Here is a 56,731-nt window from a genome sequence, read left to right as displayed (position 1 = left end):
CCGGCCCCAGCTCCCTCTCCAGAACCGGCAGCGCCACCGCCCGCACCCGAACCCGCGTGAACCGCGGATCGTCGTTGTGCGGATCCTGCCACGGAGCCAGCCCCAGCGCCTCGCACGCCGCCACCGTCGTCGCCCGCGAAAGCTCCAGGAACGGCCGCCGATAGACGCCCGACACCGCCGCCATCCCCGCGATCGACCGCAGCCCGCTCCCCCTCGCCAGGCCCAGCAGCACGGTCTCCGCCTGATCGTCACGCGTGTGCCCCAGCAGCACCGCCGCCGCCCCATGAGCCTCGGCCGCCTCGCCCAGCGCGGCATAACGCGCATCCCTGGCCGCCGCCTCCGGCCCGCCCGCCGTGCCCACCACCACGGCCCGCATCTCACCGAACCCCAGGCCCAGCTCCCCCGCCAACGCCGCCACCCGCGCCGCCTGCTCCCCGGAACCCTCCTGAAGCTGGTGATCGACGCTCACGAGCCCCGTACGCAGCCCCGCCCTCGGCCCCACGAACCCCGTCGCCGCCGCCAACGCCAGCGAATCGGCGCCCCCACTGCACGCCACGAGCACCAGCGCCCCCTCGGGCACGTCCGCCAGCGCCTCACGCACCATCCTGCGAACATCGGCTACAGCCGGATGCGGTCCCACAGCCCCATTCTCCCCGCCCGGGCCGTCAACCCGTACGAGAGCGCCGAGCTCCACCGACCATCACCCCACCGACCCGGCGCCGGAGGGGAGGGCCGTTCGAGGGTGCTCCTCTGAAAGCCCGCCCTGCTAACGGACGACCGGCTGCCGTCAGGCGGCCGGGCCGGGGGGTCAGCTGGGGAGGGCGGGGGTGCCGATGACGCGGCGGATCCAGGCGTCCGGGTCGGAGATCTCCGCCGGGGTGGGCAGCGTGTTGGGTGAGGTCCAGACGCGGTTGAAGCCGTCCATGCCGGCCTGGCCGACGACGCGGTGGACGAAGGCGGAGCCTTCGGCGTACTGCTTCATCTTGAGCTCGATGCCGAGCAGGCGGCGGATGGTGCGGTCGAGGCGGGAGCCGCCTTCGCGGCGCTGGGCGAACTTGGCGCGGATGTCGGCGACCGACGGCACGACGGAGGGCCCGACGGCGTCCATCACGTAGTCGCCGTGCCCCTCGACGAGGGTCATGACAGCCGTGAGCCGGTCGAGGATCTCCTTCTGCTGGGGCGACTGGATGACGTCGATGAGGTTGCCCTCGCCGCCGCGGACGACGTCGGCGACGGTGTCGGCGGCGCCGCGCAGGCGGTCGACGAGCGTGGGCAGGTCGAGGTCGGAGGCGAGCAGGAAGTCGGTCATCTGGGACCGGACGTACTCGCGCAGCCAGGAGACGCCGGTGAACTGGACCCGGTGGGTCTCTTCGTGCAGGCAGACCCACAGGCGGAAGTCGTGCGGGTTGACGTTCATCTCGCGCTCGGCGTTGACGATGTTGGGCGCGACGAGCGTGAGGCGGCCGGCGGGCTCGCGTCCGCTGGGGTCGGGCGGCAGGAACAGCTCGTACTGGCCGAGGACCCGGGTGGCGAGGAAGGCGAGGACTGCGCCGACCTCGACGCCGGTGATGCGGGAGCCGACGGCGGAGATGATCGCGGGCGGCGGGTTGGCGCCGTTGGCGACCTTCTGCGTGAGGGGCTCCAGCACGACGCGGAAGCCTTCGACGTTGGCCCGGATCCAGCCGGGCCGGTCGACGATGGTCGCGGGCTGTGGCGCGGTCTCGGTGTGGATCTTGGTGAACTCGCGTACGTGGCCTTCGGCCTCGCGCGAGAGCGTGCGGAGCTCGGCGACGGCCTGCCTGGCCTCCTCCCGGCTCACTTGAGGACCGGGGCGCACCAGGCGCGTGCCGGTCGTGACGGCCAGATCCCAGTCGATCACCTGCATAACGTCCACCGTACGTGTTTCTCGTCAAGACCGCGCGACGATGGCGGCCAGCCTGTCGAGCACGGGTTCGGCGTAGACGGGGACGCGGTCGGCCAGGAAGGCGAAGGTGACCAGCCTGCCGTCCTTGGTGGTGGCGAGTCCGGCGAGCGTGTTGACGTGGTTGAGGGTGCCGGTCTTGGCCCTGACCAGGCCGACCTGGCCCTTGCTGTCGGCGCCGGTGAAGCGGCGGCCGTTGCCGAGGGTGCCGGTGAAGCCGGCGATGGGCATGCCGGAGGCGACGGCGCGCAGCTCGGGGTGCTGGGGCGAGCCGGCGAGGGCGATGGCGCGGGCCATGGCGGAGGCGCTGATGCGGTTGCGGATGGACAGGCCGCTGCCGTCGGACACCTGGACGCCCTTGGTGATGCCGAGCCGGTGGAGCACCTGGGGGACGGCCTTGGCGAGCCCGGCGAACGAGCCCGGCTGGCCTTCCTTGATGGCGACGTGCCGGGCGAGGGCTTCGGCGAGGTCGTTGTCGCTGAAGGTGAGGGTGTGCTCGACGAGGGCGTAGATCGGCGCGGATTCGACCCTGGCCAGCTCGGCGGCTCCGGCGGGGGCCTTGCCGGGGCGTACGGACCTGGCGGCGCTGATGCCGTGCTTGCGCAGGGCGCCGGCGAAGGCGGCGGCGGCGTGGGCGGCCGGGTCGGCGACGCGGGGCTGGCGCTGGCCGGGAATCTGGCGGCCCTCGTCGATGGTGAGGGCGTGGACGGGGGCGACCTCGCCGTCGGGCACGTAGTTGGGCTTCCAGCCGGGCGCCTGGACGGGCCCGGTGAACAGGGAGGCGTCGTAGGTGAGCGTGACCTTGGTGACGCCGCGGGCCTTGAGCGCAGCGGCGGTGCGGGAGGCGAGCGTGGTGAGCGACGCCTGGTCGGTGAAGTCGCCGGGCTTGGCCTGGGGGCCGCGCAGCATCGGGTCGCCGCCGCCGACGAGGACGATCGCGTTCGCGGAGCCGCCCTGGACGACGCGGGTGGCCAGGCGGGTGTCGGGGCCGAGGGAGGCGAGCGCGGCGGCGCCGGTGACGACCTTGGTGGTGGAGGCGGGGGTGATGCCGGTGTCGGGGTCGGCGGCGAAGATCTGCTCGCCGGTCGTGACGTCGACGACGACGGCGCCGACGCGCTTGCCGAGCGCTTCGTCACCCAGCGCATCGGTGAGCTGCTGCGTCAAAGTACCCTTAGTCGGGAGAGGTCCGTCTCCTGACCTCGCCGGAAGCTGGGCCAGCACAGGCCCGGCGGTGACCACGGGGACGGGGGGAACCCCTTCGGGAGACGCGCTCGTCTCGGCCGGTGACGGCCGCCTCGTCAGCGCGCTCAGGTCGAGGTCGTTGTTCATCGCATAGACGCCGGTGACGATGGTCACGACCTGCAGCATGACGAGAGTGGTCAGCATCACCCACCGCTCGTGCCGCGCCACGTCGCCTGACCTCTCTCCTGGTGTTCGCCTACGAGACATTAACGCCCGCCCGGGGGTGCCCGGGGGGCCGAGCGGAGGAACCGCGGTGGAGTTCGACGTTGTCGTTGAGATTCCCAAGGGGCAACGGAACAAGTATGAAGTGGACCACGAGTCCGGCAAGATCAGGCTGGACCGGCTGCTGTTCACCTCCACGCAGTACCCCGCCGACTACGGCTTCATCGAGAACACCCTCGGTGAGGACGGCGACCCGCTGGACGCGCTGGTGCTGCTGCAGGAGCCGACGTTCCCGGGCTGCTACATCACCTGCCGGGCGGTCGGCATGTTCCGGATGACCGACGAGAAGGGCGGCGACGACAAGGTCCTGTGCGTCCCCGCCACCGACCCGCGCATGGCGCACATCCAGGACATCCACCATGTCCCGGAGTTCGACCGGCTGGAGATCCAGCACTTCTTCGAGGTCTACAAGGACCTGGAGCCGGGCAAGTCGGTCGAGGGCGCCAACTGGGTGGGCCGCATGGAGGCGCAGGCCGAGATCGAGCGCTCCTTCCAGCGGGCCAAGGACGAGGGCCACGGCCACTGACCTTCAGCGGGGCCTGGTGGCGCCCACCAGGTCCCCTCGCCACATCGACGCGATCCGCACGACGTCGCCGGTCTGCGGGGCGTGCACCATGAGCCCCGGCGCGACGTACATCCCCACGTGGTGGATGGTCGACGGGTCGTTCTTGTCGTAGCCGAAGAACAGCAGGTCGCCGCGGCGCAGCTGGTCGAGCGGCACGTGCGGCCCGGACGTCCACTGGGTGCCCGTCCAGTGGTCGAGCCGCACGCCGGCCCGCTCCCAGGCCCGCATGGTCAGACCGGAGCAGTCGTAGCTGGCGGGCCCGTCGGCGGCCCACAGGTAGGGCTTGCCGAGCTGGGTCAGCGCCCAGTTGGCGGCCACGTCGCCCATCGAGGAGCCGCTGGAGAGCGGCACGTGCCCGATGCGGGTCTGCCGCCGCCTGGCGAGCAGTTCGGCGCGGGTGCGGGCGGCGTCGACGAGCCGTTGCAGCTCGTCGCGCCTGGCTCTGAGCTCCTTGGTCTCGCGCCGCTGCCGGGCGACCGCCTCCCGGGCGGCGATCTTGGCGCGTTCGGCCGCCTCGGCGGCGTACTGCTGGGCGGCGTGCACGCTCGCGGCGTGCGTGGTCAGGATCTCGGCGACCTCCTCGGCGTCGCGCAGCCGGGTGAGCAGCAGGCCGCGCTCGCCGCCGAGCTGCCGCAGCAGCCCGGCCCGGTGCAGGTAGCCGTCGTGGTCGCCGTGGTCGTTGAGCATGCCGAGGTATTCGGCGGGCAGCGGCAGCCCGCCGTAGCTCTGGGCGGCGAGCATCGCCACCGCCTGCCGGGCCCGCTCGACCTCCGTGGTCGCGGCGCTCTGCCGGGCGGCGGCCTCCCGGTGCGCCTGCTCGGCCTGGCGGAGCCGGACGACCTCCCCGTTGTACGCCTCCACCAGCCGCTCGGCCTCGGCCGCGAGCCGGTCGAGCCGCCCCTGCGCCTCGGCCAGCTCGGCGCTTGCCGTGCCGAGCTCCTTCGCACGATCCCGTACGGCCTGCCGCGCTCTGGCGACGTCACGCGGCCCCGGTTCGGCGTGAACCGGCGGGCACAGCGCGACGACCAGGGTGGCGACCAGGAATCCGGCTCTGACGTGCATAGAATCCCCCTGCGGTCACTCTATGCACACACTTCCCAACAGTAACGAATGCCACACTCTCAGCTCGTTACAGAGGGTGATACCGACTCGGTGGGGGTCGCCGTGGCGGGCGGCGTGGCGGTGCTCGTCGGCTTGCCCGTCGGTTTCGCCGTCGGCTTCGGCGACGGTTTGGGCGACGGCGTGGGCGTCGTCGGCGTGGGCGCCGGGGTGGGATCGGGCTGCGGTGACGGCATCACCGGCGGCTTGCCGGAGGGGCGCGGCTTGCCGGGCGGCGGGGTCACCGGGTCGACGGGGTGGACCGGGTCGAGCGTGGGGTCGCCGAGGTCTGGGCCGGTCGGCGGCGGGGTGCTCGGCACGGGCTCGGGGTCGCCGCCGATCGGGGTGAAGACGGGCGGCTGCGGGCTGGGCGTCTGCTGCCCGGCCGTCGCGGGGGTCACGCCGAGCGGGCGGGTGGCCGTGCTGTCGACCTCCACGCTGCCGGGCACCTGCCGCCGGTCGGACCAGGGCAGGGTGAGGCCGGGCGGCTCGCCCTGCGGCGGGAACGCGACGGAGGCGACGCCGGGCAGCCCGCCGACCTCCTTGCCGAAGTAGTCGAAGATCGTCGCTATCGCCACCAGGGTCGCGACCGCCGCCAGCGCGCCTGCCAGCGCCCGAGGCCACTTGCGCGGCCCCCGCACGACGGCAACGGGAAACCCGGCGGCGTCCAGCGCCTCCGAGCGCCTGGCCACGTAGCGCCGGTAGAGGTGCAGCTCGGGGTCGACGAAGCAGCTCAGCACCCGGACCCTGAGCACGTCGGGCAGCGTGATCTGCGGCAGCAGCTCGTAGACCTTGGCGGCCGACACCTGGCGGTTGCGGTGCGGGGCGCAGGTCTCGCAGCGGGCCACGTGGGCGACGAGCTGCTCGCGCATGCCGGCGGTCAGCTCGCCGGCGAAGCCGGTGAGGATGCGGGCCCGGCGCGGGCAGTCGTAGGGGCCCTTCCTGGCCAGGAACTCCACGGTGATGGCGTCGCGCAGCCGGTCGCGGGCGGCTTCGTGGGCCGCCTCGGCCTGGCGGGCGGTGACGCCGAGGACGGCGGCGACGTGCGGCATCGGCAGCCCGTGCCGGGCGTTCAGCTCCAGCGTCTCGCGGTCGGCCGTGGGCAGGCTCTGGACGGCGTTCCAGGCCACGACCCGCAGGTCGGCGTCGTCGGGGTCGGTGATCTCGGGCGCCTCGGCCAGCGTCTCGCCGGCGTCGGGCAGGTCGGCCATGCGCCTGCGCAGGCACTCGCCCCGGGCCAGCGCGTAGAGCCAGGGCCGCAGCAGGTCGGGGTCGGACAGCGCGGCGGCGTGCGCCTCGGCGGCGATCAGGGCGTCGCGGAGCGCGACCTGGGCGCTGTCGGTGTTGCGCAGAAGGGTCCAGCAGTAGCGGTAGATGCCTTCGGCGTAGGTGTCGTACAGGACGGCCACGGCGCCCGGGTCACCGGAGCGCAGGGCCTCGACCAGGTCACGGTCACTCATGTAACCGAAGGTAATGGATTGGTAACTTGTAGTTCTACCGATTCCGCGGGATAAACATAGGTTGTCGCCAGCCGCTTTTACGATTTATCGCATTAATTGGGCTATTGCACCCGGGCTTTCAACGCCTGGCTGCCCCGGTCGATCTGGAACGGCTCCGTGGTCGGCTTGACCGTGTGCATCGGCACGATCCCGCCGAGCGCCAGATCCTCGTACGGCCTGCCGGTCGAGCCCCACGTGCGGGCCGTCACTTCGGTCCGCCCCACGGCGCTGCCCTGCGGGAGCCCGGTGATCGTCAGGATGAAGCGCGGCGGGCTGCCCGCCTTCACGTCGTCCACGAACGTGCTCCCGCCGCCGAGCAGCTTGCCCGCCTTGTCCCGCAGCAGCGCGTTCACCACCAGGCTGCCCGCCGGCACCTGGTACGGGTTCGACACGTACCCGGTGATCAGGTACGAGCCGTCCTTCTGGCGCAGCGTCTGCACCCGCGACACCGGGAACGGCCGGAACGCCGAGGCGATCCTGGCCGCCATCCGCCACTGGGCGGGCCGGTAGTCGATGCTCACCTTGACCGGCTTCTCCGACGCCCCGGCCTCGCCGGTGAACACCAGCGAGCCGCCCGGCGGCACCGCGTCCAGCGGCTGGTCCATCCGCACGACCTCGCGCCCGGCGGCGTCCTTGCCGACGACCGTGGCCACCACGTGCTCGCCGAAGTGCCACGGGTTGCGGTTGGTCAGCACGCCCGCCCAGTTGACGGTGTAGCCGCCGGCGGACTTGACCACGTTCGACGCCTGCTCCTTGAGCGTGAGCGGCTTGAGCTGCTGTTGCGGACGTTCCTCCGACGAGCACCCGGTGAGGCAGATCGCCCCGAGTGCGAGGAGGCTGACGGTTCGGCTACGCGGGATCACTTTGCCGTGATAACCCGTTCATGGGTACGGCAGGTCCGGGACACGCGCCTGCCGTACCAAAGCTTTAACGCGCCCGTACGACCCGCTTTTCATCCCAGACCGGCTCCGGCGCCTCGTACACCACCCCGTCGGACCCGAACACCAGGTAACGGTCGAAATCCGCGGCGAACCAGCGGTCGTGGGTGACCGCCAGCACCGTGCCGTCGAAGGCGTTCAGGCCGTCCTGCAGCGCCTCGGCGCTGGCCAGGTCGAGGTTGTCGGTCGGCTCGTCCAGCAGCAGCAGCGTCGCGCCGGACAGCTCCAGCAACAGGATCTGCAGCCGGGCCTGCTGGCCGCCGGACAGCGTGTCGAAGCGCTGCTCGGCGACCAGCCCGGCCAGCTCGTAGCGGGCCAGCGCCTTCATGGCCTCGTTCTTGAGCTTGGCGTGCTCGGTCATCACGATCTCGACCGGGGTGCGGCCGAGCAGGTCGGGCCTGGCGTGCGTCTGGGCGAAGTGGCCGGGCACCACGCGGGCGCCGAGCCTGGCGACGCCCGTGTGGGCGACCTGCTCGCCGGCGACCAGGCGCAGGAAGTGGGACTTGCCCGAGCCGTTGGAGCCGAGCACCGCGACCCGCTCGCCATACCAGATCTCCAGGTCGAACGGCCGCATCAGGCCGGTCAGCTCCAGCCGCTCGCAGATGACCGCGCGCTTGCCGGTGCGGCCGCCCCGCAGGCGCATGCTGATGTTCTGGTCGCTGGGCGCCTGCTCGGGCGGCCCCGCCTCCTCGAACCTGCGCAGCCGCGTCTGGGCCGCGTGGTAGGGGGCGGCCATGCCGTCGTTGTAGCGTGCCTTGTTCTTCAGCATGTTGACCAGGGCCTTGAGCTTGGCGTGCTCCTCGTCCCAGCGGCGGCGCAGCTCGTCGAGGCGCTCGTTGCGGGCCCTGCGGGCCTCGGCGTAGGTGCCGAAGCCGCCGCCGTGGATCCAGATGTTGCCCGACTCGACGGTGACGATCCGGTCGGCCGCGTTGGCGAGCAGCTGCCGGTCGTGGCTGACCAGCAGCACGGTCTTGGGCGTCTCGCGGAGCTGGGCCTCCAGCCACTCCTTGCCCGGCACGTCGAGGTAGTTGTCGGGCTCGTCGAGCAGCAGCGTCTGGTCGGGACCGCGCAGCAGCGCCTCCAGGACGAGCCGCTTCTGCTCGCCGCCGGACAGGGTGGACACGTCGCGATATTTCACGTTGTCGTACGGCGCGCCGAGCGCGGCCACCGTGCACGTGTCCCAGAGCACCTCGATCTCGTAACCACCGGCGTCGGTGTAGTCGCTGATCGCCTGGGCGTAACGGAGCTGCGCCTTCTCGTCGTCGCGCTCCATCATGACCAGCTCGGCCTTCTCCAGCCGCGCGGCCGCCTCCCGCACCGCCGGCGGGGCCACGCTCAGCAGCAGGTCGTGCACCGTGCTGCCGTCACGCACGCTGCCCACGAACTGCCGCATCACCCCGAGCCCGCCGGAGCTGGCGACGCTCCCCTCGACCGGCTGCAGGTCCCCCGCGACCAGGCGCATGAGCGTGGTCTTGCCCGCCCCGTTGGGCCCGACGAGCGCGGCCTTGACCCCCTCGCCGATCCGGAAGGACACGTCGTTGAGCAGCGGCCGCCCGTCGGGCAGCACATACGTCAGGTGGCCGACCTCGACGTGTCCCATGGCATTTCCCCTCCTACGGATCCCCGCGCAGGTTACACGCCGGTTTCAGCACCGGTCATCCCTATTTCCCCGCCCCCCGGAGCCGTACCGCGCTGACCAGCCGGGCGGCCACCACCACCGTGCAGCCGATCGCGGTGATCACCAGGCAGAGCGTGAACGCCGGGTAGAGGTAGGCCACCTGGATCCACATGATGTCGGCCCCCCGGGCCAGCACCCGGAAGATCGGGGCCAGCGCCGCGCACAGCGCGATCGGCGCCAGGTAGGGCAGCAGCCGCCACCGCTGCCGTCCCCTGCGCCGCGCCGCCCAGCGGCGGGAGCGCGCCACGCCCCGCGCCGCCAGGGCCACGGCCCCCGCGCCGGCCAGCAGGAAGAGCGCGTCCGTGACCAGGGTCGGCGACATCGGGGGGACCTCGGGCGTGCCTCCCTCGACGAGGGCGACGAGCCCGTCCAGGAGCGCGCGGGCGTCGCCGAAGGCCATGCCGGTGTTGGCCATGACCGCGACGCCGTAGCCGGAGCCGGGCATGAGGAGCTGGTGGGCCGTCGAGGTGAACAGGTCGCCGCCGTGCTCGATGACGGGCGTGCCGCGCCCGGTCCGGCCGAGCGACCAGCCGAGCGCGTACGAGTCGTTCAGGCGGGAGGGGGTGCGCATCTCCTTGACGCTCTCGGGCGACAAGATGCCGCCCTGCTGCGCGATCAGCCAGCGGGCCATGTCGGCGGCGGTGCTGAGGACGCCGCCCGAGCCGTTGCCGAACCCGGCCGGCTCCGGCGCCGGGACCGCCCGGCCGAGGACCATCAGGTGACCGCGGGCGCTGCCGGGCAGGTCGCGGTCGGTGTCGATGGTCGTGCTGTTGCGCATGCCGAGCGGCTCGAACACCCGCTCGCGCAGGTAACCGGCGAACGGCCGCCCGCTGACCACCTCGACGAGCCGGGCGGCGACCTGGTAGTTGGTGTTGTGGTAGCTGTAGCGCGTTCCCGGCTCGGCGGCGAGGCGGGCCGTCCTGAGCCGCGCCACGGCGCCCTCCAGCGTGCCGGGCTGCGGCAGGCTCTTCTCCCGGAAGGCCGAGTCGGCCATGCCCGACGTCTGGTCGAGCAGCTGCCTGACGGTGATCTTCGCCGCCCTCGGGTCCGCCATCGCGAACTCGGGCAGATAGCCGCGCACCGGCCTGTCGAGCTCGACCCGGCCCTGTTCGACGAGCTGCATCACGGCCAGCGAGGTGAACGACTTGCTGACCGACGCGACGGCCATCGGGGTGTCGGCCGTGACCGGCTCACCGGCCGCGGTCCGGCCGTACCCGGCGGCGTGCACGACGCGCTCGCCCCTGGTGACGGCGACGGCGACGCCGGGCAGCCCCGTCGCCTCCTGGTAGCGCGTCACGAACGCGTCCACGGCCGCCGGCGTGACCTGACCGGGCGGCGACACGGGCGAAAGGGCGAGACAGAGCGCGATGACGAAATTTACTGACACGTACAGAAAGCTAGGGACGCCCCCTGCCTCGCGACCATTGCGGAACCCCGCCGTCTTCCTTACGGGGAGCCGCCACCGTGGCCAGCCAGGCGACCACGACCAGCGGCGTGGCCTCGGCGGCCAGAAGAGTCTGCAGCCCCAGCGGTGTCGTCCCGGCGGCCACCGGCCGGACCAGCAGGATCAGCAGCGCACCCGTCCACGCGAGCGCGGGCAGGACGGCCTGGCGGTCAGGCGGCGCGCCCCGAGCGGCCAGGAGCAGCAGCGCCGCGAGCGCCAGCGCGCCCGCCGACGCCCAGTGGACGGCGTCGTCCTCGAACGGCCCGCGCGGAAGGCCCAGCCTGGCGGCGAGGGCCGCGACGACGAGGACGAGACCGGCGGGGCGCAGCAGCCGGGGCGCCCAGAGGGCCAGCAGCGCCAGCGCCACCGGCAGTGCCGGAGCGACCCAGGGGCGCACCTGCTCGCCGGCGAGCGCCGGGGTGAGGGGCGCGTAGGCGAACCAGCCGAACGACTCCGGCAGCGGCTTCAGGCTGCCCAGCAGGGTCGGGACGGCGGCGGCACTGCGGAGGACGGCGGTGGTGCGGGGCATCGCGGCTCCGGCACGGTCGGGGATCTGCCAGGAGCCTAGCCGGGCCTAGACAACAAGTGATCTAATCACTAGAACTGTACGGGAGCCCCCACCCCCCAAGGACGTGTGCGATGGCGCGACTGCGTTCAGCCAGATCTGCCCTCCTGTCCCTCGTCGCCGTGACGGCCCTGGCGGTCGCGCCGCAGCAGGCCGTGGCGGCGCCGCCGAAGCCGGTGCCGTCGACGGCCGCCGCCGTCCCCGAGCAGCCGGCCACGCCCTCCCCGTGCGCCCCCGCGTTCCGGGGGACGACGATCGACCAGCGGCTGACCAGCCTGTTCACCAACTACGGCAACGACAACAGCCGCCTGGACGACTGGACCGGCGCCGACGGCACCTACTCGGTGCGGCTGCCGAACGGCAGGGAGGTGTGGGTGTTCTCCGACACGTTCCTGGGCCGGGTCAACCCCGACGGCAGCCGCCCGCCGGTCGTGGAGGAGGGCGGCACGACGGTCTTCCTCAACAACTCCTTCGCCGTCGAGCGCGACGGCAGGCTGCGCACCATCCACGACGGCACGGCGGCCGCGCCCACCGCCGTGATGAAGCCCCGCGACGGCGACCACTGGTTCTGGGCCGGTGACGCGACGCTCGCGGGCGGCCTGCTGGAGGTGACCTACCAGGAGTACGAGCGCTTCGGCCCCGGCGCGTGGGACTGGCGCTGGCACCGCAACGTGGTGGCGCGCTTCCCGCAGGGCCGGTTGGAGCGCCCGGTCAGCGTGCACGACCTGCCGTCCGGGCACGGCGTGGCGTGGGCCTCGGCGATCCTGAAGGACGGCGGCCACACCTACGTCTACGGCGTGGAGGACCTGGGCGGCACCAAGTACATGCACCTGGCCAGGGTGAAGGGGCAGAGCCTGCTCGGCGAGTGGGAGTTCCGCACGGCCGGCGGCTCCTGGTCGAGGGACGAGGCGGATTCGGCCAGGCTGATGGCGGGCGTGGCGAACGAGTACAGCGTCAGCAAGGTCGGCAACGGCTATGTCCTGATAACTCATGACACGACCGAGGCGCTCAGCGCCAAGATCGTCGCGTACGCGTCCTGCTCCCCGACCGGCCCGTTCACCGGCAAGCAGGTCGTCTACACGACCCCCGAGACGAACGGCAACATCTTCACCTACAACGCCCACGCGCACCCCGCCATCGAGGGAGACGGCCTGGTGGTCTCCTACAACGTCAACAGCTTCGTCAACACCGACCACTACCGCGACGTGTCCATCTACCGGCCGCGCTTCCTCAACGTGAAGTTCGGCTGATGCGCAACTGGGCGGCGCGGCTGCGCCAGGGCACGCTCGACGGCATCGACTGCGTCACGCTGGAGAACGAGCTGCTGCGCGTGACCGTGCTGCCCGGCAAGGGCGGCGACGTGGTCGAGTTCCTGCACAAGCCGACCGACACCGACTTCGTCTGGCTGTCGCCGCAGGGCCTGCGCGACCCGCGCGGGCACCTCCAGGGCGCCGCCGACGACGTGGCCCCGTTCGCCGACCACTACGAGGGCGGCTGGCAGGAGGCGTTCCCCAACGGCGGCGCGCCCAGCGACTACCGGGGCGCCCGGCTGGCCCAGCACGGCGAGGTCTCCGGCCTGCCGTGGCGCTGCGAGGTCGTGGCCGACTCCGAGCAGGAGGTCGCGATCCGCCTGACCGTGCGCACCAGGCGGCTGCCGTACCGGATGGAGCGGACGATGCGGCTGCGGCCGGGCAGGGCCGTGCTGGAGGTCGAGGGGCGGGCGGCGAACGAGTCCGGCGTGGCGCTGCACGCGATGTGGGGACAGCACCTCGTGTACGGGGCGCCGTTCCTCAGGGCGGGCGCCCGGATCCGGCTGCCGGAGGGGGTGCGCGTGATCCCGCACGACACGCCGATCAACCCGCTCGGGCGGCGGGTGCGCGCGGGCGGGCCGTGGGAGTGGCCGGTGGTCCCGGCCGACGGCGGCGGCACCACCGACCTGAGCGTCGTGCCCGCCCGGGGCGGGCCGAGCGACATCGTCTACCTGACCGGGTTCGGCGACGACGGGTGGTACGAGCTCGGGGCCGGGCCCGGCATCCGGGTCGCCTGGGACTCCACGCTGCTGCCGTATCTGTGGATGTGGCAGGAGCTCGGCGCGAGCGCGGACTACCCCTGGTGGGGCCGGGCCTGCGTGCTCGGCCTGGAGCCGTTCGCCGGTCTGCCGACCGACGGGCTGGCGGCGGCCGTGGCCAACGGCACCGCACTCGTCCTGGAGCCGTACGAGACCAAGACGCTGAAGTGGCGCGCGGAGGTGCTTGCGTGAGGGAGTTCGACGGGAAGGTGGCGCTGGTCACCGGCGGTTCGACGGGCATCGGGCGGGCGGTCGTGGACCGGCTGGCCGACGGCGGCGCGTCGGTGGTGTTCTGCGGGGCCGACGCGGAGTCGGCGTTCGAGAGCGAGCAGGTCACGGGCGTGGTCGCGGACGTGCGCCGGGCGGGCGACATGCGCGATCTGGTGGACCTGGCCGTGGCCAGGCACGGCGGCCTGGACGTCGTGGTGACGTGCGCGGGCGTGCAGCGTTACGGCACGGTGGTCGACACGCCGGAGGACGTCTGGGACGAGGTGATGGACGTCAACCTCAAGGGCGTCTTCCTGACCTGCAAGGCGGCCGTGCCCCGGCTGAAGGCGCGCGGCGGCGGGTCGATCGTGGTGATGTCGTCGGTGCAGGCGTTCGCCTCGCAGGCGCAGGTGGCCGCCTACACCGCGAGCAAGTCGGCGCTCAACGGGCTGACCAGGGCGATGGCGCTCGACCACGCCGCCGACGGCATCCGCGTCAACGTGGTCTGCCCGGGGTCGGTCGACACGCCGATGCTGCGCTGGGCGGCTGACCTGTGGCGCGGCGGCCTTTCGCAGGAGGAGCAGGTCGCCGAGTGGGGCCGGGCGCACCCGCTCGGCCGGGTGGCCAGGGCCGAGGAGGTCGCCGAGCTGGTGGCGTTCCTGGCCGGGCCGCGTTCGTCGTTCATCACCGGCGCGGAGCACCGGGTGGACGGCGGACTGCTGGCCAGGAACCCGGCCGCGCTGCCGGAATAGCGGCGCCGCTCACTTTTACCCTCGGACGCGCGTCGATAACACAGCGCACGCGAAGCCTCACGCTAGGTTACGGGTGTTCCGAAGGACTCACCCCGATCAAGGAGACCCCTGTGAGGCTGTCCAAGCGTTTCGCCGGCGCCGTCGCCGCCGCGGCTCTGCTCACCGTCGTCGCCCCCGCGGCCACCGCCTCGGCGAGCCCCCGCTCCACCTGCTACGGCGGCAGGCTCTGCCTGTACGCGGGCTTCGACTACAACCGCGGGCAGGTCGACCACTGGCGCGACTTCGTCCACGACGACGCCAACTTCGCCGACAACAACTGGCTGACCTGGGACTACAGCAACTCCTGGCACAGCATGGACAACGAGACCAGCTCGGTCCGCAACCGCGTCGGCTGCCCGGTGACCCTGTGGCAGCACGCGTACTACACGGGTGCGCACAGCACGTTCCTGCACAACTCCAACGACGGCTTCCTGGCCAACAACGCGGTCGGCAACAACCGCGCCAGCTCGGTCGACATCTGGTGCCGCTGAGCTTTCCGGTGTCACTGAGCCGAAGCAGCGCCGGTTTCCGGATTTTTCCGGAAACCGGGCGCCGCGTGCCCCTACTCCTCGCCGCCCTCCTCCTGACCGGCTGCGCCACCCCGGAGCCACCGCCCGGCGTCACCTCGGTGGCCGACCTGGTGCTGCCGTTCGACGCCTACAAGCCCACCCCCGGCCAGCGGGCGGTCCTGGCCAACGCGCACAACCTGCTGGTCGTCCGGTGCATGCGCCGCCACGGCGTCACCGTGAACCCGCCCGCCGAGGACGAGGAGGCCATCGCGGCGGCCGACCCCGGCAACACCCGCCGCTACGGCGTCGCCGACCCGCGCCAGGCCGCCGAGCACGGCTACCACCTGGCCGGCGGCTCGCCCGCCAAGCCGTGGACGGCCAAGCTGACCAAGGCCGCGCGCAGGCAGCTCAACGGCCGCCAGGGCTGCCTCGACCGGGCCGACGCCCAGCTCAGCCGCGACACCCCCAAGGCCGACTGGTCATGGCTGGCCCTCCAGGACTCGCTCACTCTGGAGCAGGCCGCCAGGGAGCCCGCCGTGTCGCAGGCCGTCGACCGCTGGAAGGCGTGCATGGAACGGGCCGGCCACCCCTACCCGTCGCCGGAGGCCGCCATCGCCGACCGGCGCTGGAACCTGGAGAAGCCCGAGGTCAGCGACGAGGAGAAGCAGACCGCGAGCGCGGACGTGGCCTGCAAGTGGTCCTCCGGCCTGGTCGCCGCCTGGTACGCGGCCGACGCCGACCTGCAGCGGGCCGTCGTGCGCGACAACGACCGCCGCTTCGCCGCCTTCCGCGACAACCTGGGCCGGCGGCTCGACCGGGCGACCGCCCTGCTCAAGTGACCGCCCCGCTCGACCGTCAGACGGCGACCTCGACCGACACGGAGGGGTCGGCGAAGCGCTCGTTCGGCACCCGGGCGAACCAGCCGGGCCGGCCCGGGTCGCGGTCGTACGGGTAGCCGCCGGTCTCCCGGTAGAGCTCGGCGTAGCGGGCCACCCGCTCCCGGTCCAGCCGCACGCCCAGCCCGGGCCCCTGCGGCACCGCGATGGCGCCCTCCGCGTACGCCATCCGGCCGCCCTCGATCACGTCGTCCCGTAGCTGGTGGTAGTGGGCGTCGGCCGCGTACGTCAGGTTGGGCAGCACCGCGCCGAGGTGCAGCATGGTCGCGAGCTGGATGCCCAGCTCGCCGGAGGAGTGCACGGCCACGTCCACCTGGAACGTCTCGCACACCCCCGCCGCCTTGACGCACGGCCTGATGCCGCCCCAGAACGTGGTGTCCAGCAGCACCACGTCGGCGCCCCGGCGCAGCACGTTCGCGGCGAGCTGCTCGAAGTTGACCACCACGGTGTTGGTCGCGATCGGCACCCTGACCTGCTCGCGGACCAGCCGCAGCCCTTCCAGCCCGAAGACCGGGTCCTCCAGGTAGTCGTTGTCCAGGTGCTCGATGGCCCGGCCGAACCGGACGGCCTCGGCCATCGACAGCACCGCGTTCGGGTCGTAGCGGAACCGGTCGCCGGGGAACGCCTCGGCCAGCGCCCGGTAGCACTCCAGCTCGTAGTCCGGCGGGAACACGCCGCCCTTGAGCTTGTGGACGGTGAACCCGTGGGCCGCCTTGAGCGCGCGGGTCTGTTCGACGAGCTGGTCCGGCGTGCGCACCTCGGCGTAGCCGTCGGCGGCGTAGCGGTAGAACAGGTAGGAGGCGAACGGGACGGCGTCGCGCACCCGGCCGCCCAGCAGGTCGCACACCGGCACGCCGAGGTGCTGCCCGATCAGGTCGAGACAGGCGAACTCGACGGCGGCCAGGAGCTGCGTCCGGTTGTTGTAGAGCGAGGCCGTCGGGTTCGCGATCTTGAAGCGGAGCGCTTCGAGCTGGAACGGGTCGTGGTCCTTCAGGTAGGGCACGAGCGCGCGGAACGCCGCCTCGGCGCTCTCGCCGCCGCCGCCCATCTCGCCCAGGCCGACGAGCCCGTTGTCGGCCTCGACCTCGACGATCGTGCGGACGAACCGGCCCCAGTGCGCGCCGTTGCTGTGCCGCAGCGGCGCCTCCAAAGGCACGGCGACCGTCGTGGCCCGGATGTCAACGATCTTCACAGGTCCCCCCAGACGACGGCGACCCCGCAGGCCGGGAGCCGTACCTTGACCGATTCCCCGTCAACCTCGGCAGGCCGCACGTCGTGGCCCAGGCCGGCGCTCACGCTCGCGCGGCGCAGGCCCGGCAGGGTGACCGTCACCTCGACGGGCTCGGGGGCCAGCGACTGCAGCCGTACCAGCGTGGACTCCCCGTCCCTGCCCAGCGAGGTCACCAGCACGTCCGGGTGGTCGGCCGACACGTACGTCCTGGACGTCTCGCCGGCAGGCCCGGTGAGCAGCGCGCCCGCGAACGGGTCGGTCAGCCCGGCGGCGGCCAGCGCGCCGAGCCGCCTGCCCGGGGCGCCCGCCTCGGACCTGACGGCGTAGCGGAACGTGGTCTCGCCCTGCTGCTGCGCCGGGAAGTTGGTGTCCCAGATGTTGTTGAGCGCCCACGAGTAGACCGTGCCGTCCTCCTGGTCGAGCGTCGGGGGGAACGGCGCGTACGGCATGTGGATGGTGCCGAGCTGCACCAGCGGCGCTTCCAGGGTGGCCCAGGCGACGGTCAGCTCCGGGTCCTCGAAGGCGATCCAGTGCCGGATCGGCAGCATGTACTCGGCCGAGCCGGGCACGCGCGGCACGTCAGGGCCGCCGACGCCGCCGGTCAGCTCCCAGGCCGTGGGCTGCCCGGCGGCCAGCGGGAAGGCCAGGAACACCGCCTCCTTGGCCGGGGTGCCCTGCTTGGCGAGCTGGTAGGTCAGGTCGAGGCGGGCGACGCCGTGGTGCAGCTCGACGGTGGTGCGCAGCCAGTCGACGCCTTTGCCGCGCAGCTCGACGACCAGCTTCTCGCCGACGGCGGTGCGCTCGGCCTTGACGATCGTGGCGTTGCCCGCGATGGCGCGGTCGCCGAGCAGGGTGCGGTCGTGCGCGCCGACGTGCCCGGACAGGTGGTTGAAGTGCGGGGCGGTGGCGTAGCGGTCGTAGACGTACTGGCCGAATCCGGCGGCGGCGTCCTGGTTGACCAGCTCGCGGCCGGCGACCTTGTCGAACACCGAGCCGATGTAGCCTTCGCGGACGTCGTAGGCGACCCGGTAGAACTCGTTCTCGATGACGCCGCCGGGGTCGAGGGCGACGGGCTCGGGGGCCTGCCGCTCGCCGCGCACGACGTCGAGCCGTACGTACCCGAATCCCGGAACATCCGGCACGACGGCGTGGATGTGCCGCCCGATCGGCCGCGTCGGCCAGTCCGCCGGATCGACGTACTCCTCGTGGTGCGGCACCGTCTCCCCGGTGCGCGCGTCCATCAGCGCGATCGGCACGTCCACCGGCACCACGTCCCTGGGCAGGAACGTCCGCACCACGTCCGTCCGCGTCGCCGTCCCCGGGTTGAACACCGCGAACGCCGCCAGCGCCGCGCCGCCCGAGCCCTCGGCCGACAGCGCCGCCGCGAACCTGCGCACGCCCGCCTGGAGCAGGTCCGCCGCGTCGTCCTGCGCGTCGTAGGCGCCCGACGACTTGCGCGTCCACTGCAGCCCGCCCGAGTCGCCCGCCTCCTCGGCGTCCTCCCACGGGTTGGCCGCGCCCCAGGTGTGCTCGTTGAACAGCGCCACCTTGTCGTAGGCGAGCCCGATCCGCTCCCCCGCGTCGACCCCGGCCAGCGTGTGCAGCGTCTCGGCCGTCCGCAACGCCGACTGCGCCCGCCGCACGTACCCGAGCGGGCGCGCCCCCGACCCGAGCCCGTCAGCCCACCAGTCGGTCCAGTCGCCCTCGTGCACGGCCAGCCGGTCGTGGTAGCGCTCGGCCACGTGGTCGAAGAAGTCGCTGTTGGCCGCCGAGCGCAGCCGCGGCCAGGCCCACTGCTCGTTCCAGCGCCGCGCGATCGACGCGGGCACGATCGACGGCCCGGCGTTGTCGGCGTGCGCGCCCTGCACCCGCAGGTGCAGCACGTCCAGCTCGTACGGCTCGCGCGGCGCGTCCGGCCCCTGCCACCCGAACGTGCCCGGCCCGTACGGGTAGCCGCGCGAGGCGAGCGCGGCCAGGTAGCGCGGCAGCAGGTCGTCGGCCAGCTCGTAGGAGTCGGTCAGCCCGACCGTGTTGCCCTCCATGTACGCCATGCCGTGGGGCGTGTCGGTGAACCACACGAGCAGTTCGTTCCCGCTCGGCGCCCGCCACCGGAACGGCCTGGTCAGCTTGTCGCCGCCGTGCAGGTACGGCACCGAGCGCCCGGCCCAGTTGTGCGCGGCGGCCAGGTAGCGCACGCCGGCCGCGTTCAGCGCGTCGATCAGCCCGACGACCGCGCCCGGCACGTCGGTGTGCATGGCCGAGCGGGCCGGGATGCCGTACGCCTGCCGCAGCTCGCCGGTGAAGCGGAGCTGCCGGTAGAGCTCCTCGGTCGAGCACGCCTCGGTGTGGAGCTGGAACGGCAGCGCCGTGACCTCGATGATCCCGGCGCGGGCCAGCGCGGCGAACTTCTCGACCTGTTCGGCGGGCCGGGCCTCCAGCCATTTCAGCGCGGGCATGGACGACTCGACCGACCAGCGGAACTTCGCGTCGTCGGGCCAGGAGGCGGTCTCCTCGCCCAGCCGCACGGCCGCGTCCAGGTAGTCCAGGTGGTGGCGCAGCACCGTGCCCTGCGGGTCGGTGTAGCCGATGTCCAGGTGCGAGTGGTGCACGACGAACACGTTCCACTTGCGCTGCGGCCCGACCGTGATCTGCGCGGTGCCGACCACGCCGGCGTCGTCGCGGCACTCCAGCGTCAACGCGCGCGGCGCGCTCACCTCCGGCACCAGCAGCGTCACGTCGGTCCCTGAGGCGCTGTCGACGCCCACCAGCACGTGCGTGAGCGCCCGCGTGCTCGACACCCGCACCGCCTGCCGGCCGTCGTGGGTGAACAGCGGCAGCACCGCCACCCGCACCTCCAGCCCGCGCACGCTGATCACCGGCGTCGAGGTGTCGTCGCGCAGCGCCTGCCTGATCCCGTCGTAGTCCGGGGATCCGAGGCTGCGCTGCAGCAACCGGCTCGTCATCAAACACTCCCTAGAGACAGGCCCCGTGCGAAGAGGCGCTGGGTGGCGAGGAACAGCACGACCGTGGGCAGCGACACGACCAGGCCCGCCGCCAGGCCGACCGGGACGGGCGTCCCGGCGTACACGTCGGTCATCAGGCCGGCGAGCGCGGTCATGACGGGCCGCACCTCGGCGGTCTGCGTCAGCGTCAGGCCGAAGATCAGGTCGTTCCAGATGAAGGTGAACTCCAGGATGAACACGGCGGCCAGCGCGCTGGTGGCCAGCGGCAGGTAGATCCGCCAGAAGACGCGCCAGGTGGAGGCCCCGTCCATGCGGGCGGCCTCGAAGATCGAGAACGCCACCCCGCTGTAGAAGTTGCGCAGCACGAACGCGGCCAGCGGCACGTTGATCGCCGTGTAGATCAGGATCATGCCGAGGCGGCTGTCGTACAGCCCGGCGTCGCTGTAGCCGACGAACAGCGGCACGAGCAGCATCTGCGACGGGAAGACGGTGCCGCCGAACAGCAGCAGGAACCACCAGAAGCCGTGCCGCAGCCGCAGCACCACGATCGTGTAGCCGGCCAGCGCGCCGATGAGCACGCCGAGCGCGGGCGACACGACGCTGTAGAGGGCGGTGCTGGCCAGACTGGGGCCCAGGTCGGCGCCCTCCAGCGCGCGGGCGAAGTTGTCCAGCAGCGCGAAGTCGCCCGGCGGCGCCCAGGCCCGCGCCGGGTCGTACGACTCGGCCGGTCTGGAGGCGTTGACGATGAGCAGGTAGGTGGGCCCGAGCCAGATCAGCCCGAGCACGACGAGGACCGCGCGCCGGATCATCGCACCTGCCGCTTCAGGTAGAGGTAGGAGGCCAGCCCCGCGACCACGGTGAGCGCCACCGCGACCGTGGAGCCGTAACCGTAGTCGCCGGCCACGAACGTCTCCTTGTACATGGTCACGGCGAGCGTCTCGGAGTTGCGCCCCGGGCCGCCCTGCGTCAGGACCCAGACGATGTCGAACGTCTTCAGGCTCGCCACCAGCGCCAGCCCCACCACGACCGCGGTGAGCGGCCGCATCAGCGGCCAGATGACGTGGCGGAACAGCCGCCAGCCGGACGCCCCGTCGAGCCGGGCCGCCTCGATCGGCCCCTTCGGGATCGACTGCAGCCCGACCACGAACAGCAGCGTGTTGACGCCGAGCTGCTGCCACGTCCACACGAGCAGCATCGCGATCGTGTTGTGCGGCGCCTTCTGCAGGAACGCGGTGTCGACGCCGAGGAGCAGATTGGCGACGCCGCCGTGCGACAGCACCGGGCTCCACACCATGGCCAGCCCGGCGCCGCTGAGCGCGTACGGGAGCATGAACGGCACCCGGTACCAGGCGCCGCCCCTGATGTCGTAGGACAGCACCGCCACCAGCAGGCCGAGGCCCACGGGCAGCGCCATCGTGCCGACGACCCAGATCAGCGTGTTGCCGGCCGAGGACAGCAGCACGGGGTCGTCGAAGAGCTTGGCGAAGTTGGCCAGGCCCGCCCATTCGGGCGGCGCCAGCCCGTCGTACCGGGTCAGGCTCAGGTACGCGGTCCACACGAACGGCGCGTAGAGCAGCCCGGCGACGAGCAGCGCGGCGGGGGCGACGTACCCGTGCCTGAACCTGCCGAGGATCGGGGCGCGCGTCACTGATGCGTGCTCCAGTACTCGTCGGCCTCCTTCTGGATCGTCTCCAGCACCTCCATGTACGTCCCGGGTTCGGTGACGAACTTGCTGAAACCGTCCAGGGCGGCTGTCAGGATGGGCGGCGGGGTGGCCTCGAAGTAGCGGTTGACCAGGCGGTACTCGCCGCTGCCCGCGTCCTTGGTGACCTGGCCGAGCGCCTCGTCCTCGATGGTGACCTTGGGGTTGGCGCTCACGTCGCCACGGATGCCGGCCCACTTCTTCTGGGCTTCGGCGGTGGTCCACCACTTGAGGTACTTCATGCTCGCGTCGGGGTCGGCGGCCTTGGCGAGGGAGCAGAGCGGGCCGCTCTCGAAGATCATCGAGGTCTTGGGCAGGCTCGCGTTCACGTTGGGGATGACGAAGAAGCCGTAGTCGGCGCCGGCTTTCATGTCGCGCTGGGTCATGCTGGTGTTGAACCAGGTGCCGAACGAGACCATCGCGGCCTTGCCGGTCTTCAGCACGTCGCCGGGGTCCGTTTTATCGCCCGGATTCATGAAATATCCGGCGTCGATGAGCTCTTTCCACTTCTCCATCACCGCGACCACGCCCGGATCGGTGTACTTCGCCTGACCCGTGGACAGCCGGTCGTACAGGTCGGGGTCCATCCCGGCCATGATCTGCTCGAACCAGACGAACGAGAACAGCACGCTGGTGTGGTAGAACGCCTTCACGTCGTGCTGCTTCAGCGTCTCGGCGATCTTGACCAGGTCCTCCCAGGTGGCCGGGGGCTTCAGGTCGTGCTCGTCGAAGATCTTCTTGTTGTAGAACATGCCCCAGTACGCGACGTTCATCGGCACGCAGTACTGCTTGCCGTCGATCGTGTAGTAGGGCGCCAGGTCCTGCGACAGGTCGCCGGCCTTGATGGCCTCCTGCCAGACGGCCGTGGTGTCGGCCACCTGCTTCTGCTTGACGATCTCCTGCAGCATCCCCCCGGTCTGCCAGGTGAAGAGGTCAGGCTTGACGTTCGTGCGGAACGAGGCCTTGATGAACGCCTGATACTGCGCGGAGTCGGTGTAGCCGGTGGGCTTCATGGACAGGCCGATGCTCTGCTTGGACGCAGCGCCCATCTCCTCGAAGTACTTGCTCCACGCGCCCTTGTCGTTGTAGAGGGTGAGCTCTGTCTTCTTCTGCGCCGTCTCGGCGCCGTTCCCGCCACAGGCGGCGAGAAGGACGGCCGCCACGCCGAGCGTGGCCACTCGTGACCGGACCATGTTCCCGGCCTCCTTGATCATTTGGGGGGGTTGTGCAACCGCTGCTCGATGACCGTCTTCACGTCCACCAGATGGGCCCGCATGCGCTCCCCGGCCAGCGCGGCGTCGCCCGCCTCGATGGCCTCCAGGATCGACAGGTGCTCGTCGTAGTCGCGGCGGCGGTCGTCGAAGATCTGCAGGATCTGGCGCTGCTCCGGCCCGTGGATCGTGAGCAGCGAGTCCACGACCTCGTGCAGCACGCTGTTGCCCGCCATCCGGGCGGCGGCCCGGTGGAAGGTCATGTTGGCGTCGTGCAGCTCGGCGTCCTGGCCGCGCAGGTGGTCGCCGGCGGCGGCGAGCACCCGCTTGAGCGCGGCCAGTTCCTCGGGCGAGCCGCGTTCGGCCGCCATCGCCGCCAGCGGCGGCTCGATGACGATCCGGGCGTCCAGCAGGTCGAGGAGCTGGGCGCCGTGCATCTCGCGCATGTTGGGGTTGGGCAGCACGAGCCGCTCGATCGCCGCCCCGACGTAGATGCCGGAGCCGTGCCGCAGCTCGATGGCCCCGGTGGCCTCCAGCCTGCGCAGGGCCTCGCGCAGCGTCGGGGTGGTGACGGCGAAGCGCTGGGAGAGCTCCCTGGTGGATGGCAGCCGGTCACCCGGCCGGTGCCCGCCCGCGTGGATGAGCTCCAGCATGCGCTCGGTGAGAGCGTCGGAGAGGGTGGGCCGTGCTACCTCGGACATATCAAGTGATCTAATCACTTATCCGGGACGGCGTCTATGACGGAGTGCCGACTTTTCCGGTTCTCAGCGTTCGAGCAGCTTGCGCAACTGCTCGATCTGCTCCCTGCGTGACGCCTGCACCTGCGCCGCCCACCGCATGACCTCGGGATTGGCGCCGTCGAGCACCTCGGTCCCGGCCATCCGCGCCGCGTCGCCCTGATGCGCGATCAGCAGCGCCATCAGCTCCGGCTCCGGATCCTTCGCCTTCCGGAGCGCGTCGATCTTCTTCTGCTCGGTCTCCGGCAGCCCGCCGTGATGGTCGTGCGCCCCGTCGGGCGGCGTCAGCGGCTGCCCCCAGGCGTGCAGCCACCGCAGCATCATTTCGACCTCGCTCTGCTGCGTGGCGGCGATGGCCTCGGTCAGCGTCCTCAGCTCCGGCGTGGTCGCCCTGTCGGCGCCGACCTTGGCGATCTCGATGCCCTGCCGGTGGTGCTGCACCATCATCTGCACGAACATCACGTCGTCGGCGTTGACCGGAGGCGCCGCGGCCTCACCCGGCCCACAGGCGACCGCCAGCAGGAGTCCCAGGGCCGCTAAGACGTACCTCATGTCACGCCAGCCTTACACGCCGACAGCCCTCCGTCCACGGACAGGACTTGACTACGGTTAGTAATCACTGCCTTACTGAGGGTGTTAGAGGTCGTCCCCGGACCGAAAGGGTCTCTGATGAAGGCATTCACCAAGCGAGCCGCCGCCGTCGCGCTCTGCGCCGCCGTCGCGCTGCCCGCCAGCGGCGTCGCCGCCCCCGCCAACGCCGCCGTCCAGCAGGCAGCGGCGCTCCAGCGCGCCGCGGCCCAGTGCGCGGCCGGCGAGATCTGCTTCTGGCACGACCGCGACTACCGGGGCACCCCCTGGCGCTGGATGCCCTCCAACGGCTACCGCGACATGCCGCCCAACCTCCACGACCACGTCTACTCCTTCTACGCCAACGTCCGGGGCTGCTTCATCGACTACGACCCCCGCGAGTTCCGCAAGGTCAACATCGGCGACTACGCGCAGGCGTACGACACCAACTTCGGCAAGCGCATCGACGCGGTGGCCCTCCACAGCGCCTGCTGACGCCGGGCCGGGTCTTCACGCACGCAAGGTCAGCGACTGGAACCGGGAGTGGTCCGCACCGACGGCATGGAAGTCCACGACCTCGAAGACCCGGCTCGCCTGCTCCACCAGCTCCTCGTCGCTCCGGAACGAGAAGAACCGGGGCGGCCACTGCTCGTCGTCCGCGAACTCCCCCTCCCCGGTCAGGCTGCCCCCGCCGTAGACGCCGAGAAAGAACAGCCCGCCCGGCCGCATCACCCGGTGGATCGCCTCCAGCACCGCGGGCAGGTCGCGGTCGGGCACGTGCAGCAGGCAGTTGAGCGCGTAGACGGCGTCGAACGAGCCGGGCGCGAAGTCCAGGCCCAGAAAGTCCATGACCCGGGCGTCGAGCCCCTTCTCCCGGCACCGCGCGACCATCTCCGGCGACAGGTCGACGGCCACCACGTCCAGGCCGTGGTCACGGAAGGAGACGCTGTCCTGGCCGGTGCCCGCGCCGATCTCCAGCAGCTTGCCGCCGTCCGGCAGCCGGCCCAGGAACGCCTCCCGCTCGGCCTGCTTCCACGCCGCCTTGCCGCTCGCGTCGCGCTGCCGCGCGCTGCGGTCGTACGCCTCACGCAGCGGTCCGAGCACGTCGTCGTAACGCGCGCTCATGGCAGGTCGGGACGCACCAGCGCCTGTGCGAACGGCTCCCCGGTGCGGCGCGCGTACACCATCCGCGCCTTCACCTCCCCGAGCGTGCGCGGCCGGTAACCGGGCCCGCCACAGCAGCTCCGAGGGAAGCGCACGCCCGCGTGCAGCAGCACCGACAGCACCCGCCACGCCGCGACGTCACGACGCCTCGGCGCCGCGAACGCCGTCCCCACGTGGATCAGCACCCCCGCGCAGCGCGGGCAGCGCCGCTCGGAGCCGCCGGCATAGGGCTGCTTGTACGAGGCGCGGCACGGGAGACAGACGAAGGACGTCTTCGCATGAGACATGTGGTCGGCTCACCTCCCGGAGCAGTCGTCATCCTAGGCTCCACCCGATCAGCGATCAACGAGATTGCCCCCGGACGCGAAGCGGCCCCCCGCGGGCAACCGCGAGGGGCCCAGGCGGACGATCAGAGCGTCAGGCAGCCCACGAGCGGGACTTCGGGCGGAATGACCACGGCTCCGAGCGGATCGGCGGCGCCCCCGGTGGTGCAGTTGGCCATCAGCACGGGATCGATCCGCTGAACCGAATCCAGGACCGAGATCTTTTTCGGGTCGACGACCGCGTGCGCGGCCGACGCCGGCAGCACCAGCCCACCGGCGACCACGACGACTGCGGCGAGCTTGCGGGGAGATGTACGCACTGAACCTCCATGGGTGTGTACGTGAACGACCATCGTTCATCACTGATGGTAGTTTTCAGGTAACACTCAGTACATGGCACGGGCATTAGAAAGCTCCCATGTAGGCGCCCAGGCCGGTCCGCGGTTGCCCTATCGGGCGGGCAGGCGGCTCAGCACGTTGGCGACCTCGTCCCGCATCTCCGGCGTGAGCCTGCCGTCCTCCTTCGTGAACGGGATCTCCAGGACGAGGTTGCTCACCCGCACCCACACCGTCAGCCGGGCCCCGTCGCGTTCCGCGAACGCCTCGTCCCCCAGGCCCTTCACCGGCTTGACCGGCTTCTCGGGCCACTGCGTTCTCCGGTAGTAGGCGAAGATCTCCTTGGCCACGGCGATCCCGCTCCGCCCCTGCCATGCCCGCCCGAGCCGCAGCTTGAGCCCGCCGCACTGGGTCGCCGACTCGGGAACCCCTTCAGGCAGCAGCGAGCAGGCGTACGGCGCCACCGCGAACCGCCCGTCCGCAGGGTCCGCGACGGCGGGGGCGGGCCGGTCCATCGCCTCGGCGATCCACCGCGCGGCCTTCAGCGCCCCCTCCTGATGCCGCGGAGCTGGCTTCGCCCGCCAGCCGTAGTTGATGTTGACCACCGCGTTGCCGAGCCGGAAGGCCAGGACCGTGGCGTGCCTCCCCAGAGCCGGGGCCTGGACGAACGACTCGTCGCCCACCTGCGCGTCGACGGGGGGTTCGGGCCGATCCCTGACCGCCATCGCGGGGAAGGCAGAGTCCGGGGGCCTGACGAAGAAGGCGTGTGCCGCCGCGACGTCCGCGGCCAAGTGGACGCCGACGCTGAGCTCGTGGACCGCCTGCCCTTTCAGCGACAGGCCGGAGGTGGTCCAGGTGCACCCGCCCTCGTCGTACTTCTGCTCGGCGAGCGTGACCAGCTGCTCCACCTGCTCGGCGGTGAGCAGCGAGCAGGGGTCGACGACCCCGGTGAACCTGCCGGGTCCCGACGGCGGCGGGCTCGCCGCCCGGGTCGGGCGAGGCGGCGCCGGCTCGCCCGAGCAGGCGGCGGCGGTGAGCAGCACGAGTACGGCCAGCACGACCCTGATCACGACAGCGCCTCCACGATCCACCGGGCGGCCCGCTCGGCCTTGGCCTCGTCGCCCGCCCGCACGTACCCGAGCAGGTTCGCCTTCCTGAAGACCACCACCGGCGGGCCGGGAACCTGCGGCGTCCCTTCGCGGAACGCCAGCGCCTCGTCCGCGAGGTCCAGAGCCCGCGTGTCGTCGTCCCGCCATCCGGCGAACATCTCCTTCGCCTGGGCGACGCCGTCACCCGCCGGGCCGCGCCGCGGCGCCCAGAACTCCAGCCTCAGCTGCAGCCGGTCCGAGGACTCGTTCGGCTTCTCCCACGAACAGGTCGCCGAGTTCCCGGCCCGCGCGTACGCCGACGGCTCGACGAGCTGCCGCACCTGCGCGGGGCTGAGCACAGCACACGCGATCGGCGACTCCGCGTACGTGCCGGGCGCGACCGGAGCGGCAGCCGGATCGGCCGGGCTCGCCCGGACCAGCGCGTCCGCCATCCGGCGGGCCACCGCCACCGCCCCCTGACGCAGCCGCACGGCACCCGGCGCCGGCCCGAAGTGCTCGACCTCCACCAGCAGGTTGCCGACCCGGAAGACCACCTTGACGAGATCCACCCGTTCCGTGCCCGCCGCGACGTGGTCGAGCAGATAGCCCTCGTCCCCCACGCCCCGCACCACCCGCGCCCGCCCGCCGAGCAGGTCGCGGAACTCGCCGTTGACCCAGAGGGAACGGGGTGACGTGTCCGGGCTGAGGTCACGGGCCAGGCTCCTGCGATACTCCTCATGAGCCTGCGCGGAGGTGTAGTCCCAAGGCTCCCCGTCGTCGTTGACCCACCTGACCACCAGCTCGCTGCCCGGCTTCGTCCAGACGCAGTGCCGTCCCTCCAGCCTGCTCCCGCCGCCGGGCACGAGCCGCTTGACCAGGTCCGCGTCGACCATCGCGCACAGGTCGAGCGGCGCGGGGAACCTCGGCTGCGTCCCCGGCGGCAGCGGGTTGAGCCACAGCATCAGGGCGATCATCAGGCGCACCGGAGGACCCTACGAGAGCCCGGTATGTTCCCGGTATGCCGACCGCCGCAAGGCTTATTTCTTCGACCCTTCGATCTTCTTCGGCTCTCCGATCTTCTTCGGCTCTCCGATCTTCTTCGGGCCATCGATCCGAAGGGCGACGAACGGCTTCGAAGCACGGATGAAGGCAGCGATGAGCGTCCTGGAAACGGCCCGCTGCTGATCCAGCTCCTCACCGGTTTCCAGCTCGTTCATGCGGTCGACGGCCTGCAGCGCCTCCCAGCCCTTGGCGATGAGCGACTCGTCGTCCGTCAGGAGCTCCATCCGGTACAGCGCCTCCAGAGCCGCGGACCGCAACCGCTGCTCCTCCCGGCGCAACTCGATCCAGCTCGACTGCTCCGGGCTCTCCTGCCTCGCGTACCAAAGATCAAGCTGCCCGCGCCGATAGTTGGTGAGTGCGCCCCCGAGAGTGCAGTACGCGTCCATGCGTTCCGCCCTGAGCCTGTCGGCCCTAGCCAGGTGTTCCGCCCGGTTCGCCGTTCGCGCGGCTAACAGGTGGTTCAGCGTGGCTCCGAGAAGAGTGCCCAGTACCGCGACGATGCTTGTCACAACCGCTCCCATAGCGTCATGGAAGCACACGACCCACGACGCCCGCGGGCAGGGACAATCAGGGCGTGAGATTACTGATCATCTTCGTTGCCCTGGCATCGCTGACGTCCTGCGGGTGGGGCGGGGAGCAGCGCGTCACGCGTTCATTCGCCAAGATGGAACAGGTCGCCCAGACGATGAGGCCAGAAAGCAGCCTGACGAATGGGCCACTGGAGATCGGAGAGGCCGAGTTCCAGGCCGTCTACCGAGAAGGCGACCGCGTCTATTTCAAGGTGGGCGAGAACGGGCCCAGCGTGGATCCCTACGGCTACGTTTGGAGCCCCGAGCACGTTCCGGTCGATGACTCCAACCCGGCGGTCGCTTCCACCTTCGAGCACGTCCAGGGCCCTTGGTACCACTGGAGCGACAGCTACTAGCGCTGTCCACGGCCATCGGACGAGCCCGCATCCGCAGCGAACGCCGGCAACGCTGGGGCCGACCACGATCCTGAGCAGTTTGCTCATCCGCACCTGGCGGACCATCGTGGTCAATGCCCTAGCGAGGGTAGATGAGCGAGTGCGTCGCCTCAAGCCAGTCAGCGGCGATGTCCGTCCCCGTGATCCGGCCGATCAGCGTCAGGACGGAGCTGATGCTCTCGCCCTCATCCACGCGATCCTCGATGACGTCGTCGCCACTGGTCCGGAAGCGCAGCCCTGCCATGAGGTGGTCGAGCGCGTGCGGATCGCTCCCGTGCACGGGATGGGGCCAGGTGGGCTGGAAGGCGACAACCACCTCCCCGTCCTTTAGATACTTGAAATGGTCATGGCCACCCATATCCATACTGAAGCAGAGCGCCTCCCGCCCGCCCGCCGTCAACGGCAGCAGGAAATCGTCGTCGGTCGGCCCCGGAATGACGCAGGTCCACCCTCCGGCCTCGCCCACCCAGATGGGCCCGCCTTCCTCACTGTTGTCGAGCAATTCGTTCAGGTGGCTCGGCGTACTGGTGGCGAGGTCCAGGGAGAAGGCCTCGGCGACGGCGTCGCGATCCATTCCTTTGACCCAGAGGGCGCTGAATCCCAGCGTCCATAGGTCCATCTCGTCATCGAGTCCCTCGGTGAAGATCGTCGAGGCCAGGAGATCGTGCAGATGCGTCGACGACTGCATGCTCACCTTCCGATGGTGAAGGAGCCGGGAAAGGGCGAGGCCCTCTCCCGGCCATGACGGTGGTGCGCCGTTGCGGATTCTGACCCAGAAGGCATGGGACGGCCAGTCGCCCGCGCCACCTTCGAGCCGCGGTTGCGGTCGGGGCTCACGACCTACGCCACGCCGACTCCGCGACCATCCTGCGCGTCTACGCCCACGTGATCCGCTCAGCGAGACAGCGGCTGCCGAGGTCTTCGCCCAAACCCTCGACTACTTCTGTTAGCAAAAAGGCCCCTCGCGATCATCGCGAGGGGCCTTGACCTGGAGCCGCCTTGGGGATTCGAACCCCAGACCCCTTCATTACGAGGCAACTCGACCGCATGTGCCGACCTAGCATGAAGATGCACTGATCTGCACCGAAGGATCGCCGACGTCCGCCGGCGTACGAGATCGTCAATGACGGTCGTCACTCAGTTCGTCACGCAGTTGCCTCCTCCCCCACGGGGCAGGACACAGCGAAACATCCTCAAGCGTGCAGACAACAACGCGTCGCACGTGCGCCCTTCACCGACCCATCCGGGCACGAATGCTCCTGCGCGGATCCCTCCTCAGAAGTTCCCGTACTTGCGCCCGGCCCGGTTCTAGAGCCTCTGCCTTCGCGATGGAGTTGGCAAGTTCTCGTCTCACTCTGAAGTCTCCATCGCTTGCCAACCTGAGGGCCACCTCATCCGCGAGCGATGCTGAATCCGCTCCCCACCGATACGCAGCCAGTGCTCGTATCGCGGGATATGGATGACTGGCGCACTGACCCGGATGGAGGGAGCAGTCCCCATACGGCAATTTCGTCAGCACACGAGCCATGCTCCACTGGAAATCCTCACCATCCTCCCCCAGTTTGGCTAGAGCCAAATCTTGTATCTCCCGCGACTGATTTGCATCTGGCCCAAATTCCGCCGCGCATTGCAGGGCTTTAACAGGGAGGAGGTTACGCGCTCCCTCGCGAGTCGGAGCCGTGCAGTGTAAACCATGCGCGAGCTCCAATAGGCCAGAAAGGCATCGCCCTTTTGCCTCTATATCCAAATGGGGCCCGAGGATGCGCAGAGCAGCGACATCTGAAGCTCGGTCCTGATAAGAATATTCTTGATTCATGGCGCGATGCAGTAGTGTTGTTGCGAACCCATTTCGGCTCTCCGGATCAAGAATAGATGCGAGAATCGCATCATCAGGAGCGTCCCAATGCCGAGTATCCTTACCCGCATCCTCACCTTTAGGCATCAATTGTCGCTCAACCGCCCGACGGGCCAGAGCCAGGGCAGGATTACTATCCGCTCCAGCGCGAATCAATGCTAAGCATGCAGGACGACTCTCAGGAGCGACCGAGGACAGAAGACGACTCAGCGACTCCGCATAACCTTTCCCCCTTTTGATACCGACACAGATCAGCTCGGCCATTCGTTGATCCGTAAGCAGCGGTTGGACAAGGAGGGTCAATGCAATCTCATGTCCCCGTTCAGCAAAAGACAATAGTGTGTTCACGACCTGTCTATCGACCTGTCGAAGCCGTGCTGTTGGGGTTGCGAACAACGACTCAATTTGCTGGATTGCACGCATCGCTCGGTGATCGTCTAAGACATCGGCCACTGATTCGAGGAGATCGAACGCATAAACATACGGCGACGGGTCGATGGAACGGAAGCCCTCCACGTCCTGCGATATCTCCTCCAGCGCCTTGTCTGCCCACAATTCCACGTCTTCATCAGTTAGCAAATCAGATACCGTGGCCACGACAGCATATGCAGCAGCTCGACTGGTTGGCACAGCAACATGGATGGAGCTAGACACGTGAGCAGGCTCTTCGGGAAAAGAATTCGCAGCAGATTTCGCACGCTTTGCGTCCCCTGAACGTATGTAACAGGATGCTGCACCTAGCGCATCCCCCTGCTGCTCGAGCAAAACACCCAGAATCTTCTCCGCATGAAGCTCGTCTGTTAGCTGGGCCCGAACGTAAGCTTGCCATCGCCATCGTTGGGCCATTTGAACCGCCTCGTGCGGCCTGTCGTGATCGTGCGCAATCTTGAGTGCCAACTCTGACGTATGGGGAGACCCGGGAAGAGCGCTTGGTTTGGCGTGCGGCCGCAGAGCTTGCGCGATCGGATGTTGTGGATCGCCATCGCTAACATCAAACCAGAAACGCACGGTTCTTAGTGCATAAAGCCAATCAGCAGCTTCATCGAACATCTTTTCTGCCGAAGCACGCTCGATCGCCTCTAGATAGAAATGTTGAGACCCGGCCCCATCCCCAGAAAGTGCGAGATACCGAGCATACCTAGCATATAGCCAAGCCAGCACTCGACGAGGCTGCGCTCGGTGCACCTGCCGAACGAGGTCTTCCCATTCGCCACTGACGTCAGCAAGGCACATCTGAAGGCGTACTACCAAGACCCGCGATTGCTCGTCAACGATTGACGAGGACCTGTTCACAAGTGACTCAAGGACCACAGCACGTTCACGGACAATACCCAGCCTACTCTCAGCGATGGCTTCTTCGCAAAGAAAGACCGCCGCTCTAACCTTATTGTAATCATCGACCAAAAGGGCATCGAATTTCGGCACATAAATATTCAGATCGCCTCCCTTTGCAACCCAGACAGCAGCGTCTGCGGCTCTCAGTACTCGCCGTGATTCTTCATTTACGACCGCCGTACTCCCCTTACGATCGAGGTCGGTCGGCAGTACAAAATGCGCTTCCCAGGGGCGTACACGGTCGAGATGGTCCCAAGCCAGATCGACACTCAGTCGAATGGCTTCATCTGTCTGGCCACTAGCGTTCAGAGCCTCAACTTGACCACTCAGCATCAGCTCTGCATGCGGGGCGAAGTTTGCTTCACGCAAACGATTCGCTAGATCCGCGTAAGCGGCTGGCGCCAGAGGGTCTCCAGCAATGAATAGACGCTTTGCCTCGGAGGCAGCACTACGGAGATTGAGAGACTCTAGTGGTCCACGCACGATCGCATCTACATCAATGTAGTCTGATGCGTTAGGCGATGCTGACGTTGAAACGGATTTGAGTCCACGTCTGCGTAGGTGACGGAGTACGGTATCGGCGTCCACTACACCTGCCATCGGCCCCCACGTCTGAGCCAAGCCGGCCAGGTGTTCAAACAAGCTTCTGGGGCTAAGTGCGAAGTCGGCTGCCAGAGGAGCTATGCGGTCAAGCGCCTCAAGAAAGTCTCTCCCACTCTCGTCAGCCTGAGGTCGCCATACATGGAGATGCCGCAAGAAGGTGTGCGTAGCGGCGTCGGCGCCGCCGAGACGAGGAGCTCCCTGGCGCTGAGCAAGAACGATAGCCTCTCGAATGTTTTTCAAACGATTGCGATACTTTTCATCAATGGCGTCTTTGGCTAGCGACTCGGCAAATGTCCGCATCGAAGCATGCGCTGCGGCACGGGCCCCTAGCTCCGCAAGTTGATCCATATCGCTTGCATACTTGCCGGCCACCGCCCCCAAGCCAATATCGCCCCGGGCGACTGCTTGTTGTTTGTCATCGAGAACGTGGAGAGACTGCGTTAGCAGATCGACGAAATCTTTGTTGGCGGGCGATGCTCGTAGCGTGCGCTTTACCTGAAATTCTGTGGAGAGCTCATGAGGAGGCCGCTCGCCATAGATGACGATATCGTCAAGCAGATGACCTCTGACCCGCTGTTGCAAGGCTAGAGCTATCATGGGGACTGATAGTCCTGGTGGATGCGTGCCCGCCAGGAGATGTGTAAGCATGATTGCGGCGATCCGGTACTCAAATACTGTTCCAGCACCGCCAGTTGATTGTGCGGATACGATTTGTTTTTTAATCATAATTCCGACACCCCACTACAGCTGGGCCGCATCCACTTGGATGTTCCGCCAGGTGTGACCGTACTGAGCGACAGCCGATCGCAGCGATAACATACACGGAAGTGTTGCAGCATCCACCGCGAACTCGTCTACAACGGTAACTGTGAGCGGAGCATCCAAGACGTCCAGGGCGCTGAAACACTTGGGACACGGGCCACGGTAATACAGCCCTCCATCTGACTAACAGATCCGGGACGGCAGGGACATCGTCTCGGCGGGATGTCCCTGGTAGGTGCTCATGTTTCGGCACCCCAGAGGCGCGGGAGGGACAGCGGGACAGCCGGGACAGGCCCTCAGTGCTCTGACGTCAGGGAGTCCCTGATCGCTTTTGCGCCAGAAGCACCTGCCTCTGTCAGTTCAAGTGCGGCGCGATGGAGCTCAGTCACCGCATAGGCATTGACGGCCACGGCATCCGAGACCACATCCATGGCGGTGGAGGTTGCGGCTTCGGCGTCGCCCTGCAGAATATGAGCTCGTGCCAGACATACCCCGAACCAAGCACGGTCCCGCCGGTAAGACTCGGGCAAGGTGGACAGGCCGCGTTCGAGGTAGTCGGCGGCGCGGCGGCCGTCGCCGAGTTCCAGTTCGGCCATGCCGCGTTGCATGAGGAACCAGCCCTCGTCGTAGAAGTACATCCAAGGTGGTTCGTCTTCGGGGTGTTCGGCGGCGGTGCGTATGAGCTCTTCGGCTTCGGCCAGACGGGTACGGGCCTGGTTGGCCTCGCCCAACTGGGCGTGGCCTCGGCCGGCCATCTGGGCGGCCATGCCTTGGACGCCGTAGGTGGTGCGGCCGTCGTGCCAGCGGGAGGCTTCGGCCAGGCGGATGCAGGGTTGGGCGTCGCCGAGGCTCCATGCCTGGTGGGCGCGCATGTTCAGGGTGGTGGAGGCGAGGCAGGCGTCGCCGGCCTCGACGGCCCAGGCGTGGGAGCGGTCGTACCAAGCCAGGGCGGCGGCGTGCTGGCGGGAGTCCTGGCACATCCAGGCGATGAACTGAGCGTACTGGGCCAGGACGGCTAGGGCGCGGTCGGCGAGGGGGCCTCGGGCTCCCCTGGCGAGGTCGGCCACGGTGGAGAGCTGGGCGTGGACCAGAACAGAGTCCCCGGCAGGCGTCCTCGGCGTCCCCGCCGTCCCTGACCACACCACGACCAGCACCAACGCCCACATCCACGAGGGACAACCGGCCCTGCTGTCTGTCCCCGCTGTCCCCACCGATGAGGAGACCCACCTGTGACCACCTCAGCGCCGGACAGCGTCCGGCCGGCCGACACCCAGCTCTACCGCGTCACCGACGCCATGCGCCTGCTCCGCATGAGCCGAACCGTCATCTACGACCAGATCCGCACCGGCCGCCTGCGCTCCGTCAAGCAGGGCCGCGCCCGCCTCATCACCCCCGGTGCCATCCGCGACTACATCGCCCTCCTGGAGAAGGAAGCAGAGGAAGCAGCCTGATGACCAAACGACGCAGCAGAGGAGACGGCGGCCTCCACTGGGACGACAAGCGCCAACGCTGGATCGCCACCGCCAGCCTCGGCTATGACGGAAGCGGCAAACGCATCGTTAAGAGAGGCAGCGGTAAGACCAAGACCGAGGCGAAGCAGAAGCTTAAGGAAGTCCTCCGGGACTACGAAGATGGCCTCGCCATCGCTCCCGGAAACTACACCGTGAAGGAAGCCGTCGAGGACTGGCTTAGGTACGAGCTAAGCAAGTGGGACAGAGCCACATACGAGACTGGCCGAACCCTTTGCAACAGCCATCTGATCCCTGCTCTGGGGAAGCGGAAGCTTCGGGATCTCAGTGCTCAAGACGTGGATACGTGGCTCTCCTCGAAGGCCAAGGTACTCAGTACCAGCACTCTGCGGTTCATCCGTTCCTACCTCAACCGAGCGGTCAAGCGTGCGATGGCACGAGATCTGGTGAAGCGGAACATCGTTGAGCTTTGCTCGATTCCGAAGGGTAGGGAAGGACGCCCATCCAAAGCCCTAACGATGGCTCAGGCAGAAGCCGTACTAGAAGCTGCGGAAGGAACCCGCATGTATAGCTATCTGGTACTAGCCCTCCTTACTGGTGCTCGCACCGAAGAGCTGAGGGCCCTGACATGGGAGTACGTCGATCTGGAAGGGGACCCGGCTAGCGAGCCAACCATCCCTCCGCATGTAGCGGTGTGGCGTTCGATACGGGCAGAAGGGGATACGAAGACCAGGAAATCACGTCGAACCCTGGCTCTCCCACAGCGCTGTATCGAGGCCTTGCACGTCCAGAAGGCTCACCAGACGAAGGACCGTGAAGCAGCCGGGGAACGGTGGCAAGAACACAACCTGGTATTCGCTTCGGCAGTCGGAACTCCCCTAGACGCGCACAACGTTCGTAGAGCGTTCCGCAGGGTCATCTCGAAGACCAGGCTCGATCCAACACAGTGGACGCCGCGGGAGCTTCGTCACAGCTTCGTATCCCTGCTATCGGACAACGGCACACCCATCGAGGAGATCTCCCGTCTCGTAGGACATAGCAGTACCAGCGTGACCGAGCTGGTCTATCGGAAGCAGATCCGGCCAGTGCTCCAGGGGGGCGCAATCCTGATGGATCGAATCTTCGGGGGATCAGGCGACATCATCGATGGCTGCTAGCCATCTATCAGACGATGGAAGCATCAGATGCAATGGAAGGCGGGCCCTTTCGAAACGCTACTTTCGTACATCCATTTAGCGTCATGGTTCCCGAGAGCGAATAGCCAGCGAAGGGCTAGTCGTCATTCAGAGAACTAGCATCGTTCTTCAGTAGTGTCTATGCAGCAATCGGCGCTGCTGCCAACCTCTGACAACGAAACCGCTGGTCAGCGCATGCGAGCGAGGGCAAGGCCGGCCGATTTTCAGAAAAGCGCGAAGCCGCCACCCCGCGTGCGCGCACGCTGCTACGGTTCCTCCCATAAACGAAGGGAGGTGAAATGAGCGGCTACATACGGATCGTCTGGCGGTCAAACTCCCGGCGCCGCCACGGTCGTCCGCCGCGACGCCGGGAGTTGAGGTTCGGCTGGAACCTGTAATCACCTGTGTACGCCTGCGGGGGTGGTGGCTGCCATCCCCGCAGGATCCCAGCTATCCACATGCTGTGGATGGCGACGGTCTACACCGTACCGGCGTTAACAACGGCTACGACGAAGAACTGGTACATCCACTGGGCCTGGACTGGTACAGCCGTCGAGGCTCAGGAGGGACTGATAGCTGGCACGCGGCAGCGGTAGTCACGCACTTAGACACGCAGAAGCCCTCCGCGATCTCGCGGAGGGCTTCTGACCTGGAGCCGCCTTGGGGATTCGAACCCCAGACCCCTTCATTACGAGTGAAGTGCTCTGGCCGACTGAGCTAAGGCGGCGTGCCGTACAGCTTGAAAGAGTCTACAGGAGCCCAAGGGGTCCTCGCTCCCCGGAAACCCCCGAATCGGCTCAGGGGGTCAGCGGTCCGTCGAGCACGGCCTGGGCGGCGGGGGTGTCGCCTTCCCAGGTCAGTCCGGGGTGGGTGCGGGGCAGCCGGCCCCACAGCATCAGCAGCAGGTCGGCGACCGGGCCGGCGATCTCGGCGACCGGTTCGCCGGGGCCGTAGACGCAGGTCAGCCCGGTGTCCGTGGCGCGGACGCGGATGGCGTGCGCGGGCGGCTTCGCCATGCCACGGTTGATCATGCGGTAGGCCATCGTGTCGAACACCTCCGCCACTCCCTCGCCGGCCAGCGTCGGGTCGAGGGTCGGGGTCAGGCCGAGGGCGTGTTCGGCGTCCCAGCGGTGGATGAGCGTCTCCAGCGGGCGGCGGCGCTGCCAGAAGCCGACCGTGTGGGGCGGGTAGAAGGTCCACGCCTCGGCTGAGGGGTCGCGGTCCAGGACGTCGAGCAGCGTCGCGGTGGTCTGGTCGAACCAGGCGCCGAGGCCGTCACGCGGGGCGGGCGCGGCCTGGTGGTCGCCGTGGCGTTCGGTCACGGCCGTGGCCGCCCACAGGTTGCCGCCGCCGAGGTGGTCGGCCAGGTCGTACAGCGTCCAGTCGCCGCAGTGCTCGACCGGGGCGGACAGGTCGCCGTCGAGGCAGGCGCGGAAGGAGGCTGACTCGCGGCGCAGGTGGTGGAGGAGTTCGGCGGGGCGCATGCGAGCACTCTAGTTGCCGGGTCACCCCTGATGACATGGGGGGATATGCCGGGAGCTAGCCTGAAATGGCTGCTCCATCCCCTCGGGGAGCAGTCGCTCGGTATGTCCGGCGCACAACGGAGGGATCATGAACGGCTACCCGCAGATCGCGGACCACGGCATGATCGGTGACCTGCAGACCGCCGCGCTCGTGTCCGGGGCGGGCACCGTCGACTGGTGGTGCACGCCCAGGTTCGACTCCCCGAGTCTCTTCGCGTCCATTCTCGACAGCGAACGCGGCGGGCACTGCCGGCTGGCAGCCGACGTGGACCGGATCGAGGGGGCGACGGTCCGGCAGCTCTACCTGCCCGACACCGCCATCCTGGTCACCCGCTACATGGCTCCCGGAGGCGTCGGCGAGGTCGCCGACTTCATGGTGCCGGACACCTCCGCCACCCCGTCGGCCCGGCATCGCCTCGTCCGGGTCGCCCGGGTGGTCCGCGGCAGCCTGCCGTTCACGCTGGTCTGCCGTCCGCGCTTCGACTACGGCCGGGCGCCGCACGCTCTCAGAATCCTGGACGACAGCTCAGCCGTCTTCGAAGGCCCCGGCACGAGCCTGCACCTCCAGGCCGCCGGACCGCTCGTCCTGCGCCAGGACAGCCAGGACGGCCAGGACGGCCAGGACGGCCAGGACGGCCAGGACGGCCAGGACCGCCAGGACCGCCAGGACGTGGTCGCCGACTTCACCCTCCAGGCCGACGAGATCGCCGCGATCGTCCTGACCAGCGACAGCGACGGTGATGCCGGCCCGCCGGTGCCGCCGCTGACCCTCGACGGGGTGCGCGACAGCTTCGACGCCTGCCGCGCCTTCTGGCACGACTGGCTGCGCTCGTCCCGGTATCGCGGCCGCTGGCACGACATGGTCACCCGGTCGGCGATCACCCTCAAGCTCCTCACGTACGCGCCCACGGGCGCGCCGATCGCCGCCGCCACGATGGGCCTGCCGGAGCAGATCGGCGGCGAGCGCAACTGGGACTACCGCTACACCTGGATCCGTGACGCCTCCCTGTCCGTCCGGGCCCTGATCGACCTGGGCTTCGTCGAGGAGGCCCAGGCGTTCCGTACGTGGCTGCGCGAACGCCTGGACGCCGCCGGCGACGCGGAGGAGCCGTTGCAGATCATGTACCGGGTCGACGGGGACCCGCACCTGACCGAGGAGGTCCTCGACCACCTGGAGGGCTACCAGGGCTCGAAGCCGGTACGGGCCGGGAACGCCGCCGCCGGGCAGCTCCAGCTCGACATCTACGGCGAGGCCGCCGACGCCCTGGCCCAGGCGCAGGAGATCGGCGGCATCCGCGGCTGGCGGTCGTTCGCCGGGCTGCTGGACTGGCTGGCCGACACCTGGGACCGCCCCGACGAGGGGATCTGGGAGACCCGTGGCGGGCGGCAGGACTTCACCTACAGCCGCCTGATGACCTGGGTCGCCTTCGACCGGGGCATCCGGATGGCGACCGCCTACTCGCGTCCCGGCGACGTCGCCCGCTGGACGAGCGTTCGCGACACCGTCTTCGACCAGATCGTCGACCGCGGCTGGAGCCCCCGGCGGCAGGCCTTCGTCCAGCACTACGGCACCGACGTGCTGGACGCGTCGCTGCTGCTCATGCCGCGTGTCGGGTTCATCTCGCCTCGCGACCCGGCCTGGCTGAGCACGCTCGACGCGATGGAGAAGGAGCTGGTCAGCGACAGCCTCGTCTACCGGTACGACCCCGCCGCCTCCCCCGACGGGCTGCTCGGCTCGGAGGGCACGTTCAACCTGTGCAGCTTCCTTTACGTCGAGGCCCTGGCCCGCGCCGGGCGGCTGCAGCAGGCGCGTTACGCCTTCGACAAGATGCTCACGTACGCGAACCATGTCGGCCTGTTCGCCGAGGAGATCGGCCCGTCGGGCGAGCAGCTCGGCAACTTCCCGCAGGCGTTCACCCACCTCGCGCTCATCGCCGCCGCCATCGCCCTGGACGAGCAGCTCGAACGCGCCGAGTCGTCCCCGGGCTAGACCGTACGCGCCTACCGCGCGCCGGCGGGGAGCCGGATGGCGGCGGCGAGGCCGACCAGGGCGAACACGCCGAGCGCGATCATGGCGAGCGCGTAGGACCGGTTGCCCTGGGCGGGCCCGGCGATGAGGATCGTGCCCGCGATGGCCGTGCCGAACGACGAGCCGAGGTTGGAGACGCTGCGCGACAGCCCGGAGATCTCGCCCTGCCGTTCCTCGGGGAAGCTGGACTGCACCAGGTTGACCGACGGCGTCAGCATCACGCCCACGCCCAGCCCGATCAGCAGCAGCCCCGGCGCGAACGCGACCACCCTGGACGAGGCCCCGACCAGGAGGAGCAGGACGCCGATCCCGGCCACGGTCATGACGAAGCCCGCCGAGATCAGGGCCTTCTGCGAGTGCTTGCGGGACAGGCGCTCCGCGGCCAGCGACGTGATGAGCACGCCGACGGTCGCCGAGGTGAAGATCACCCCGGTCTGGATCGCGCTGTAGCCGCGGACCGTCTGCAGGAAGACCGCGACGACGAAGGACGTGCCCATGAGGACCAGCCACTGCATGTTCTGGGTGATCAGTCCGAGGTTGGAGGTACGGTTCCGGAACAGGCCCGTGCTGAGCAGCGGTTCCTTCCCGGCGCGTTGCCGCGCGCGGATGTGGAGGAAGAACCAGATCAGGAAGGCCGCTCCGGCGACGAGGAGCACCGCCATCAGGACGGCGTCGCTGCCGGCCTGGAGGATCCCGAACACGACGAAGAACATGCCCACCGCCGACAGCACCGCCCCGGCGGCGTCGAAGGGGCGGTCCGGGTCCGGCGCCACCGGGTCGGCGATGCCGCGGCTGAAGACGATGATCACGGCGACGACCAGCGCCTGGAAGAGGAACGCGGCCCGCCAGTCGATCGCCGTCGCGATGAATCCGCCGATCAGCGGGCCCGCCGCCGCGCCGACGCCGCCCAGCCCGCTGATCACGCCGAACGCCCGGGCCCGCGACTGGAGATCGGCGTAGGCCATCGTGGCGAGGATGTAGACCGGCGGGATCAGCAGCGCGGTGCCCACCCCTTCCAGCACCGAGTTGCCGAGCATCAGCACGGCCAGGCTCGGCGACAGCGCACTGATCAGCGCGCCGATCCCGTACAGGGTGAGTCCGAGGAGGAAGCAGCGCTTGCGGCCCCAGCGGTCGGTCAGCTTGCTGCACGGGATCATGAGCACCGCCATGATCAACAGGAACAGCGTGATCGTGCTCTGCACGCCCTGAACCGTCGTGTCCAGGTCCTCGCCGATGTCGTTGATCATCACGTTCATGTTGGAGCCGGCGAAGCTGCAGATGAACTGGGCGAGGGCCAGCGGCGCCAGGACGCGCCCGCTCATCACCCCTCCCAGAAGGGAGAAAATGGCTGGATCACCACTTCTCCCTCGCGGATCACCCCGTGAGAGCCCTCGGGAATCTCGTTCCAGGTGCCCGCGAGATCGCGCAGCGGCTCCGAGACCACGAAACGCGTCCCCGCGCCGAGCCGCCGCAGGGCCTCCAGTTCCGGATGGAGCTCCCGTACCTGCGCGATGTCGGTGGAGTAGAACAGCGACCCGGGGCGGCCCGCGCTGGCGTGGCGGAACATCCACACGGACTCGCCGTCCGTCGTGGCCACCGTCATGTCGACCGGAGGCGGGGTTCCGCGGCGCCGGGCGAGCTCCTCCACCAGCCCGACGGCACGGGCCACGGCACTTGGCGGGTCGTCGGCCAGCCCGAACGTGAGCGCCAGGAAGAACAGCAGCTCCGAATCGGTGGACCCCTCGATGGCGGGATAGAGCGACGGCTCCACCGCCATCGCCATGTCACGCCGCAGCTCGCGAAACCCCTCCACTGCTCCGTTGTGCATCCACAGCCAGCGCCCGTGGCGGAACGGATGGCAGTTGCTGCGCTGCACCGGGGTTCCGGTCGACGAACGGACGTGCGCGAACAGGAGGGAGGTGCGGATCTGCCGGGCGATCTCCCGCAGGTTCCGGTCGTTCCACGCGGGCTCGACGCTCTTGAAGACGGCGGGCTCCGTGCCCTCGCCGTACCATCCGATGCCGAAACCGTCGCCGTTCGTGGTGGTCACCCCGAGCCTCGCGTGCAGGCTCTGGTCGATGAGCGAGTGAACCGGCCTGAACAGCAGGTCCTCGGCCAGAATGGGTTCTCCGCAGTACGTCATCCATCGACACATGGTCACCTCGGTCATCAGTGGTGGAACGCGGCCTTCAGCGCCACGATGATCAGCCCGAGCACCAGGTTGACAGCGCTCGTGCCGAGGACCGCGCGCGGGGAGGCGCCGACCCCCACCGCCGCGGCGGCCGCCCAGCCGACCTGACCGGCAATCGCGACCACGAGGGCCAGCCACACGGTGGCCTGCGGTTCGAGGCCCAGCAACGGGCCGACGGCCACCACCGCGGCCGGCGGGATCGCCGCCGTGACGATCGGCCACTCCTCGACGCCGGCCCGGCGGATGTCGGCCAGGCTCGCGGAGCGGAAGACCGTACGGGCGCCGAACAGGCGGGCGTGCACGTGGGCGGCCCAGAACACCACGCTGGTGCCCAGCAGCAGCAGGACCAGCTCCAGGCGCGGGAATCTGCCGAGCGTCCCCGCACCGGCCACCACGGAGGCGGCCAGCAGCGATCCGTAGACCGCCCCGGTGTAGTCTCTCGGCCGCCGGGCGCCGTTCCCGTGATGGTGGTCCATGGGATGACCCGAGCGGGGCGTGCCGCGCGGTCAGCGCGCGCCGGTGCTCTCCATCATGTCGCGCAGTTGCGCCTCCTCCTCACGGCTGAGGGAGGTCTGGATGACGTGGCCGCCGTACGGCTGGACCTCCGGGATGACCTTGTCCGGGGTGCTCCGCACGACCAGGACGAACAGTGCGGCGGTGCCGGGCTCCAGCTTGTCGCCGAGCTCCCGCATGAACGCGTCGTTGACCCCGAGGTCCGTCATCGCGCCGCCGGCCGCTCCGGTAGCCGCGCCCAGCGCCATGCCGAACAGCGGCATGAAGAACAGCATCCCGATCAGGCCGCCCCACAGCGCGCCGCTCGCCGCGCCCATGCCGGTCGTGCCGACGCTCTGGTGCAGCTTGATCGTGCCGTTGTCCCGGCGTTCGACGATGGCCATGTCCTCCAGCGTGATCAGGTTCTGCCGCTGCAGCTCGATCAGGCGGTCGCGGACGGCGACGGCGGTGGCGACGTCCGGGTAGGAGATGGCGATGAGGTTGCTCATGGGGTCTTCTTCCTCGACGTGGCGATGTGCTCCAGGTGATCCCCCTTTCGCGATCGGGCGGCCACCACGGCCAGGCAAAAACATCCCCTCCGCATGCGGCGAGGTCCGCGCAGAAGACATCCGGAAATATCACCACAAAGCGGACAAATGGCCTTAAACTGCATGCAATTCCCGGTCGAGGTCAAGGGGCATGCCGTGCACAAGGTCGTCCACATCCGGCCGCTCGACGACGTCGTCGGACACGAGCGGTCGCCCGACTGCCTGTGCGGCCCCGCCGGAGAGGGCGTGTACGCCCAGGCCACCGCGCAGGCGCTCGGCATGATCTACCGGCACCACGCGCTGCGGCCCTGCCACGACTGGGAGGCCGCGGCCGAGGCGTGACGGGCTAGCTCTCCTCCTCGCCTGACGGCTTGCCGTACATCGTGTCGTGCTGGATGCGCGGCGAGCACACCGACGCCGACGGGCACGCGCAGCGCCTGCCGCCGTCGTCCAGCCTCACGGTCACCGTGTCGGCGGGCACGTTGTGGCCCACCACCGTGCCGTCGCCCTGCGGGGTGCTCACGCGGCTGCCATTCTTCGGCATCCGGTAGCGGGTCTCGACGTACAGCGGGTGCTCGTACTTGAGGCAGCACATCAGCCGCCCGCAAGCCCCGGCGATGCGCAGCGGGTTGACCGGCAGGTCCTGGTCCTTGGCCATGCGGACGGAGACCGGCTCGAAGTCCTTGAGGAACGTCGCGCAGCACAGGTCGCGCCCGCACGGGCCGATGCCGCCCTGGAGGCGGGCTTCGTCGCGCGGGCCGATCTGCCGCAGCTCGACGCGGGCGCGCAGGTTGCGGGCGAGGTCACGGACCAGTGCGCGGAAGTCGACGCGGTGCGGCGCCGAGAAGTAGACGGTGTAGACGTTGTCCTGGTCGAGGTAGTCGACGCCGACCACCTTCATGGGCAGCGTGTGGCGTTTGATCAGGCGTTTGGAGACGCTGCGCGCCTCGGCCCTGCGGCGTTTGTTGGTCTCGTCGCGGGTCAGGTGCTCCTCGCCCGCGAGGCCGGCGCAGACGGGCAGGCCGTCGATGTCCTCGCTGGTGTACTGCGGCGCCCACACGCACTCCGCCACCTCGGGCCCGGCGTCGGTCGGGACCAGCACCTTGTCGCCCACCGCGGGGCTGTGCGGGCCGGGGTCGAGGTAGTAGAGCCGTCCGTAGCGGGTGAAGCTCACGGCCATGATCATTCCCATGGGCTCGTGCTCGCCTCCTACCGGCGTCGGGGACACGTACCTGCCACAGTACGCGCCGCGCCGGGACGGAGCTTCACGCCCTGAGCGACAGCATCATGGACTCGACCGCGATCTGCGGGTTGACGTTGAGGTCGAGGCGCTCGCGGCAGCGCATGATCGCGTCGATGCGCCCCAGCGTCTCCTCCGGGGTGGTCGCCTTGGCCACCTGGTCGAGGTCGAAGCGGAGGTCGTCATTGGCCAGCTCGACCCCGGCGCCGAACTGCATGGCCAGCACGTCGCGGTAGAACGACACCAGCTCCAGCAGCGCCGCGTCGAGCGAGTCGCGCTTGATGCGGGTGGCGCGGGACTTCTGCCGGTCTTCCAGGTCCTTCAGCGCCCCAGCGCCACCCCTGACCAGGCCCCGGTTGAGTCCCTTGCCCGTGGAGCCCTCGCCGTAGATCTTGCGCAGCTCGGTGGTCTCGTTCTCGTTGAGCGCGGCGGTGGCGGCGGCGGCCTCCTCCTCGGCGGTCTTGACCAGCCGCTCGGCGGCGCTGACGCACTCGCCGACGCCCGACAGCGACCGGGGGATGGACAGCACGGCCTCACGGCGGCGGCGGGCCCCCTCGTCCAGGGCCAGCGCGCGGGCGCGGCTGATGTGGCCCTGGGCGGCGCGGGCGGCGAACTGGGCGGTCTCCCAGGGGACGCTGTCGCGGGTGGCCAGCAGGTGCGCGACGGCCTCGGTGCCGGGCGTGGTGAGCGTGACGAGCCGGCACCGGGACCGGATGGTGATCATCAGGTCGTCGGGGGCGGGCGCGCAGAGCAGCCACACGGTGCGCGGCGGCGGCTCCTCGATGGCCTTGAGCAGGGCGTTGGCGGCGGACTCCGTGGCCCGGTCGGCGTCCTCGAACAGGATGACCCGCCACCGGCCCTGGGTCGGCGCGCCCGCCGCGCGCAGGATGAGCTCGCGCGTCTGCTTGACGCTGTAGGACAGCCCGGCGGGGCGTACGCACTCCAGGTCGGGGTGGGAGCCGATGAGCACCTGGTGGCACTGGTCGCAGTGGCCGCAGCCGCCGTCGGGGCAGAGCAGCGCGGCGGCGAAGGCACGGGCGGCGTCCTCGCGGCCCGCGCCCGGCGGGCCGGTGAACAGCCAGGCGTGCGTCATGCCGGCGCCGCGCCCGCCGCTCACCGCCTCGGCGGCGGCCGCGGCGGCCCGCGACAGCACGGCCGTCGCCTGGGTCTGGCCTACCAGGTCATCGAAGACACCCACGGGTCAAGGCTAGTCGCGGATGGCGGGCATCGTGCCCGTGATGTCCTCGGACGTGCGCGGCACCGGGTCGGGCAGGATCTCGCGGACCCGGTCCTGGATGGCGCGGGTGATCTCGTCGGGCTCCAGGGTGCCGTCGACGACCAGGTAGCGCTCGGGCGCGGCGGCGGCCAGCGCGCGGAACTCCTTGCGCACCCGCTCGTGGAACTCCAGCGGCTCCGACTCGATCCGGTCGGCGGCCCCGCCGAGCCGGGTCAGCCCCACCTCGGGCGGGGTGTCGATGAGCACGGTCAGGTGCGGCACCAGCCCGCCCGTCGCCCAGGCGTTGACCTTGGACACGTCGCCGGGGTCGAGCGCGCGCCCGGCCCCCTGGTAGGCGAGCGAGGAGTCGACGTAGCGGTCGCACACCACCAGCGCCCCCCGGTAGAGGGCGGGCCGGATGACCTTCTCGACGTGCTCGGCCCGGTCGGCGGCGTAGAGCAGCGCCTCGGCCCGCGCCGACAGGCCGCGCTCGGCGGCGTCGAGCAGGATGGCGCGCAGCCGCATGCCGACCTTGGTGGCGCCGGGCTCGCGGGTCTGCACCACGTCGTAGCCCTGGTCGCGCAGCCAGATGGCGAGCATCCTGGACTGGGTGGTCTTGCCGGACCCCTCGCCGCCCTCGAAGGCCACGAACAGCCCCGGCACGTGCTCGGCGGGCCCGGCCTTGAACCGCTCGCCGCGCAGCGCCGCGATCAGGTCCTCGGTGATGGGGACGCCCTTGCGGTCGTCCATGTGGCGCAGCCCGAGCACGCCGACGAGCGCGGCGACCACGCCGCCGACGAGCAGCACCAGGTTGGTGCCGCTGAACTCGTAGGTCAGGTCGCCGAAGGTCAGCAGGTGCTCGCCGAACAGCGCGGCCAGCGGCGCGGCCACGGCGACGACCAGCAGCAGCGTCACCCGGGCCGTCGACTGCAGGAACGAGAACGTGCGCCCGCGCAGCCCGTCTTCGACCTCCAGGCCGATGAGCGTGTAGCCGATGATCCAGGCGATGCCCGCGCACGCCCCCAGCGCCACGGTCAGCATGACCACGATCACCAGGTTGTGGATGAGCGCGATGGCCATGAGGACGAGCCCGGCCACGATGAGCGACAGCCCGAACAGGCGCCGCCGCGACAGCTCGCGCAGCAGCCGCAGCCCGAAGAACATGCCCAGCGCCATGCCGACGAAGACGGCGCCGAACACCACGCCGTAGGCGGCGTCGCCACCGCCCAGCGCCACCACGTAGATCTTGGCGACGCCCACCACCGCGCCGCCGGCCGCGAACGCGCCCAGCATGCCGATGATCAGGCCGCGCACCAGCCGGTTGCCGCCGACGAACCGCCAGCCCTCGACGATCTGCTTGAGCACCGAGGGCGTGGAGATCGCGCCGTCGCGCTTGGGGATGTCGCGCAGCGTGAAGATGAGGAACGCCGACACCAGGTAGGCGCAGGAGTTGACGACGAGCGCCAGCGCGGTGGCGTCGACCCCGGCCAGCGCCGGCACGAGGTTGCGCCCCACGTCGCCGGCCACCGACAGGGCGGCGAACAGCGCGGCGGCGACCGGCGCGCTGCCGTAGGTCACCATCAGGTTGAGCTGGTTGGCCGACTCCAGCTGCTCCTTGGGCACCAGGTTGGGAACGGTGGCGTCCTTGGCCGGGACCCAGAACAGGTTGACGCACTCGACGAGGACAGTGGCGACGATGACCCACTGGTAGCTGCCGACGATCGGGATCGACAGCACGACGGCGAAGCGGGCCAGGTCGGCGGCGAACATCGTCAGCCGCCGGTCGAACCGGTCGGCGAACGCCCCGGCGAGCGGCCCGAGCAGGACGGCGGGCAGCATCTTGGCGACGAACACGCCGCCGATGGCCAAAGACTGGGTGCGGTAGTCGCCCTGGGTGAGGTTTCCGGCCATCGCGGTCAGCGCGAGGATGTTGAGCCAGTCACCCAGGCTGCACACCGACATGGCAGTCCACAGCCGGCGGAACGGCGCGTTTGCCAGCACGTGTGCCTGTCGGCGGCGGCCAAGGACGGTCATGATGTCAGCGTATCCAGGTCAGGGGGAGCGGCGAGTCGGATATGACCGGCTGTGCGCTGGTAAGCGCACCGGTCAGTGTGTCGGGGAGTGCACCGCTCATGGACACCGTCTCCGCTCCCAGCTCCGTCAGTCACCGCGCTTGGCCCGCTCGATCAGCGGCGCCCAGGCCGTGCGGACGGGCGCGGGCAGATCGAGATCTTCCCAGAGCTCGACGAGCAACACCCCATCCACGTGATCGAGCACGTCCTGCGGCCGGCCTTCGCTCAGCAGCGCCGCATAGGCCTCGCGGCGTTGCTCGCGGTCGGCCAGATCGTAGACCCGGCCGCCGTGGGCCACAATGCCCAGGGCCGCGGACACCGGGAGCCGTGGCAGACAACTCGGCACAGAACCGGCGAACTCCACCTTCGGCTCCAGCGCCAGCCGGAACCCGGCGGCGTCGAGGATGCGCCCGGCCGTCTCCAGGGTGGGTGACTTGCGCCCGTGCTCATAGGCCGAGAGCGTCGTGCGCGAGGTGCCGCTGCCCTCGGCGAGCTGCTGCTGGTGCAGCCGCGCCGTGTGGCGGGCGTGCTTGAGCAGCATCGCGCCGTGCTCCGCCCAGAACTTGACGTCGGGCTTCATCCGTCACCTCCCGTAGTATCCGTTCGGATACTACTCTAGATTAGCCCAGCGTGACCACTGGTTTGCGTAAAGTCAGCGCAGCTCCAGCATAGTGATCTCAGGCGGCGCTCCGACACGCACTGGAGGGCCCCAATATCCGGCCCCGCGCGTCACGTACACCGGCATGCCCTTGACCGTGCCCAGCCCCGACACCACGGGCTGCTGGAGCGGGACGATCAGGTTGAACGGCACCATCTGCCCGCCGTGCGTGTGGCCGGAGAGCTGCAGGTCGACGCCGTGTTCGGCGGCCTTCTCCGCCTGCACCGGCTGGTGGGCGAGCAGGACGGCGGCCCGGTTCGGGTCGCGCCCGCCGAGCGCCCTGGCGAAGTCGGGCCCGTCGTTCATGGTGACGCCGTTGACGTCGTTCACCCCGGCCAGGTCCAGCACCGCGCCCTGATGGCGGATCTCCACCCGTTCGTTGCGCAGCGACCGCACGCCGAGGTCGGCCAGCTCCTCGATCCACTCGCCCGGCCCCTGCTCGGTGAAGTATTCGTGGTTGCCGGTCACGAAATAGGCCCCGTAGCGGGACTCCAGGTTCTTGAACGGCTTCGCCAGCCGCCCGAGCGCGGACACCGAGCCGTCGACCAGGTCGCCGACGATCGCCACCACGTCGGGCTCCAGGCCGTTGATCATGCGCACGATCCGCTCGGTGTGCCCGATCCCGGTCAGCGGCCCCAGGTGGATGTCGCTCACCACGGCGAAGCGCAGCCCGCGCAGCCGCTGGTCGAGCCCCGGCAGCGTCACCCTGACCGGCTCGATCACCGGGTCGCCCAGCGCCACCGACGCGCCGTAGCCGACCGTGCCCAGCGCCCCGACGCCCGCGACCGCGGCGGTGGCCCGTCCCAGGAAGAGCCGCCTGCTCATGCCGTCGGCGGCGGGCCCGGGCTCCTCGGACGGCCCCGACGGCCCCGACGGCCCCGCCCCGGCGGGCACCAGCTCCACCACCGGCGCCGGACGCCTGCCGCGACGGCGCATCACCAGCGCCGCCACCGCCCGCGGCACCTCCAGCACCACGAGGAACACGACCAGGTAGAACATCACCGCGATCCACAGATAGCCCGGCCACGCCAGCCAGTGGAACGCCTCCATACGCGAGGCCACGAAGGTCGCCACCACGAGCACGAACAGCCCCGCCACCACGAAGCTCAGGCCCCTGCGCAGCCTCCCCGGCCCGGTGGTGGAGCGGACGAGCCGGTGCCACAGGTAATAGTGGACGGCCGCGACCAGAGCCACCATGAAGAAGACGAAGAGCACGCCGTCATGCTACGAGCGCGCGATCAAGCCCGCGTACGGCCGCTGAGAGGGCTCTCAGGACTTGGCGGCGGGCTTCTTCGCGGCCGTCTTGGCGGGGGCCTTCTTGGCCGGCGCCTTCTTCGTCGTCTTCTTCGGCGCGGGCGCCCGCTCACGCCGCTCGGCCAGCAGCTCCGCCGCCCGCTCGATCGTGATCTCCTCGACCGTGTCGCCCTTGCGCAGCGAGGCGTTGGTCTCGCCGTCGGTCACGTACGGCCCGAAACGACCCTCCTTGACCACGACCGGCTTCTTGGAGTTGGGGTCCTCGCCCAGCTCGCGCAGCGGCGCCGCGGCCGCGGCCCGGCCCCTGCCACGCTGCTTCGGCTGCGCGAACAGCTCCTTCGCCTGCTCGATCGTGACCGTCAGCAGGTCCTCCTCGGACCCGAGCGAGCGCGAGTCGGTGCCCTTCTTCAGGTACGGGCCGAACTTCCCGTTGTGCGCCACCACCGGCTCGCCGTCGAGCTCGCCCACCTCGCGCGGGATCGTCAGCAGCCGCAGCGCGTCGTCCAGCGTGATCGTGTCGAGCGACATCGTCTTGAACAGCGAGCTGGTGCGCGGCTTGGGGGCGTCCGCCTTCTTCGTCCGCTTCTTCGGGGCGCCCTCGGCAGGCGGCGCCTCCTCCGGCAGGATCTCGGTCACGTACGGGCCGAACCGCCCGTCCTTGGCGACGATCATGTGCCCGGTCACCGGGTCGCGGCCCAGCTCACGGTCGCCGGTCGGGCGCGAGAACAGCTCCTCGGCCTTCTCGGCGGTCAGCTCGTCGGGCGTCATGTCCTCGGGCACGTTGACCCGGGCGCCGTCGCGGTCCAGGTACGGGCCGTAGCGGCCGACGCGGATGACGATGTCGGTGCCCCTGATCGGGAACGAGCTGATCTCCTTGGCGTCGATGTCGCCCAGGTCGGTGACCATCTCCTTCAGGCCCTCGTCACCGTCGCCGCCGAAGTAGAAGCGCTGCAGCTCCGGCACCCGCTCCGCCCGGTCGTTGGCGATGTCGTCGAGCACCTTCTCCATGTCGGCCGTGAAGTCGTAGTCGACCAGGTTGCCGAAATGCTGCTCCAGCAGGTTGACCACGGCGAACGCCAGGAAGGAGGGCACCAGCGCGGTGCCCTTCTTGAACACGTAGCCGCGGTCGAGGATCGTGCCGATGATCGACGCGTAGGTCGACGGGCGGCCGATCTCGCGATCCTCCAGCTCCTTGACCAGCGACGCCTCGGTGTAGCGGGCGGGCGGCTTGGTCGAGTGACCCGCCACGTCCAGCCGGGTCGCGCTCAGCGCGTCGCCCTCGGCCAGGTTGGGCAGCCGCTTCTCGGAGTCGTCACGGTCGGTCGACGGGTCGTCGTGACCCTCCACGTACGCCTTGAGGAAGCCATAGAACGTGATCGTCCGGCCGGAGGCGGTGAACTCGACGTCCTCGCCCGCCGACGACCTGCCGCCCACCTTGACCGTGACCGACTCGCCGACGGCGTCCTTCATCTGCGACGACACCGTGCGCTGCCAGATCAGCTCGTACAGCCGGAACTTGTCGCCCGTCAGCCCCGTCTCGCCGGGCGTGCGGAACTGCTCGCCCGACGGCCTGATCGCCTCGTGCGCCTCCTGCGCGTTCTTCACCTTGCCGCTGTAAACGCGCGGCTTGTCCGGCACGTACGCCTCGCCGTACAGCTTGATGGCCTGCGAGCGCGCGGCGGCGACGGCCGTCTCCGACAGCGTGATGCTGTCGGTACGCATGTACGTGATGTAGCCCTCTTCGTAGAGGCGCTGCGCCACCTGCATCGTGTACTTGGCGGAGAAGCCCAGCTTGCGGCTGGCCTCCTGCTGCAACGTGGTCGTCCGGAACGGCGCGTACGGCTTGCGGGTGTACGGCTTGCGCTCGACGGACTTGACCGCGTAGGACGAGCCCTGGAGCCGGCCGGCCAGCTCGCCCGCGGCGGCCTCGGTCAGGTGGAGCACGTCGTTGTTCTTGAGCAGGCCGGTGCTCGCGAAGTCGCGGCCCTGGGCGACCCGCTTGCCGTCGACACCGGTCAGCGTGGCGGTGAAGTCGCGCGGCCGCTCCTCGGCCTTGCCGGTGTCGAACAGCGCCTGGAGGTCCCAGTAGTGGGCAGCCGTGAACGCCATGCGCTCGCGCTCGCGCTCGACCACCAGCCGCGTCGCCACCGACTGGACGCGCCCCGCCGACAGCCTCGGCTTGACCTTCTTCCACAGGACCGGGCTGACCTCGTAGCCGTAGAGGCGGTCGAGGATGCGGCGGGTCTCCTGGGCGTCGACCAGGCGCAGGTTGAGGTCGCGCGGGTTGGCCACGGCGTTGCGGATCGCCTGCGGGGTGATCTCGTGGAACACCATGCGGTGCACCGGCACCCGCGGCTTGAGCACCTCGCGCAGGTGCCAGGCGATCGCCTCGCCCTCGCGGTCCTCGTCAGTGGCCAGGTAGAGCTCGTCGGCGTCCTTGAGCAGCTGCTTGAGCTTGCTCACCTGCGAGCGCTTGTCGGGGTTGACGACGTACAGCGGCTCGAAGTCGTGCTCCACGTTGACGCCAAGGCGTGCCCACGTCTCCCCCTTGAACTTCTCGGGGATGTCGTCGGCCCGCTCAGGCAGGTCGCGGATATGGCCGATGCTGGACTCGACGACGTAGCCGGCGCCGAGGTACCGCTCGATCGTCTTGGCCTTGGCGGGCGACTCCACGATCACCAGGCGTGTTCCGCCGGCGCTGCCGTTGTTGGCTGGCACGCTGCTTCCTACCTCGCTGTTCGCTTGCAATTCCCCCTGCCGGGAGCCGGCACAGATCTGAAAGGTAACCCGACTCGCGGATTTTTCCTTCCCCCGGGGCTACCCACTAGCTTCCGGGTCCACCCACAAGCACGCAGAATAAGGGCCCATCGAGACGCATGGCGCCCTGACTCACCCTGGAGACTAATCGTTGTGCTCGACTACTCCTACATGGATATCTTCATTCCGCGCGATCTGTCCCGCGAAGCCGCACGTCAGCTGCTGACCGAGCACGCTGAGTACGGCCAGTGGGAGCTCGCCCGGGTGCGGCTCCATCCCGACGGGAGCCGCCGTGTACGGCTGCGCCGAAAGATCGTGCGCGTGCGCAGCACTCTATGACAAAGGCTTTGCCCGCCCCGGGCCGCGCCCCCGGAACGGGCAAAGCGTCTATGGGCCACTGCCCGCCGGCTGCGGGCAGTGGCCAGGTGTTGCTACTTCCGGCCGAGGCGGAAGCGGCGGGTGGTGGCGAACAGGGTGGCCGAGGCGGCGCACATGGCGCCCAGCACCAGCGCGAACAGCGAGCCGGTGGACATCCCGGTGACGCCGGTCGGCTGGGCGGCGCTCATCAGGCCCAGGTCACCCGTGGGCAGGCTGCCGGTCGCGGAGCTCACGGCGCCGCCGACCGGGGTCGAGGAGACGAGGGCGGTGGCCGGCTCCAGCGCCGACACCGGGCCGGTCGCGGCGGAGGTCCGCTGCTTGCCCTGGACGCCCGGCCGCTTGCCCTGGACGGACGGCTTCTTGCCCTGGACGCCGGGCTTCTTGCCCTGGACCGCGGGGGTGGCGGGCTGGGCGGGCACGCCGGGCAGGCCCGGGACCGCGGGCAGGCCGAGCGTGCCGGCGACGTCGCCGACGACCGGCAGCGGCGGCAGGCCGGAGCCGCCGCTCATCCGCTGGGCGACACCGCTGGCGTCCTGGATGCCGCTCAGCGCGGGCACCGCCGGGAGCGCGGGCAGCACGCCGCCGCCCTTGGCCGCCTGGGCCTTGCTGCTGTGGTTCTTGTAGTGGCCGTGGTGCGGCGGGGTGCCGACGTGCGCCCCGCCCAGGCACCCGGCAGCAGCGTCACCCAGGACGGCCACGGCGTTGCCGCAGACGTTGACCGGGGCGGTGATCGGCGCGATCACCTGGTTGCCGGCCAGCACGCCGGACCGGCCGGACGTGGTGTTGCCACCGGCGCCCACGCCGTTGTGGGGCGAGACGAACGCGCCGCCCTTGCAGTGGGCCTCCGACAGGCCGAGGGCCGCGACCGCGTTGCCGCACGCGTTGACCGGGGCGGTGATGGGAGCCACGACCTGGTTGCCCGAGCCGACCCCGGAACGCCCGGACGTGACGTTGCCGCCTGCGCCCTTGCCGCCGTTCTTCACCGAGACGCCGCCCTTGCACCCGGCGAACGCCTCACCGAACAGCGCCACCGCGTTGCCGCAGACGTTGACCGGAGCCGTGACGGGGGCGACCACCTGGTTGCCGCTGAGCACGCCCGACCGGCCCGACGTGTGGTTGCCACCGGCCCCGGAGCCGGCCGCCGAGTTGTGCACCGACGAGCCGCCCTCGCACCCGGCGGGCGCGTTGCCGACCGCGTTGCCGCAGGCGGTGATGGGCAGGCTGACCGGGGCGATGACCTGGTTGCCGCTGCCGGCGCCGTAGCGCCCGTCGGTGTCGTTGCCGGTCGAGCCCACGTGGCGGGAGCTGTGGTAGTGGCGCCCGTGGCCGCCGCCGTTGGTGACGGACGAGCCGCCCTTGCAGCCCGCGAACGCCTCGCCGAACACGGCCACCGAGTTGCCGCAGATGTTGATCGGGCCGCTGATCGGCGCGATCACCTGGTTGCCGCCGAGCGCCGACGAGCGGCCCGACGTGGTGTTGCCCCCGGCGCCGGTGCCGGTGTTGTGCACCGAGGCGCCGCCCTTGCAGCCCGCCGTGGCGTCACCGAAGATCGCCAGCGCGTTGCCGCAGGCGTTGATCGGGGCCGTGATCGGCGCGGTGATCTGGTTGCCGCCGATCAGGCTGTGGTCGCCCGAGGTGCGGTTGCCGCCGGCGCCGCCCTTGCCCGAGGTCTTGACCGTCGAGCCGCCGGTGCACCCGGCGTCGGAGTTGCCGAACAGCGAGACCGCGTTGCCACAGGCGTTGACCGGGGCGCTGATCGGCGCGTTGACCTGGTTGCCGCCCAGGACGCTGGACCTGCCGGACGTCTCGTTGGGGATGCCGCCCCGGCCGGTGTCGACCACCGACGCGCCCCCCTTGGAGCTGGCGCTGGACTCGCCGGCCACCCCGACCGCGTTGCCGCTGATGTCGATGGGCAGCGAGATGGGCAGGTTGACCTGGTTGCCGCCGCCGACGGAGGAGTCACCGTCGGTGTCGGCGAGCGCGGTGCCGCCGCCGAACGACATGACCGCCACCGCGAGCAGAGCCGCTGGGGCCGAAGCCTTCGCCCACGTACGCATAATGGATACTCCTACTGATTTCTTGGGGGATTACCTGACAGTTCGCACCCAGCCGTGGCCCGTGCGGGGCCTGCGGAATCGCAGGGCGCCGCGCACAGCGGAGACCTCGGGGAAATCGCGAACCAGGGACTGACGTGTCACCCGTTGGCGGAAAGTCGTGAACCGCCATGAGCGGAGGGATCGAAGCCGCGCTCCGCCACCGGCATCGGAAAGCCGGAACTCTGTCGCGGGGACTCAGTCAGGAGAGAAAGAAGGGTCGTCCGCCGCTGTGCGGACGACAGGGGGCAGCACGTACGGAAGAGCGACGTGCATGACCTCGAGCCGCGGGTCGAAGACAGACCTCGCGACGTCCCCCATGTTGGACCCGAACGGGCCGTTGCCACTGCCGTTGGGCACCAAGCCATCGGTGTCCAGGATGTTGTCGGCGGTGGAGGATGGCGGGAGGCCGGGATCCGACTGGCTGGTGAGCCCGTCGACCTTCAGCCCGGCCATCGCCCCGGCGTTGTCGAACACCGGAGCCGTGCCTACCGGGGGGAAACCGTCCGTGATGGACCCGGTGGCGTGCGGGGGTGTGCCGGCTCCTGTCGCCGCGGTGGAATCCGCGGCAGCCGGAGCGGAGAAGAGCATCCCGAACAGAAGCGCGAGCAGCCAACCCGCGGCCAGCACACTGCCGACCGCGACCGCTCGCACGACGACCCGACGGGCGCCGGCCGCGAACCGCGCCATCCGGTCAGCCCTGCGGGTGATCGGATCCTCTGCTGAGACAGTCACGGGCACGCGCCACGCATCGAGGGACATCGCCCTCGTCTGCCGCGCCGTGCGTGCCACGTGTCCTCCTCGGTTTCCAGGACCGGCTCCACCATCAGGCGGAGCCGGTCCACGGACTCACCCCTCAACGGTCCGTAACCGTAGCAGCACCCAACGTTGCCGCAAGTGCTTTTCACAAGAGACCCAGTAAGTGGTCAAGCTCGCGGCACTCGTATCGGGGCAAAGCGGGTCGGAGCTGCCGCGCCGCCCCACGACACGCGCTTGCGGAGGGCAAGAAACGAGGGCCGCCACGCCTGGGTGGTTAACCGGTATGACGCACCCCTCAGAGTTTGCTAACCTTACGGAGCCGACGCGAGATGACGGTCCCGCGTGCAGGCACCAAGTCCGGGTGGCGGAATAGGCAGACGCGCTAGCTTGAGGTGCTAGTGCCCTTTGCGGGGCATGGGGGTTCAAGTCCCCCCTCGGACACGTACTCCGGTACATGCTGGGCCTGGCTTCAACTACGACGACTCTTTCTGAGGGTTCGTAGGTGAGGTGCAGGCCCATTTGCGTGTAGAGGTCGTTCCGGTCTGCGGGATCCGCGGCCTTGAGGACCTGCGTCATCTCGGCCAGTCTTGGGATCAGCCCCATGACCTCCTTACGGTTGACGGCCCGCAGGCTTCCTTCCGCTTTGAGCCGCTCGGCCCGGGTCTCGGCCATCCACCTGCCGATCTCCTCGGGATCTCCGCCCGCGTCCAGCGTTGTCCGGTAGCGGGCCATCCGACGGTCGCAGTCGTCGACGGTCCGCTTGGCCGTCTCGATCACGGCCCGGTCTGCCTCACTGTCCCGCGCCTCCAGCAGGGTCTCGACCGTTCGCCGGAGGTTGCCGGGCGCGAGGACCTGGCACAGCCAGGTGTCCAGCTCGCCAAGGATGTGGTCCTCGCGGACGTAGACCGTACGCGGGTGCTCGATCTTGTTGGCCAGGGCGTACTCGGTGGGAAACTTGCACCGGTTAGTGCGTGCGGCCGTTGTTCCATGAGGCTTCCATCCGGCGCGCACAGACACCGCAGTGCAGCAGGCCGCGCAGGACGTACGCTCTCGGACTGCGACGGGGCTTGCGCTCGACAGCGGGGCGGCCTTTCCCCGACAGCAGCTTCTGCACACGCTCGAACGTCTCCGTGTCCACGATCGGCTCGTGCGCGATCTTCTCCGACCAGACCCACTGGCTCTCGGGATTCCACTTGAGCTTGGTGATGTGGCCCTGAGTGACGTCCTGGACGTCCAGGAGCTCTTCTTGCTAGCGCTGCTTGTTCCAGACCTGACGACTGGTGTAGCGGGGGTTCAGCCGGATGGCCTGGATGGCTGATGACGTGGTCCTC

Annotated in this window: 52 protein-coding genes and 2 tRNA genes (1 of these 54 only partly in view); 14 read left to right on the top strand and 40 right to left on the bottom strand. The window is 69.8% G+C overall.

All coding sequences use genetic code 11. The features are described from left to right. The 3 genes from tilS to dacB form a co-directional block, all read right to left on the bottom strand. On the bottom strand, positions 1 to 604 hold the 5' portion of the coding sequence (gene tilS, locus AB0G11_RS00860; protein ID WP_357583092.1) for a tRNA lysidine(34) synthetase TilS. The gene continues 353 nt to the left of window position 1, outside the view; 604 of the gene's 957 nt are visible here — the first part of the coding sequence; it begins with the start codon at positions 602 to 604; its stop codon lies off the left edge, out of view. Positions 605 to 808: 204 nt separating this feature from the next. Then, positions 809 to 1,885 carry a zinc-dependent metalloprotease gene (locus tag AB0G11_RS00855; protein WP_219501360.1) on the bottom strand — a complete coding sequence of 359 codons (1,077 nt, stop codon included), beginning with the start codon at positions 1,883 to 1,885 and terminating at the stop codon, positions 809 to 811. A 24-nt stretch (positions 1,886 to 1,909) separates the two neighbouring features. Beyond that, positions 1,910 to 3,331 (bottom strand): D-alanyl-D-alanine carboxypeptidase/D-alanyl-D-alanine-endopeptidase, encoded by a 1,422-nt coding sequence (gene dacB, locus AB0G11_RS00850; protein WP_357583090.1) that lies wholly within the window; start codon positions 3,329 to 3,331, stop codon positions 1,910 to 1,912. Between the two features lie 85 nt (positions 3,332 to 3,416). Between dacB and AB0G11_RS00845 the strand changes: the two genes are divergently transcribed. Continuing rightward, a complete protein-coding gene (locus AB0G11_RS00845; RefSeq protein WP_219501356.1) occupies positions 3,417 to 3,911 on the top strand; it encodes an inorganic diphosphatase in 495 nt (164 codons plus the stop codon). 3 nt (positions 3,912 to 3,914) lie between these two features. Here AB0G11_RS00845 and AB0G11_RS00840 read toward each other — a convergent pair whose 3' ends face one another. From AB0G11_RS00840 to AB0G11_RS00815, 6 genes are all read right to left on the bottom strand, one after another. Then, the gene (locus tag AB0G11_RS00840) at positions 3,915 to 5,012 is read right to left on the bottom strand and encodes an NlpC/P60 family protein (RefSeq protein WP_357583088.1); all 1,098 of its coding nucleotides are present in this window, start codon (positions 5,010 to 5,012) and stop codon (positions 3,915 to 3,917) included. A gap of 59 nt (positions 5,013 to 5,071) precedes the next feature. After that, positions 5,072 to 6,508 carry a sigma-70 family RNA polymerase sigma factor gene (locus AB0G11_RS00835; protein ID WP_357583086.1) on the bottom strand — a complete coding sequence of 479 codons (1,437 nt, stop codon included), beginning with the start codon at positions 6,506 to 6,508 and terminating at the stop codon, positions 5,072 to 5,074. A 101-nt stretch (positions 6,509 to 6,609) separates the two neighbouring features. Then, a complete protein-coding gene (locus AB0G11_RS00830) occupies positions 6,610 to 7,410 on the bottom strand; it encodes a hypothetical protein (protein ID WP_219501350.1) in 801 nt (266 codons plus the stop codon). A 64-nt stretch (positions 7,411 to 7,474) separates the two neighbouring features. After that, positions 7,475 to 9,085: an ATP-binding cassette domain-containing protein gene (locus tag AB0G11_RS00825; protein ID WP_357583084.1), complete on the bottom strand. Its 1,611-nt coding sequence runs from the start codon at positions 9,083 to 9,085 to the stop codon at positions 7,475 to 7,477. A 61-nt stretch (positions 9,086 to 9,146) separates the two neighbouring features. After that, the gene (locus tag AB0G11_RS00820; protein WP_357583082.1) at positions 9,147 to 10,550 is read right to left on the bottom strand and encodes a serine hydrolase domain-containing protein; all 1,404 of its coding nucleotides are present in this window, start codon (positions 10,548 to 10,550) and stop codon (positions 9,147 to 9,149) included. A gap of 10 nt (positions 10,551 to 10,560) precedes the next feature. Continuing rightward, the gene (locus tag AB0G11_RS00815; protein ID WP_357583080.1) at positions 10,561 to 11,136 is read right to left on the bottom strand and encodes a hypothetical protein; all 576 of its coding nucleotides are present in this window, start codon (positions 11,134 to 11,136) and stop codon (positions 10,561 to 10,563) included. A gap of 110 nt (positions 11,137 to 11,246) precedes the next feature. On the opposite strand from AB0G11_RS00815, the gene AB0G11_RS00810 reads away from it, so the two are divergent. From AB0G11_RS00810 to AB0G11_RS00790, 5 genes are all read left to right on the top strand, one after another. After that, positions 11,247 to 12,422: a DUF4185 domain-containing protein gene (locus tag AB0G11_RS00810; protein WP_219501344.1), complete on the top strand. Its 1,176-nt coding sequence runs from the start codon at positions 11,247 to 11,249 to the stop codon at positions 12,420 to 12,422. Then, entirely contained in the window at positions 12,422 to 13,432 is a 1,011-nt protein-coding gene (locus AB0G11_RS00805) for a DUF4432 family protein (protein ID WP_357583078.1), read from the top strand. Before AB0G11_RS00810 ends, AB0G11_RS00805 begins: the two co-directional genes overlap by 1 nt. Continuing rightward, the gene (locus AB0G11_RS00800; protein ID WP_357583076.1) at positions 13,429 to 14,199 is read left to right on the top strand and encodes an SDR family oxidoreductase; all 771 of its coding nucleotides are present in this window, start codon (positions 13,429 to 13,431) and stop codon (positions 14,197 to 14,199) included. Before AB0G11_RS00805 ends, AB0G11_RS00800 begins: the two co-directional genes overlap by 4 nt. Positions 14,200 to 14,309: 110 nt before the next feature. Further along, entirely contained in the window at positions 14,310 to 14,729 is a 420-nt protein-coding gene (locus tag AB0G11_RS00795) for a peptidase inhibitor family I36 protein (protein WP_219501326.1), read from the top strand. Positions 14,730 to 14,794: 65 nt separating this feature from the next. Then, positions 14,795 to 15,586, top strand: a complete 792-nt coding sequence (locus AB0G11_RS00790) for a hypothetical protein (RefSeq protein WP_357583074.1) — start codon at positions 14,795 to 14,797, stop codon at positions 15,584 to 15,586. A gap of 16 nt (positions 15,587 to 15,602) precedes the next feature. Here the strand turns inward: AB0G11_RS00790 and AB0G11_RS00785 are convergent, their stop codons facing one another. The 7 genes from AB0G11_RS00785 to AB0G11_RS00755 form a co-directional block, all read right to left on the bottom strand. Then, positions 15,603 to 16,835, bottom strand: coding sequence for an enolase C-terminal domain-like protein (locus AB0G11_RS00785; protein WP_219501322.1), 1,233 nt, complete (start codon positions 16,833 to 16,835; stop codon positions 15,603 to 15,605). Then, positions 16,832 to 19,837, bottom strand: coding sequence for a hypothetical protein (locus AB0G11_RS00780; protein ID WP_357583072.1), 3,006 nt, complete (start codon positions 19,835 to 19,837; stop codon positions 16,832 to 16,834). The genes AB0G11_RS00785 and AB0G11_RS00780 overlap by 4 nt, the downstream gene beginning before the upstream one ends. Further along, on the bottom strand, positions 19,837 to 20,646 hold the full coding sequence (locus AB0G11_RS00775; protein WP_219501312.1) for a carbohydrate ABC transporter permease: 810 nt from the start codon (positions 20,644 to 20,646) through the stop codon (positions 19,837 to 19,839). The genes AB0G11_RS00780 and AB0G11_RS00775 overlap by 1 nt, the downstream gene beginning before the upstream one ends. After that, entirely contained in the window at positions 20,643 to 21,485 is an 843-nt protein-coding gene (locus AB0G11_RS00770) for a sugar ABC transporter permease (protein ID WP_308125629.1), read from the bottom strand. Before AB0G11_RS00770 ends, AB0G11_RS00775 begins: the two co-directional genes overlap by 4 nt. Then, positions 21,482 to 22,732 carry an ABC transporter substrate-binding protein gene (locus AB0G11_RS00765; protein ID WP_219501310.1) on the bottom strand — a complete coding sequence of 417 codons (1,251 nt, stop codon included), beginning with the start codon at positions 22,730 to 22,732 and terminating at the stop codon, positions 21,482 to 21,484. Before AB0G11_RS00765 ends, AB0G11_RS00770 begins: the two co-directional genes overlap by 4 nt. Positions 22,733 to 22,749: 17 nt before the next feature. Next, positions 22,750 to 23,451: a FadR/GntR family transcriptional regulator gene (locus AB0G11_RS00760; RefSeq protein ID WP_219501308.1), complete on the bottom strand. Its 702-nt coding sequence runs from the start codon at positions 23,449 to 23,451 to the stop codon at positions 22,750 to 22,752. Between the two features lie 63 nt (positions 23,452 to 23,514). After that, complete coding sequence (locus AB0G11_RS00755) at positions 23,515 to 24,039, bottom strand: DUF305 domain-containing protein (protein ID WP_357583070.1); 525 nt, start codon at positions 24,037 to 24,039, stop codon at positions 23,515 to 23,517. A 117-nt stretch (positions 24,040 to 24,156) separates the two neighbouring features. Between AB0G11_RS00755 and AB0G11_RS00750 the strand changes: the two genes are divergently transcribed. Then, complete coding sequence (locus tag AB0G11_RS00750; protein ID WP_219501304.1) at positions 24,157 to 24,549, top strand: peptidase inhibitor family I36 protein; 393 nt, start codon at positions 24,157 to 24,159, stop codon at positions 24,547 to 24,549. 15 nt (positions 24,550 to 24,564) lie between these two features. On the opposite strand, the gene AB0G11_RS00745 is transcribed toward AB0G11_RS00750, so the two are convergent. From AB0G11_RS00745 to AB0G11_RS00720, 6 genes are all read right to left on the bottom strand, one after another. Continuing rightward, on the bottom strand, positions 24,565 to 25,179 hold the full coding sequence (locus AB0G11_RS00745) for a class I SAM-dependent methyltransferase (RefSeq protein WP_357583068.1): 615 nt from the start codon (positions 25,177 to 25,179) through the stop codon (positions 24,565 to 24,567). Next, positions 25,176 to 25,505: a hypothetical protein gene (locus AB0G11_RS00740; protein WP_246644216.1), complete on the bottom strand. Its 330-nt coding sequence runs from the start codon at positions 25,503 to 25,505 to the stop codon at positions 25,176 to 25,178. Before AB0G11_RS00740 ends, AB0G11_RS00745 begins: the two co-directional genes overlap by 4 nt. Positions 25,506 to 25,627: 122 nt before the next feature. Continuing rightward, the gene (locus tag AB0G11_RS00735; RefSeq protein ID WP_219501299.1) at positions 25,628 to 25,861 is read right to left on the bottom strand and encodes a hypothetical protein; all 234 of its coding nucleotides are present in this window, start codon (positions 25,859 to 25,861) and stop codon (positions 25,628 to 25,630) included. A 129-nt stretch (positions 25,862 to 25,990) separates the two neighbouring features. Further along, positions 25,991 to 26,947 carry a hypothetical protein gene (locus tag AB0G11_RS00730; RefSeq protein WP_357583066.1) on the bottom strand — a complete coding sequence of 319 codons (957 nt, stop codon included), beginning with the start codon at positions 26,945 to 26,947 and terminating at the stop codon, positions 25,991 to 25,993. Further along, complete coding sequence (locus tag AB0G11_RS00725; protein ID WP_357583064.1) at positions 26,944 to 27,948, bottom strand: hypothetical protein; 1,005 nt, start codon at positions 27,946 to 27,948, stop codon at positions 26,944 to 26,946. The genes AB0G11_RS00730 and AB0G11_RS00725 overlap by 4 nt, the downstream gene beginning before the upstream one ends. Before the next feature lie 54 nt (positions 27,949 to 28,002). Beyond that, positions 28,003 to 28,536 (bottom strand): hypothetical protein, encoded by a 534-nt coding sequence (locus tag AB0G11_RS00720; protein ID WP_357583062.1) that lies wholly within the window; start codon positions 28,534 to 28,536, stop codon positions 28,003 to 28,005. Between the two features lie 65 nt (positions 28,537 to 28,601). On the opposite strand from AB0G11_RS00720, the gene AB0G11_RS00715 reads away from it, so the two are divergent. Beyond that, the gene (locus tag AB0G11_RS00715; protein ID WP_357583060.1) at positions 28,602 to 28,952 is read left to right on the top strand and encodes a hypothetical protein; all 351 of its coding nucleotides are present in this window, start codon (positions 28,602 to 28,604) and stop codon (positions 28,950 to 28,952) included. Positions 28,953 to 29,070: 118 nt separating this feature from the next. Here the strand turns inward: AB0G11_RS00715 and AB0G11_RS00710 are convergent, their stop codons facing one another. The 3 genes from AB0G11_RS00710 to AB0G11_RS00700 all read right to left on the bottom strand — a co-directional run bounded on the left by AB0G11_RS00710 (position 29,071) and on the right by AB0G11_RS00700 (position 34,703). Next, positions 29,071 to 29,679, bottom strand: a complete 609-nt coding sequence (locus AB0G11_RS00710; RefSeq protein WP_357583693.1) for a DUF6461 domain-containing protein — start codon at positions 29,677 to 29,679, stop codon at positions 29,071 to 29,073. Positions 29,680 to 30,222: 543 nt separating this feature from the next. Continuing rightward, positions 30,223 to 33,510 carry a hypothetical protein gene (locus AB0G11_RS00705; protein ID WP_357583058.1) on the bottom strand — a complete coding sequence of 1,096 codons (3,288 nt, stop codon included), beginning with the start codon at positions 33,508 to 33,510 and terminating at the stop codon, positions 30,223 to 30,225. 332 nt (positions 33,511 to 33,842) lie between these two features. Beyond that, positions 33,843 to 34,703, bottom strand: a complete 861-nt coding sequence (locus AB0G11_RS00700) for a hypothetical protein (protein WP_357583056.1) — start codon at positions 34,701 to 34,703, stop codon at positions 33,843 to 33,845. 72 nt (positions 34,704 to 34,775) lie between these two features. On the opposite strand from AB0G11_RS00700, the gene AB0G11_RS00695 reads away from it, so the two are divergent. Continuing rightward, positions 34,776 to 34,997: a helix-turn-helix domain-containing protein gene (locus tag AB0G11_RS00695; RefSeq protein ID WP_228010966.1), complete on the top strand. Its 222-nt coding sequence runs from the start codon at positions 34,776 to 34,778 to the stop codon at positions 34,995 to 34,997. Next, positions 34,997 to 36,172, top strand: a complete 1,176-nt coding sequence (locus tag AB0G11_RS00690; RefSeq protein WP_357583054.1) for a site-specific integrase — start codon at positions 34,997 to 34,999, stop codon at positions 36,170 to 36,172. The genes AB0G11_RS00695 and AB0G11_RS00690 overlap by 1 nt, the downstream gene beginning before the upstream one ends. Positions 36,173 to 36,840: 668 nt before the next feature. On the opposite strand, the gene AB0G11_RS00685 is transcribed toward AB0G11_RS00690, so the two are convergent. Continuing rightward, positions 36,841 to 36,917, bottom strand: a tRNA-Thr gene (locus AB0G11_RS00685). A gap of 70 nt (positions 36,918 to 36,987) precedes the next feature. Beyond that, the gene (locus AB0G11_RS00680) at positions 36,988 to 37,674 is read right to left on the bottom strand and encodes a maleylpyruvate isomerase family mycothiol-dependent enzyme (RefSeq protein ID WP_357583052.1); all 687 of its coding nucleotides are present in this window, start codon (positions 37,672 to 37,674) and stop codon (positions 36,988 to 36,990) included. Positions 37,675 to 37,801: 127 nt separating this feature from the next. Between AB0G11_RS00680 and AB0G11_RS00675 the strand changes: the two genes are divergently transcribed. Further along, complete coding sequence (locus AB0G11_RS00675; protein ID WP_357583050.1) at positions 37,802 to 39,703, top strand: glycoside hydrolase family 15 protein; 1,902 nt, start codon at positions 37,802 to 37,804, stop codon at positions 39,701 to 39,703. Positions 39,704 to 39,714: 11 nt separating this feature from the next. Here AB0G11_RS00675 and AB0G11_RS00670 read toward each other — a convergent pair whose 3' ends face one another. From AB0G11_RS00670 to AB0G11_RS00655, 4 genes are read right to left on the bottom strand one after another with little or no spacing between them, the layout of a single operon-like run. Beyond that, positions 39,715 to 41,064: an MFS transporter gene (locus AB0G11_RS00670; protein WP_357583048.1), complete on the bottom strand. Its 1,350-nt coding sequence runs from the start codon at positions 41,062 to 41,064 to the stop codon at positions 39,715 to 39,717. Beyond that, the gene (locus AB0G11_RS00665) at positions 41,064 to 41,885 is read right to left on the bottom strand and encodes a class II glutamine amidotransferase (protein WP_357583046.1); all 822 of its coding nucleotides are present in this window, start codon (positions 41,883 to 41,885) and stop codon (positions 41,064 to 41,066) included. The genes AB0G11_RS00670 and AB0G11_RS00665 overlap by 1 nt, the downstream gene beginning before the upstream one ends. Positions 41,886 to 41,911: 26 nt before the next feature. After that, on the bottom strand, positions 41,912 to 42,409 hold the full coding sequence (locus AB0G11_RS00660; protein WP_357583044.1) for a hypothetical protein: 498 nt from the start codon (positions 42,407 to 42,409) through the stop codon (positions 41,912 to 41,914). Positions 42,410 to 42,439: 30 nt separating this feature from the next. Then, complete coding sequence (locus AB0G11_RS00655; protein WP_357583042.1) at positions 42,440 to 42,934, bottom strand: DUF1269 domain-containing protein; 495 nt, start codon at positions 42,932 to 42,934, stop codon at positions 42,440 to 42,442. Between the two features lie 162 nt (positions 42,935 to 43,096). On the opposite strand from AB0G11_RS00655, the gene AB0G11_RS00650 reads away from it, so the two are divergent. Continuing rightward, complete coding sequence (locus AB0G11_RS00650) at positions 43,097 to 43,315, top strand: hypothetical protein (RefSeq protein ID WP_357583040.1); 219 nt, start codon at positions 43,097 to 43,099, stop codon at positions 43,313 to 43,315. 4 nt (positions 43,316 to 43,319) lie between these two features. Here AB0G11_RS00650 and ricT read toward each other — a convergent pair whose 3' ends face one another. The 6 genes from ricT to topA all read right to left on the bottom strand — a co-directional run bounded on the left by ricT (position 43,320) and on the right by topA (position 52,131). Continuing rightward, positions 43,320 to 44,159 (bottom strand): regulatory iron-sulfur-containing complex subunit RicT, encoded by an 840-nt coding sequence (ricT, locus tag AB0G11_RS00645; RefSeq protein WP_219517562.1) that lies wholly within the window; start codon positions 44,157 to 44,159, stop codon positions 43,320 to 43,322. Between the two features lie 79 nt (positions 44,160 to 44,238). Beyond that, complete coding sequence (locus AB0G11_RS00640) at positions 44,239 to 45,411, bottom strand: DNA polymerase III subunit delta' (RefSeq protein WP_357583038.1); 1,173 nt, start codon at positions 45,409 to 45,411, stop codon at positions 44,239 to 44,241. Positions 45,412 to 45,420: 9 nt separating this feature from the next. Further along, positions 45,421 to 47,463 carry a dTMP kinase gene (gene tmk / locus AB0G11_RS00635; RefSeq protein WP_357583036.1) on the bottom strand — a complete coding sequence of 681 codons (2,043 nt, stop codon included), beginning with the start codon at positions 47,461 to 47,463 and terminating at the stop codon, positions 45,421 to 45,423. A gap of 126 nt (positions 47,464 to 47,589) precedes the next feature. After that, positions 47,590 to 48,081, bottom strand: coding sequence for a helix-turn-helix transcriptional regulator (locus tag AB0G11_RS00630; RefSeq protein ID WP_357583034.1), 492 nt, complete (start codon positions 48,079 to 48,081; stop codon positions 47,590 to 47,592). 72 nt (positions 48,082 to 48,153) lie between these two features. Continuing rightward, positions 48,154 to 49,374, bottom strand: a complete 1,221-nt coding sequence (locus AB0G11_RS00625) for a metallophosphoesterase (RefSeq protein ID WP_357583032.1) — start codon at positions 49,372 to 49,374, stop codon at positions 48,154 to 48,156. Between the two features lie 54 nt (positions 49,375 to 49,428). After that, positions 49,429 to 52,131, bottom strand: a complete 2,703-nt coding sequence (gene topA, locus AB0G11_RS00620) for a type I DNA topoisomerase (RefSeq protein WP_219517554.1) — start codon at positions 52,129 to 52,131, stop codon at positions 49,429 to 49,431. Positions 52,132 to 52,323: 192 nt separating this feature from the next. Here topA and AB0G11_RS00615 point away from each other — a divergent pair, with 192 nt between their 5' ends. Then, the gene (locus AB0G11_RS00615) at positions 52,324 to 52,509 is read left to right on the top strand and encodes a DUF5703 family protein (RefSeq protein ID WP_219517556.1); all 186 of its coding nucleotides are present in this window, start codon (positions 52,324 to 52,326) and stop codon (positions 52,507 to 52,509) included. A 92-nt stretch (positions 52,510 to 52,601) separates the two neighbouring features. On the opposite strand, the gene AB0G11_RS00610 is transcribed toward AB0G11_RS00615, so the two are convergent. Together AB0G11_RS00610 and AB0G11_RS00605 are read right to left on the bottom strand one after the other, a co-directional pair. Next, complete coding sequence (locus AB0G11_RS00610) at positions 52,602 to 54,605, bottom strand: chaplin family protein (protein WP_357583030.1); 2,004 nt, start codon at positions 54,603 to 54,605, stop codon at positions 52,602 to 52,604. A gap of 234 nt (positions 54,606 to 54,839) precedes the next feature. Then, positions 54,840 to 55,433, bottom strand: a complete 594-nt coding sequence (locus AB0G11_RS00605) for a hypothetical protein (protein ID WP_308126180.1) — start codon at positions 55,431 to 55,433, stop codon at positions 54,840 to 54,842. Between the two features lie 322 nt (positions 55,434 to 55,755). On the opposite strand from AB0G11_RS00605, the gene AB0G11_RS00600 reads away from it, so the two are divergent. Continuing rightward, positions 55,756 to 55,841: transfer RNA gene (locus tag AB0G11_RS00600), tRNA-Leu, on the top strand. Positions 55,842 to 56,364: 523 nt separating this feature from the next. Here the strand turns inward: AB0G11_RS00600 and AB0G11_RS00595 are convergent. After that, positions 56,365 to 56,607: a recombinase family protein gene (locus tag AB0G11_RS00595; RefSeq protein ID WP_357583691.1), complete on the bottom strand. Its 243-nt coding sequence runs from the start codon at positions 56,605 to 56,607 to the stop codon at positions 56,365 to 56,367. Between the last annotated feature and the right edge of the window lie 124 nt (positions 56,608 to 56,731).

Origin of the sequence: Nonomuraea sp. NPDC023979, from assembly GCF_040639085.1 — a bacterium.
Taxonomy (GTDB): Bacteria; Actinomycetota; Actinomycetes; order Streptosporangiales; family Streptosporangiaceae; genus Nonomuraea; species Nonomuraea ceibae.
The sequence above is the reverse complement of the archived record's forward strand: the minus strand, read 5'-3'. Positions and strand labels throughout refer to the sequence as shown.

Excerpts from the sequence above, each read along its gene's own strand:
- AB0G11_RS00855 (WP_219501360.1), bottom strand. The coding sequence starts at position 1,885 with ATGCAGGTGATCGACTGGGATCTGGCCGTCACGACCGGCACGCGCCTG.
- AB0G11_RS00840 (WP_357583088.1), bottom strand. The coding sequence starts at position 5,012 with ATGCACGTCAGAGCCGGATTCCTGGTCGCCACCCTGGTCGTCGCGCTG.
- AB0G11_RS00835 (WP_357583086.1), bottom strand. The coding sequence starts at position 6,508 with ATGAGTGACCGTGACCTGGTCGAGGCCCTGCGCTCCGGTGACCCGGGC.
- AB0G11_RS00825 (WP_357583084.1), bottom strand. The coding sequence starts at position 9,085 with ATGGGACACGTCGAGGTCGGCCACCTGACGTATGTGCTGCCCGACGGG.
- AB0G11_RS00815 (WP_357583080.1), bottom strand. The coding sequence starts at position 11,136 with ATGCCCCGCACCACCGCCGTCCTCCGCAGTGCCGCCGCCGTCCCGACC.
- AB0G11_RS00810 (WP_219501344.1), top strand. The coding sequence starts at position 11,247 with ATGGCGCGACTGCGTTCAGCCAGATCTGCCCTCCTGTCCCTCGTCGCC.
- AB0G11_RS00805 (WP_357583078.1), top strand. The coding sequence starts at position 12,422 with ATGCGCAACTGGGCGGCGCGGCTGCGCCAGGGCACGCTCGACGGCATC.
- AB0G11_RS00780 (WP_357583072.1), bottom strand. The coding sequence starts at position 19,837 with ATGACGAGCCGGTTGCTGCAGCGCAGCCTCGGATCCCCGGACTACGAC.
- AB0G11_RS00775 (WP_219501312.1), bottom strand. The coding sequence starts at position 20,646 with ATGATCCGGCGCGCGGTCCTCGTCGTGCTCGGGCTGATCTGGCTCGGG.
- AB0G11_RS00765 (WP_219501310.1), bottom strand. The coding sequence starts at position 22,732 with ATGGTCCGGTCACGAGTGGCCACGCTCGGCGTGGCGGCCGTCCTTCTC.
- AB0G11_RS00760 (WP_219501308.1), bottom strand. The coding sequence starts at position 23,451 with ATGTCCGAGGTAGCACGGCCCACCCTCTCCGACGCTCTCACCGAGCGC.
- AB0G11_RS00755 (WP_357583070.1), bottom strand. The coding sequence starts at position 24,039 with ATGAGGTACGTCTTAGCGGCCCTGGGACTCCTGCTGGCGGTCGCCTGT.
- AB0G11_RS00750 (WP_219501304.1), top strand. The coding sequence starts at position 24,157 with ATGAAGGCATTCACCAAGCGAGCCGCCGCCGTCGCGCTCTGCGCCGCC.
- AB0G11_RS00745 (WP_357583068.1), bottom strand. The coding sequence starts at position 25,179 with ATGAGCGCGCGTTACGACGACGTGCTCGGACCGCTGCGTGAGGCGTAC.
- AB0G11_RS00740 (WP_246644216.1), bottom strand. The coding sequence starts at position 25,505 with ATGTCTCATGCGAAGACGTCCTTCGTCTGTCTCCCGTGCCGCGCCTCG.
- AB0G11_RS00710 (WP_357583693.1), bottom strand. The coding sequence starts at position 29,679 with ATGCAGTCGTCGACGCATCTGCACGATCTCCTGGCCTCGACGATCTTC.
- AB0G11_RS00705 (WP_357583058.1), bottom strand. The coding sequence starts at position 33,510 with ATGATTAAAAAACAAATCGTATCCGCACAATCAACTGGCGGTGCTGGA.
- AB0G11_RS00690 (WP_357583054.1), top strand. The coding sequence starts at position 34,997 with ATGACCAAACGACGCAGCAGAGGAGACGGCGGCCTCCACTGGGACGAC.
- AB0G11_RS00680 (WP_357583052.1), bottom strand. The coding sequence starts at position 37,674 with ATGCGCCCCGCCGAACTCCTCCACCACCTGCGCCGCGAGTCAGCCTCC.
- AB0G11_RS00675 (WP_357583050.1), top strand. The coding sequence starts at position 37,802 with ATGAACGGCTACCCGCAGATCGCGGACCACGGCATGATCGGTGACCTG.
- AB0G11_RS00670 (WP_357583048.1), bottom strand. The coding sequence starts at position 41,064 with ATGAGCGGGCGCGTCCTGGCGCCGCTGGCCCTCGCCCAGTTCATCTGC.
- AB0G11_RS00665 (WP_357583046.1), bottom strand. The coding sequence starts at position 41,885 with ATGACGTACTGCGGAGAACCCATTCTGGCCGAGGACCTGCTGTTCAGG.
- AB0G11_RS00660 (WP_357583044.1), bottom strand. The coding sequence starts at position 42,409 with ATGGACCACCATCACGGGAACGGCGCCCGGCGGCCGAGAGACTACACC.
- AB0G11_RS00655 (WP_357583042.1), bottom strand. The coding sequence starts at position 42,934 with ATGAGCAACCTCATCGCCATCTCCTACCCGGACGTCGCCACCGCCGTC.
- AB0G11_RS00650 (WP_357583040.1), top strand. The coding sequence starts at position 43,097 with ATGCAATTCCCGGTCGAGGTCAAGGGGCATGCCGTGCACAAGGTCGTC.
- ricT (WP_219517562.1), bottom strand. The coding sequence starts at position 44,159 with ATGATCATGGCCGTGAGCTTCACCCGCTACGGACGGCTCTACTACCTC.
- tmk (WP_357583036.1), bottom strand. The coding sequence starts at position 47,463 with ATGACCGTCCTTGGCCGCCGCCGACAGGCACACGTGCTGGCAAACGCG.
- AB0G11_RS00630 (WP_357583034.1), bottom strand. The coding sequence starts at position 48,081 with ATGAAGCCCGACGTCAAGTTCTGGGCGGAGCACGGCGCGATGCTGCTC.
- AB0G11_RS00610 (WP_357583030.1), bottom strand. The coding sequence starts at position 54,605 with ATGCGTACGTGGGCGAAGGCTTCGGCCCCAGCGGCTCTGCTCGCGGTG.